The organism is Bradyrhizobium genosp. SA-3 (assembly GCF_004212635.1).
GTDB lineage: Bacteria > Pseudomonadota > Alphaproteobacteria > Rhizobiales > Xanthobacteraceae > Bradyrhizobium.
The window spans coordinates 1-57,671 of record NZ_PSRT01000025.1 but is presented as its reverse complement, the minus strand read 5'-3'; the positions used below and the strand labels follow the sequence as shown (position 1 = coordinate 57,671).

General features: G+C 58.5%; 41 protein-coding genes and 5 pseudogenes (1 of these 46 running past the window's edge). 19 read left to right on the top strand and 27 right to left on the bottom strand.

Annotation, left to right across the window (positions count from 1 at the left end):
• On the top strand, nucleotides 1-610 hold the 3' portion of the coding sequence (locus CWO91_RS11155) for a S10 family peptidase (protein ID WP_208753011.1). The gene continues 923 nt to the left of window position 1, outside the view; 610 of the gene's 1,533 nt are visible here — the last part of the coding sequence; its start codon lies off the left edge, out of view; the stop codon is at nucleotides 608-610.
• A gap of 174 nt (nucleotides 611-784) precedes the next feature.
• On the top strand, nucleotides 785-1,948 hold the full coding sequence (locus CWO91_RS11150) for a TlpA family protein disulfide reductase (protein WP_245471209.1): 1,164 nt from the start codon (nucleotides 785-787) through the stop codon (nucleotides 1,946-1,948).
• A gap of 303 nt (nucleotides 1,949-2,251) precedes the next feature.
• Here the strand turns inward: CWO91_RS11150 and CWO91_RS11145 are convergent.
• From CWO91_RS11145 to CWO91_RS44175, 3 genes and pseudogenes are all read right to left on the bottom strand, one after another.
• A pseudogene (locus CWO91_RS11145) lies at nucleotides 2,252-2,700 on the bottom strand (glutamine synthetase); the annotation flags it as partial.
• Between the two features lie 164 nt (nucleotides 2,701-2,864).
• Nucleotides 2,865-3,179: an autotransporter domain-containing protein gene (locus CWO91_RS44180; RefSeq protein ID WP_245471208.1), complete on the bottom strand. Its 315-nt coding sequence runs from the start codon at nucleotides 3,177-3,179 to the stop codon at nucleotides 2,865-2,867.
• Between the two features lie 265 nt (nucleotides 3,180-3,444).
• Nucleotides 3,445-3,858, bottom strand: a complete 414-nt coding sequence (locus tag CWO91_RS44175) for a hypothetical protein (protein ID WP_245471207.1) — start codon at nucleotides 3,856-3,858, stop codon at nucleotides 3,445-3,447.
• Nucleotides 3,859-3,865: 7 nt separating this feature from the next.
• Between CWO91_RS44175 and CWO91_RS44170 the strand changes: the two genes are divergently transcribed.
• Together CWO91_RS44170 and CWO91_RS11130 are read left to right on the top strand one after the other, a co-directional pair.
• On the top strand, nucleotides 3,866-4,357 hold the full coding sequence (locus CWO91_RS44170) for a hypothetical protein (RefSeq protein WP_245471206.1): 492 nt from the start codon (nucleotides 3,866-3,868) through the stop codon (nucleotides 4,355-4,357).
• 280 nt (nucleotides 4,358-4,637) lie between these two features.
• Nucleotides 4,638-6,338: an outer membrane beta-barrel protein gene (locus CWO91_RS11130; RefSeq protein ID WP_130213495.1), complete on the top strand. Its 1,701-nt coding sequence runs from the start codon at nucleotides 4,638-4,640 to the stop codon at nucleotides 6,336-6,338.
• Between the two features lie 1,343 nt (nucleotides 6,339-7,681).
• On the opposite strand, the gene CWO91_RS11125 is transcribed toward CWO91_RS11130, so the two are convergent.
• From CWO91_RS11125 to CWO91_RS11115, 3 genes are all read right to left on the bottom strand, one after another.
• Nucleotides 7,682-7,888 (bottom strand): cold-shock protein, encoded by a 207-nt coding sequence (locus tag CWO91_RS11125; RefSeq protein WP_208753010.1) that lies wholly within the window; start codon nucleotides 7,886-7,888, stop codon nucleotides 7,682-7,684.
• A 749-nt stretch (nucleotides 7,889-8,637) separates the two neighbouring features.
• Nucleotides 8,638-10,761, bottom strand: coding sequence for a prolyl oligopeptidase family serine peptidase (locus tag CWO91_RS11120; RefSeq protein WP_130213494.1), 2,124 nt, complete (start codon nucleotides 10,759-10,761; stop codon nucleotides 8,638-8,640).
• A gap of 1,201 nt (nucleotides 10,762-11,962) precedes the next feature.
• Nucleotides 11,963-13,852 (bottom strand): alpha,alpha-trehalose-phosphate synthase (UDP-forming), encoded by a 1,890-nt coding sequence (locus tag CWO91_RS11115; protein ID WP_165405355.1) that lies wholly within the window; start codon nucleotides 13,850-13,852, stop codon nucleotides 11,963-11,965.
• Between the two features lie 2,026 nt (nucleotides 13,853-15,878).
• Here CWO91_RS11115 and CWO91_RS11105 point away from each other — a divergent pair.
• The 3 genes from CWO91_RS11105 to CWO91_RS45225 all read left to right on the top strand — a co-directional run bounded on the left by CWO91_RS11105 (nucleotide 15,879) and on the right by CWO91_RS45225 (nucleotide 19,462).
• A complete protein-coding gene (locus tag CWO91_RS11105; RefSeq protein ID WP_091886219.1) occupies nucleotides 15,879-16,355 on the top strand; it encodes an Lrp/AsnC family transcriptional regulator in 477 nt (158 codons plus the stop codon).
• 365 nt (nucleotides 16,356-16,720) lie between these two features.
• Nucleotides 16,721-17,557: a Crp/Fnr family transcriptional regulator gene (locus tag CWO91_RS11100; RefSeq protein ID WP_130213492.1), complete on the top strand. Its 837-nt coding sequence runs from the start codon at nucleotides 16,721-16,723 to the stop codon at nucleotides 17,555-17,557.
• A gap of 1,497 nt (nucleotides 17,558-19,054) precedes the next feature.
• Entirely contained in the window at nucleotides 19,055-19,462 is a 408-nt protein-coding gene (locus tag CWO91_RS45225; RefSeq protein WP_349643572.1) for a hypothetical protein, read from the top strand.
• A 702-nt stretch (nucleotides 19,463-20,164) separates the two neighbouring features.
• Here the strand turns inward: CWO91_RS45225 and CWO91_RS11090 are convergent.
• A complete protein-coding gene (locus CWO91_RS11090; protein ID WP_130213491.1) occupies nucleotides 20,165-20,377 on the bottom strand; it encodes a response regulator transcription factor in 213 nt (70 codons plus the stop codon).
• Nucleotides 20,378-20,971: 594 nt separating this feature from the next.
• On the opposite strand from CWO91_RS11090, the gene aepX reads away from it, so the two are divergent.
• From aepX to CWO91_RS11060, 6 genes and pseudogenes are all read left to right on the top strand, one after another.
• Complete coding sequence (gene aepX, locus CWO91_RS11085) at nucleotides 20,972-21,844, top strand: phosphoenolpyruvate mutase (RefSeq protein WP_130213506.1); 873 nt, start codon at nucleotides 20,972-20,974, stop codon at nucleotides 21,842-21,844.
• Between the two features lie 359 nt (nucleotides 21,845-22,203).
• Nucleotides 22,204-23,007, top strand: a complete 804-nt coding sequence (locus tag CWO91_RS11080) for a phosphocholine cytidylyltransferase family protein (RefSeq protein ID WP_130213490.1) — start codon at nucleotides 22,204-22,206, stop codon at nucleotides 23,005-23,007.
• 7 nt (nucleotides 23,008-23,014) lie between these two features.
• Entirely contained in the window at nucleotides 23,015-23,620 is a 606-nt protein-coding gene (locus CWO91_RS11075; RefSeq protein WP_130213489.1) for a CDP-alcohol phosphatidyltransferase family protein, read from the top strand.
• Between the two features lie 241 nt (nucleotides 23,621-23,861).
• The gene (locus tag CWO91_RS11070; RefSeq protein WP_130213488.1) at nucleotides 23,862-24,971 is read left to right on the top strand and encodes a pyridoxal phosphate-dependent aminotransferase; all 1,110 of its coding nucleotides are present in this window, start codon (nucleotides 23,862-23,864) and stop codon (nucleotides 24,969-24,971) included.
• Between the two features lie 581 nt (nucleotides 24,972-25,552).
• Entirely contained in the window at nucleotides 25,553-25,735 is a 183-nt protein-coding gene (locus tag CWO91_RS11065) for a type II toxin-antitoxin system HicA family toxin (protein ID WP_349643573.1), read from the top strand.
• A 47-nt stretch (nucleotides 25,736-25,782) separates the two neighbouring features.
• Nucleotides 25,783-26,162, top strand: a pseudogene (locus tag CWO91_RS11060) (type II toxin-antitoxin system HicB family antitoxin).
• A gap of 424 nt (nucleotides 26,163-26,586) precedes the next feature.
• Here the strand turns inward: CWO91_RS11060 and CWO91_RS11055 are convergent.
• From CWO91_RS11055 to CWO91_RS11035, 5 genes and pseudogenes are all read right to left on the bottom strand, one after another.
• A complete protein-coding gene (locus CWO91_RS11055; protein WP_130213487.1) occupies nucleotides 26,587-28,386 on the bottom strand; it encodes a DEAD/DEAH box helicase in 1,800 nt (599 codons plus the stop codon).
• Between the two features lie 595 nt (nucleotides 28,387-28,981).
• A complete protein-coding gene (locus tag CWO91_RS11050) occupies nucleotides 28,982-30,484 on the bottom strand; it encodes an alkaline phosphatase family protein (protein WP_245471205.1) in 1,503 nt (500 codons plus the stop codon).
• A 1,002-nt stretch (nucleotides 30,485-31,486) separates the two neighbouring features.
• Nucleotides 31,487-32,902: an MATE family efflux transporter gene (locus CWO91_RS11045; protein ID WP_130213485.1), complete on the bottom strand. Its 1,416-nt coding sequence runs from the start codon at nucleotides 32,900-32,902 to the stop codon at nucleotides 31,487-31,489.
• A 1,199-nt stretch (nucleotides 32,903-34,101) separates the two neighbouring features.
• A pseudogene (locus CWO91_RS11040) lies at nucleotides 34,102-34,203 on the bottom strand (transposase); the annotation flags it as partial.
• Nucleotides 34,204-34,287: 84 nt separating this feature from the next.
• Complete coding sequence (locus CWO91_RS11035; protein WP_245471204.1) at nucleotides 34,288-37,017, bottom strand: DUF5695 domain-containing protein; 2,730 nt, start codon at nucleotides 37,015-37,017, stop codon at nucleotides 34,288-34,290.
• Between the two features lie 674 nt (nucleotides 37,018-37,691).
• Here CWO91_RS11035 and CWO91_RS43705 point away from each other — a divergent pair.
• Nucleotides 37,692-37,920, top strand: a pseudogene (locus CWO91_RS43705) (cold shock domain-containing protein); the annotation flags it as partial.
• Between the two features lie 175 nt (nucleotides 37,921-38,095).
• On the opposite strand, the gene CWO91_RS45405 reads toward CWO91_RS43705, so the two are convergent.
• From CWO91_RS45405 to CWO91_RS10980, 9 genes are all read right to left on the bottom strand, one after another.
• Entirely contained in the window at nucleotides 38,096-38,446 is a 351-nt protein-coding gene (locus CWO91_RS45405; RefSeq protein ID WP_433995554.1) for a DUF4236 domain-containing protein, read from the bottom strand.
• 207 nt (nucleotides 38,447-38,653) lie between these two features.
• Nucleotides 38,654-39,094 (bottom strand): hypothetical protein, encoded by a 441-nt coding sequence (locus CWO91_RS11015; RefSeq protein WP_130213483.1) that lies wholly within the window; start codon nucleotides 39,092-39,094, stop codon nucleotides 38,654-38,656.
• 244 nt (nucleotides 39,095-39,338) lie between these two features.
• The gene (locus CWO91_RS11010) at nucleotides 39,339-40,907 is read right to left on the bottom strand and encodes a porin (protein ID WP_130213482.1); all 1,569 of its coding nucleotides are present in this window, start codon (nucleotides 40,905-40,907) and stop codon (nucleotides 39,339-39,341) included.
• Between the two features lie 1,248 nt (nucleotides 40,908-42,155).
• Nucleotides 42,156-42,992, bottom strand: a complete 837-nt coding sequence (locus CWO91_RS11005) for an ABC transporter permease (RefSeq protein ID WP_130213504.1) — start codon at nucleotides 42,990-42,992, stop codon at nucleotides 42,156-42,158.
• 42 nt (nucleotides 42,993-43,034) lie between these two features.
• Nucleotides 43,035-43,967 (bottom strand): ABC transporter permease, encoded by a 933-nt coding sequence (locus CWO91_RS11000; RefSeq protein ID WP_130213481.1) that lies wholly within the window; start codon nucleotides 43,965-43,967, stop codon nucleotides 43,035-43,037.
• Nucleotides 43,967-44,965: an ABC transporter ATP-binding protein gene (locus CWO91_RS10995; RefSeq protein ID WP_130213480.1), complete on the bottom strand. Its 999-nt coding sequence runs from the start codon at nucleotides 44,963-44,965 to the stop codon at nucleotides 43,967-43,969. Before CWO91_RS10995 ends, CWO91_RS11000 begins: the two co-directional genes overlap by 1 nt.
• Nucleotides 44,962-45,948: an ABC transporter ATP-binding protein gene (locus CWO91_RS10990; protein WP_130213479.1), complete on the bottom strand. Its 987-nt coding sequence runs from the start codon at nucleotides 45,946-45,948 to the stop codon at nucleotides 44,962-44,964. Before CWO91_RS10990 ends, CWO91_RS10995 begins: the two co-directional genes overlap by 4 nt.
• A 23-nt stretch (nucleotides 45,949-45,971) precedes the next feature.
• Nucleotides 45,972-46,466: a hypothetical protein gene (locus tag CWO91_RS10985; RefSeq protein WP_130213478.1), complete on the bottom strand. Its 495-nt coding sequence runs from the start codon at nucleotides 46,464-46,466 to the stop codon at nucleotides 45,972-45,974.
• Between the two features lie 83 nt (nucleotides 46,467-46,549).
• The gene (locus CWO91_RS10980) at nucleotides 46,550-48,130 is read right to left on the bottom strand and encodes an ABC transporter substrate-binding protein (protein ID WP_130213477.1); all 1,581 of its coding nucleotides are present in this window, start codon (nucleotides 48,128-48,130) and stop codon (nucleotides 46,550-46,552) included.
• Nucleotides 48,131-48,541: 411 nt separating this feature from the next.
• On the opposite strand from CWO91_RS10980, the gene CWO91_RS10975 reads away from it, so the two are divergent.
• Nucleotides 48,542-49,735 (top strand): pyridoxal phosphate-dependent aminotransferase, encoded by a 1,194-nt coding sequence (locus CWO91_RS10975; protein WP_165405353.1) that lies wholly within the window; start codon nucleotides 48,542-48,544, stop codon nucleotides 49,733-49,735.
• Between the two features lie 11 nt (nucleotides 49,736-49,746).
• Nucleotides 49,747-50,619 (top strand): annotated as a pseudogene (locus CWO91_RS10970) (isocitrate lyase/phosphoenolpyruvate mutase family protein).
• Nucleotides 50,620-50,678: 59 nt separating this feature from the next.
• On the opposite strand, the gene CWO91_RS10965 reads toward CWO91_RS10970, so the two are convergent.
• The gene (locus CWO91_RS10965) at nucleotides 50,679-51,029 is read right to left on the bottom strand and encodes a hypothetical protein (RefSeq protein WP_130213476.1); all 351 of its coding nucleotides are present in this window, start codon (nucleotides 51,027-51,029) and stop codon (nucleotides 50,679-50,681) included.
• Here CWO91_RS10965 and CWO91_RS10960 point away from each other — a divergent pair.
• Together CWO91_RS10960 and CWO91_RS10955 are read left to right on the top strand one after the other, a co-directional pair.
• Entirely contained in the window at nucleotides 51,028-51,309 is a 282-nt protein-coding gene (locus CWO91_RS10960; RefSeq protein WP_091886147.1) for a helix-turn-helix domain-containing protein, read from the top strand. The two genes, CWO91_RS10965 and CWO91_RS10960, sit on opposite strands and share 2 nt — an antisense overlap.
• A gap of 138 nt (nucleotides 51,310-51,447) precedes the next feature.
• On the top strand, nucleotides 51,448-52,383 hold the full coding sequence (locus CWO91_RS10955; protein WP_130213475.1) for a LysR family transcriptional regulator: 936 nt from the start codon (nucleotides 51,448-51,450) through the stop codon (nucleotides 52,381-52,383).
• Nucleotides 52,384-52,640: 257 nt separating this feature from the next.
• Here the strand turns inward: CWO91_RS10955 and CWO91_RS10950 are convergent, their stop codons facing one another.
• From CWO91_RS10950 to CWO91_RS10940, 3 genes are all read right to left on the bottom strand, one after another.
• On the bottom strand, nucleotides 52,641-53,141 hold the full coding sequence (locus tag CWO91_RS10950; RefSeq protein WP_245471203.1) for a DUF2285 domain-containing protein: 501 nt from the start codon (nucleotides 53,139-53,141) through the stop codon (nucleotides 52,641-52,643).
• Nucleotides 53,142-53,226: 85 nt separating this feature from the next.
• On the bottom strand, nucleotides 53,227-53,421 hold the full coding sequence (locus CWO91_RS44165; protein WP_130213473.1) for a transcriptional regulator domain-containing protein: 195 nt from the start codon (nucleotides 53,419-53,421) through the stop codon (nucleotides 53,227-53,229).
• A gap of 164 nt (nucleotides 53,422-53,585) precedes the next feature.
• Nucleotides 53,586-53,858, bottom strand: a complete 273-nt coding sequence (locus CWO91_RS10940; RefSeq protein ID WP_130213472.1) for a DNA -binding domain-containing protein — start codon at nucleotides 53,856-53,858, stop codon at nucleotides 53,586-53,588.
• Nucleotides 53,859-54,499: 641 nt separating this feature from the next.
• On the opposite strand from CWO91_RS10940, the gene CWO91_RS10935 reads away from it, so the two are divergent.
• Nucleotides 54,500-54,781, top strand: coding sequence for a helix-turn-helix domain-containing protein (locus CWO91_RS10935; RefSeq protein ID WP_130213471.1), 282 nt, complete (start codon nucleotides 54,500-54,502; stop codon nucleotides 54,779-54,781).
• A 372-nt stretch (nucleotides 54,782-55,153) separates the two neighbouring features.
• On the opposite strand, the gene CWO91_RS10930 is transcribed toward CWO91_RS10935, so the two are convergent.
• Together CWO91_RS10930 and CWO91_RS10925 are read right to left on the bottom strand one after the other, a co-directional pair.
• The gene (locus CWO91_RS10930) at nucleotides 55,154-55,492 is read right to left on the bottom strand and encodes a hypothetical protein (RefSeq protein ID WP_130213470.1); all 339 of its coding nucleotides are present in this window, start codon (nucleotides 55,490-55,492) and stop codon (nucleotides 55,154-55,156) included.
• 123 nt (nucleotides 55,493-55,615) lie between these two features.
• Nucleotides 55,616-56,710, bottom strand: a complete 1,095-nt coding sequence (locus CWO91_RS10925; RefSeq protein ID WP_130213469.1) for a KamA family radical SAM protein — start codon at nucleotides 56,708-56,710, stop codon at nucleotides 55,616-55,618.
• Between the last annotated feature and the right edge of the window lie 961 nt (nucleotides 56,711-57,671).

The following is a 57,671-nucleotide window of genomic DNA, read 5'->3' as shown; positions in this document are numbered from 1 at the left end:
CAAAGGCCAGGCCGACAAGGAAGCGACCACGCGTCTGGCCGACAAGTCCGCGGCGCTGACTGGCATCGACCAGGCGGTCAGTCGCAGGCTCGCCGGGCGCTTCGAACTCCCCGAGTTCCGCCGTGAATTCGACCGTAAGAACGGCAAGTTAATCGGCAATTATGACGCCTCGGTGCGTGGCCTCGATCCATATCCTGAGTCCGATTTCCACCTTTCCGGCGATCCCTCGAGCGATACGCTGTTGGCACCTCTGACCAGCGCCACTGTCGATCTGCTTGCTCGCAGGCTTAACTGGCGGCCGGACGGGTCCTATGAGCTCCTTAACGACACGGTCGGGCGGGCCTGGGATTTTGGCCGCAGCCCTCCGGAGTCACTTTCGGAGCTGCGCCAGATCCTGGCGACGGACCGGAACATGAAATTGCTGGTCGCGCACGGCCTGTTTGACCTCGTCACGCCGTATTTCGGATCACAGATCGCGCTCGATCAATTGCCGCCATTTGCCTCCACACCGCGTGTCAAACTCGTCGTCTTTCCGGGCGGCCACATGTTCTATTCACGAGAGGCCTCGCGCCGGGCTTTTCGTGCAGAAGTCGAAGCGATGATGAAGTAATTCAATCACGAGCCTGGTCACAAGCAAGCTCGCGTTCACCCGAACGTACAGCGCTGGCACAGCGCTTGCTGATGCGTCACCAGCTGAATGGCAAAGTGGATGTCTGCGAGCCACGCACGGCGTGCTGTCATTCCAACCCGGGTGACCTGGTGGCTCGTCTGCAGAAGAGCGAGGATGATATACAAAATGATAGTAGCTTTGGCAGCGCTGCCGCAGGCCACCACCGCGCTCACAATCGGTTCCCCGGCTCCTGCGCTCGCGGTTGAGAGTTGGGTGCGCGGACGGCCGCTAGCGAAGTTTGAACCTGGCAGGGTCTACATCGTCGAGTTCTTTGCAACCTGGTGTGGGCCGTGTGCGAAGGCGATGTCAGGCCTGGTGCAGCTACAAGAGAAATACCGGGATCGTGCGGTTGAGGTGGTCGGCGTAGCAGCTGCAGAAAGAGGCCCAACCGCTGATGCGGCTAAAGCGAGGTTGGACAAATGGTTGAACGCAAAGGTCCCCAACCTGAACTACAGGATCGCGCTCAACGATAGTGGAGAAATGAACAAGCTCTGGCTGAAGCCGAGCACCTTTCCCACCATACCTGTCTCTTTTGTGATCGATCGTGACGGTCGAATCGCGATGATAGATCACCCGTCGCGCCTCGATGATCTCTTGCCCAAGATTCTCGAAGGCACGTGGCGCGATAGCAACGAAGCTGAGCTCGAAGAAAGGCGCCGGATCACTCAAAATGAACAGGTTGCGCGCAGATTTGCAATGCAGGACGAACTCACGTCAGCCATGAAGGCCGAGAATTGGGCTGGTGCGCTTTCGATCATCGAGCAGGCTCTTCGTGCAATGCCTGACGACATCACCTTCCGCACGCAACAGGTGGATGTTTTGCTTCATAAAATGCATGATGTTCAAGGGATCTCGGTCATGCGCAAACTGGTTCGGGATGCGATCGACAGAAATTCGGAACTTTGGATGGCGTACGCAATCCGCGAACTCTTTGATCCATCTAAGGATAACTCCGACTTTCCATCGGCCGAGCGCCTCGCTATCGGGAAAGACTTGTCGGAGCGTGTCCTCAAGCTTAACCCTCCCGCCGGTAGCGGTTTGAAAATAAACTCGTATGAGGCGGTCGCTCAGTATTATTACGCAATCGGCAACAAGGAGCGCGCTATCGAATTGGTGGAGCTGTCGCTGAGGTCGCTCGGCATCGAAGTGGACTGGAAGGAGCATGCGGCGTCGCGATTGGTTCAAGCGCTGGCCAACTACAAGAGTGAGAGGGTATGCTATGGTCGATTTTGCGCAAGTCCAGAACAAGCGGTTGCTGAGGCTGATCGGCGGGGGTAGCAGTACCGATGGAGCGCCATGACGCGGGACCATGACGACGCGACGGTCTACCCCTCCCGCCGGCCTTGTCGGAGGCAGATTTCAAATTGCGTCGTTCTGCAATCGACCGAGCGGAAAGTGACTTCCGCTGTGTCTCCCGAGTTGGTCAACACAGGGATTGTCTCGTGCTGCTGAGCCGGAGCTGATTGGACTTCGACGCAGTGAGCTGCTCTCGACGTGACGAAGTATCGTTCCTGTAGCAAATGCTTACGGGAGTTGCACTCCGAAGAAGCCCGATCAAACCGATAATCGATTCTCCGTTACTCAGTAGAACTGCTCATACAGGCTGCAGATCTCCTGTTGGGTCTTGCCTCGACGAACGCAATCTCTGCCTTCTGTGCTTTGCATAGGTCTCGGCGAATCCGGGCGGGAACCATTCGATTATGGGTTGATTTTTGCCAGCAAGCGATCGAGAGCTTCGGGCAACGACGTTGGCAGCCTGCAGTTTCCACGCTCTGCCAGAACCGATGGATCAAGAAGTGAGGGTCCTCGGTGGTTGCATCAGGTGTCGGCAGCTCTTTTTCAATACCCTGCACGCCCGCGTGTCCGATAGCGGCGAGTTGCAGGTGCGGGCTCGCGGTGGCGTCGGCAGTGCGGATTTCACAATTGAACTGGGCCGCTTTGGAAATATCACTCAGATCGGAAACGGGGCAGATCCGAACTGACGCCTCGCGGTCGCGGCAGCCGAGATTATTGAAGGCCTCGCTCCAGCGAAGCTACCTATTGACAGTGGAATGTAGTCCCCAAAGGCATTGCGCCAGCCAAGGTCGGTTCGTGCTGTCGAGCTTACGTGCCCAAGCTGAAGGCTGTTAGTGGTGCGGATGCCGACGGTGGAGAGAGTCGTTTCCATTGTGTCGGTGCGAATATCAAAGGTCGCTCAGCTCCATCCCTTCTCGCTAAAACCATCTGTTTTGCTCCGAACATAGGCGAGATTGGCATGGGGCTCGACCAAGGAATGGTCGCTGACGGGAGCCTTGTAACCCAGCTCTAACGAAGATTTGGAAGGTGCGCGCATCGTAATCGGAGCCAACGTTGTACCTTCGATATTCGCGTCGTACACCTCATGATGGGCGGTAAAAAAAGAGCTGCCGCCCAACAATTGCAAATGACAGATTGTTGCGTCCGACGATATTGCCATCATAGCGGAATGCAAAGCTTGGGTCTGGCTGCCCCCTAGAGTGACCACTCGCATCGGGTGTCATACCGAACGTCAACTTTGTTAGCCGCGGCGCACCGTTCCCATCAACCTGGGCGTAATCTGAACGGACGTGCCCTGACAGCACCGCCCCACGCATCACGTTGATCTGACCCAGACATGTACATCGCCGCATAGTTGCCAGCCAGACGTCCGGTCAGGTTGAACGTGCTGACCAGCGGACCATTGATTTCATCGAGGATTGGGGCCGGTTCATTGCCCGCGGTGTGAATGTACGAGCCACGGTACTCGAGGCGATTCCCTAACGCGTTGTTGCCGAAATCGACGCTTGCGGCGAAGCCATGGTTGCCGACAGCTGCACGTCACCACGTTGGGTGAATGTGTGATTCTTGCCGTAGATGAACATGACGGCGCGCCCATTGGCACCGTCCGCATCGACGCGAGTCCCGGGCAGGATTGCTATTGAATTGTTTCCGCCGTCGACGCGGATGCCGGCGCCCCCGACGCCGCGCGAAAGCAGGTCGGCGCGCTGAACCACCGTATTGTTGCTGCCATACACGTGCAATCCCAGTCCGAGCGTGGCCGTGTTGTCGGTATTCGGAAGGTAGGCGGTACGACCGGCGTTGCGGCTAAAGAAGGGGTTGTCGTTCACCAGATTCTGGCCGCTGCCGTACAGTGAGTGGCCGAAGAAATTGCGCCGATCTGGTGCAGCCAAGGTCTTGATGCGCGGCGAGCTCCGCCTCCATCAGATTGGTGTACTTCCGGTATTTCTGATGGCTCATCAAACCGTTTTTGAGCTCGATATGCGACATGCCCGTCGTCCATCGCAGCGGAATACCTGGCATGGCACCGGCCAGCACTTCGCTCACATTGCCTCCCACCGAAATAGCCTTGATCGCGTCGCAGGTCGAAAACGTCGGCAGCTGGCGGGTTCGGGCATTCTTGGGAACAATAAACCGCCTGCCCCGGCTGAGCCGGCCACGTACAAAAACTCACCACGGCAAAGCCGAAAGCGGATTGCCATTTACTGCAAGGGAATTCGCGGTAAGACGCAAGACGCAGATGCCGAGCGCTTCCTGCTGGTGGGCCGCATCTTCGTGAAACGGAAGCGTACGCGCAGGAAAGCCGTCCTCGTGAAACTGGACTACAGCCGGCGGGCCGAACCGATTTTGACGTCGCCTGTGTATCTCTTCCGATCCAAGCCTGCCGAGTAGTGGCTGCGACCGTGTTTCTCGTTCGCACGCTTCGATTGTCAGCCTTGAGACCAGTGTCAGGAAGTTGACGCGACACACTCTTAGGAAACTCCTGCAGAATATACGAATCAGCTCGGCATGCGGTTTGCTTCGTTCGGGACATCATCACCAATCGTCGTGCGGTGATCTTCGGGGACGGCCCTGGCGCGTGGTTGCCGCGTGTCTGGTCTGCTCCGACATTTGTTGTGCGGCGATACTTAAGGAGCCGGGTCGTGAACTGGGAAGTGCAGGGCAAACTTTGATGCGATCGAGAATTATTTTTTGTGGTGCGACAACAATTGCGCTCGTCGCAAGCAGCGCGGCCAAGCCGGCGGACCTTGAGCCACAACTTAAACTGCCACAGGCGGTGTGGAACTGGTCTGGAGGCTATATTGGCGGGCACGCCGGCGGTGGGTACGGCCGAACCTCCTTCAGCAATCCATACGGTCCATCAATCTATGGCGGCATCGTCGATACCCCGGCATTCCTTGCAGGTGGCCAGATTGGTTACAACTGGCAGAACAACAGCTGGGTGTTTGGCATCGAGCTGGATGCCAGCGGTGCTGTCTCCGAGGGTACAAACACCTGCCTCGCCGCCTCCGGCTTCGTTGTAAGCGCAAACTGCAAGGCAGGTCCGAGCCTCTTTGCCACCGGCACCGGTCGCGTTGGTTACGCCTTTGGCGCGCTCGGGCACACGCTGGCCTATCTCAAGGCAGGCCTAGCCTGGCAAAACAATCGGGGCGATGTCATCAACAACTTTGAAGGCGGCTGGCCACAGCAGAAAACCCACTTCGACTATGGCCGGGTCGGTGGCATCATCGGGCTGGGCGTCGAGCAATCCCTAACGCCTGCATGGTCGGTGAACGTCGAATATGACTATCTGCATTTTGGCGGGCCGAGTGTCGCGACGGGTTCGACAGTGCAGTTTCCTCCGTTTGCGATTCTGCCGGCGAACACAACCAGCCTGTCCAGCAATTATCACATCGGAAAGATTGGCCTGAACTACCACTTTGGTGCGGACCCAGGGGCCGCACAATGGTCCGACGCGCCGCTGTATGCGAAATCAGCCGGCAGCGTACGATCCATTTCCTACGCGCCCGGCTGGTCCTTCGAAGGCGGCTCGCGGCTCTGGCTGAGCCGGGGACGATTCCAATGGGATCACAGCGCATTTCCGTATGGCTGGCCTGAAGACCCCAGCGTACTGGGATCGAGGCTCACCTATCATGGACTGGACGGACTTTCCGGGGAGTTATTCGGCCGTGTTGATAGTCCATGGGGCGTGTTCTTGAAGAGTATCCTTGGCATCGGGCGCTTCAACAAAGGAAAAATAAATAATGAAGATTGGATACCCGAGGATGGATTGTCCTACATCAACAACCTTTCAGGCCAGTCAAACGGAAGATTCACTTATTACACGGCTGACGTCGGTTATGATTTCCTGCGCAGCACCGACTACAAGGTCGGCGGATTTATAGGCTGGACCTATTACGGCCAAAGCTCGGACTCGACCGGATGCATGCAGGTGGCTAACCCGATGGATTCATGTTTGCCACCGGGTGACAACAGGGTCATCGGCGGCGAGGATACTCAATGGAATGCGCCCCGGATCGGCCTGAGCGCCGAAACCATGCTGACCGAGCGTTGGCGTTTGAGCGCCGACGTCGCTTACCTGCCATGGACCGATTTCAAGGGGCGTGACTATCATCTCTTGCGCGACAAGACCACCTTTGACGAGCAACGCGGCAATGGTGGTGGCGGAGTCCAGATTGAGGGCGTGTTGTCCTACTTCCTCACCCAGAACATCAGCGTCGGGGTCGGTGGCCGCTATTGGGCCATGTGGACCAAAAAGGACAGCGACTCTTTGTGCAGCAGCAGCGGCTGCGTCGGTGACCCGCGCATGTTTGCGAAGTATAGTATGGAGCGCTGGGGTACGTTCTTCCAGGCCTCCTATAAGTTCGATTGAAAGGCCCACCAAAGCCAAGCTCCAGATTCCTCTCGAGCCATGCGGAAGGCGGCTCGTGAGTAACGACATCGGCGCCAGAATTGGCGCCGATGCCATTGGTATGGCAGGACCGAGCCTTTATGTAGCACCTACTGCATGGTGGAGATCCATCTTGATCAACAGCATGAGCACGCGAGCGCAACAGCGCCTGCGCTCGGGCCAAAGACCATCGCGACGGACAACGGAATACTCGTCAATCTGTCGATCAACGGCGCGTCATTGCACGAGGAGCTATGGTGGGCTGATCGAGGATCTCCGCAATGTGCTGGATGAGCACGGGCCGATCCTCCTGCGTCGGAAGGCCAGTCGTCAGCGGATAGACGGTGTGAGTCCCGAGCGTTGCGGTGGATGCCCCTAGCATACCACTAGGAGGCCACGCTCCAACTCCGATCCGCGGATCGAGCCGCTAGACTTGTCGCGCTGGCCGTTCTTTGAGGCTGCCGCTGTCCGTTAAGATGAATATCCAACGCGCAAGCGCATCCCGAAAAATACACCATCGGGATCGCCGTCCGGTGGTTCATCCCTGAGATCACGAAAGTCGGATGGGCGACCTCTGTACCGGCAGATCAGCGCGTTCATTAGGATCTCCACGGCGCGTCGACTTCGGCAACGTAAGCTCGCCCGGCAGGCTGGCGGGCCAGCACTTTCAGGACGGTCAGCTGGAAGGAGACTTGCCGCCGATCGACCGTGTGTATGTGTGCAGTTCCCGTGCAGTGGATCAAGGTCAGGAGCGCATCGTCAACAACATGGCGCCGTTAAGCTCAACTATATTGGCTAACCCCAAGCGCCGGCGCCCTGGGATTTGACCTCGCGGCGCCGCATCAAGCCAATGCGGCCTTTGTTTACACCGGCCCTCGAAGGCTCACGGCATCAGCGTAGCAGAAATAGATCTGCAGCCGCAGCGCAGCCGGCAAGTATGTCCATAACGGGCGAACCCGATTGTGCGAGCACCTTCATGAGCCACATGCATCCAGGGGAGCACCAGCCCGTGCATTGTTAGCTGCGACAAGCCGTGCGGCGTGCACGGCGTGTTGGTCACGAACGTACGTTCGGACCGTTCGTGGCCCGCTGGCAGGAATATCTTGCCACGTCCACATTGCGACCGGGCTGGCAACTCCTGTAACTCTGGCGGCAGTGATCGGTCGACGGCTTCAGGAGATGAAGGCTGTCATGAGGTTTGCGAGACAGCCTCATGGCTGGAAGAGACGGTCGAAAGGCCAAACGGTTCGGCGCGAGGTGACAAGGCATCGCCGGACAGGCGCGAGAACACGCTTGCAGAGAGCAGCTGCCGGAGGCGAGTCGGATCAGCCAACCCGAAGATCTTCAGCTGACATCTTGCCCGAACGCCCGGCCTTGGGCTGATAACTAACCCGGGCCCCCTCTTCGAGGGTGGTGTAACCGGCTTTTTCGACGGCACTGATGTGCACGAAGACATCGGGACCTCCGTCCTCAGGCCTGATGAACCCGTAACCTTTGGTCGAATTGAACCACTTCACAATACCCATTGCCACCGCGGCACCTCCATAGTGAACCGTTGTGATCTAGCGAAGAGTCTCCCGGCCATCAAGACCGGCGGCAAGCGACCCAGCGTCGCTTCGCTGGTCACGTGCTCTTTTTTGTCCCGGAGCTCTAGCTGCCGCGGCATTGTGCAAACGACAGAGGGCGCGCTCACGTCGACGACACTTCGCTTCAAGGCTTCAGGATCCGGATGACGTTTTGACCTTCCTTCACTCGTCACGCTAGCGGCTTACAGAAGAGTTGTCAGAGCCTCGAACACGCCGCGCTCATCCGGAGCCGAGCTAGAGCGGAGGGGTTTGATCGACAACAGGGCGGCCGTAAACTCCTTCGCGCAGCCTGGAGCAGGATCATCAATCCGCGCCATGCCTGCATGGAAAGCTGCGTGACATGCTTTCTCAAGCGCGAAGACCCCTCGCAGGGGTGCGCTTTGGCTGTTCGCCTTTGGATGTCATCCGCACGCCGGGCCATGTCGGACGAACAGGGGTCTGCCGAGACAATCCTCAAGGAAGCGCATCTGGCAACTTACCGTCGTCATGTTGTGTTTGGGAAGCCAGGAAACCCGCTCGCCACCGGTGGAGGCTGTTCAAACCGGTAACTTGCGCATCTGAGGAGCTTCATCGCGCCGCCGGCGGCTCGTCAGCTCTCTCGCCTTGGGTTCGATGAAATCAGCTGAGCAACGTGAAGACGTTGAGAAAACCAATGGTCTCGATTTGATCGGCTTCGATCAGCCCGTCCACCGAATTTACTCAGAACAAAGCCGGCTCGATGCATAGGTGAATTCAAGGGCCAGCTGACGGGCGACTTCGATGAGATTGGCCGCGGCGCTGTGTCCCCCATCGATGTTCTCATAGTAGAAGTAAGGCTGGCCCAGCGCGGCGAGCTTCGCGGCAGCCTTGCGGCCGTGCGCTGGATGCACGCGGTCATCCTTGGTGGAGGTAAGAATTAAGGGAACGGGATAGGTCTTGCCCGCCACCAGCTTCTGGTAGGGCGAGTAGCCTTCGATCCACGCACGCTGCTCGGCAATGGCGGGGTCACCGTACTCGCCGATCCAGGAGGCGCCCGCGCCCAGTTTGGTGTATCGAAGCATGTCAAACAGCGGCACCTGGATGATCGCCGCGTTGAAGAGTTCGGGACGTTGGGTGATTGCGGCGCCAACGAGCAGGCCGCCCTGGCTGCCGCCAATTACTCCTAGCCGGCGCGGACTTGTGATCTTCCGGCGGATCAGGTCCTCGGCAACGGCAATGAAATCATCCCACGTCGTCTGCTTCATCGCCCCCTGGGCCGCTTGATGCCATTGCGGGCCAAACTCGCCGCCCCCGCGCAGATTCGCAACGACATAGGCATTGCCCTGTTCGAGCCATAGCCGCCCCACCGGTCCCAGATGCGAGGGGAGAAGCGGAATCTGGAAGCCGCCATAGCCATAGAGAAGCGTCGGGATTGCACCGTCAAACCTTGCGTTCTTCGGTCGCACCAGGAAGTAAGGAATTGACGTGCCATCACGCGAAGTGGCTTCGAGCTGCTCTACGACATGATTGGACGCATCGAAGGCAGTAGGTGTCGTCTTCAATTCCTCAAGACTTTTGGTTTTGGCATCAAAATACCAGACTGACGTTGGTCTGAGATAGCTCGATACGGTGAACATGGCCTGGTCCGCTTCATCGGAGGCGGCTGACAGGCTGACATTTGTATGTTCCGGCAGCGGGATCGGCGTCGCCGACCAAGCTCCCTGATCGTACTTATAAACGAACGCTTTGCTCTGAACGTTGTCAAGCATCGTCAAGATCAACAAATTCTTTGTGGCGCCTAACTCGCTCAGGGCCTGGCGGGGCCCAGGTTGGAAGACAAGCGAGGCTTTGGCGCGCAGCGGATCCTGTTTCCATTGGGCCAGGTCATACGAAATCAGCGATCCGGCGGCGAACCTGATATCCCCGGGCGGCGTCCATTCTTCGTCAAGCTTCACAAGCAGGCGACCACCCACTAGTCCGATCATCGCGGCCTTCTTCGGCAGATTGAGCTTGACGGGCCCATCGGGGCGGAAGACCACATACTCGTACTCGAAAGAGCTGATCACGCGAGTCGCGCCCGTCACATGAATATGACCCTCGCTGTCACGAAGCACGAAGGGATGCGTCTGAACGTCGGTGGGCTCGCCACGAAAGATCTCGCGAGCCTCACTGAGCGGCTGAGCGCGTTTGAGCTCCTTCACGACAAAGGGGTAGCCGGCTTGCGTCAAAGTCCCCTCGCCCCAGTCCCGTGCAACAAGGAGTGTGTGGCCATCGACCCAGCTGACGTGCTGCTTGCCCTCTGGAAGATAAAAGCCGTCCGCAACGAAGGTCTTGGCGGCGCGGTCGAACTCTCGTATGGACGCGGCATCCTTGCCGCCATCGGAAAGACCAATCAGGCAGAGGCGCTCTTCAGGCGGAAGGCAGCGGCTACCTTGAAAGACCCAATTCCTGTTCTCGGCGACGGCCAAGGCGTCCACGTCGAGGATGATCTCCCACTGTGGGTCTTGGCTACGATAGCTCTCGAGCGTGGTGCGCCGCCAGACGCCGCGCACCTGGTTCTCGTCTCGCCAGAAATTCTCCAAACCGCGCCGTTCCAATGAAACATATGCGATCCGATCCTTTGCCTGCAGGATGGAGAGCGCCTGTTCGTAGAAGAGCCGATAGCGAGGATCTGACTGAAGCAGCCCGAGGGTCTTCTCGTTCTCGGCGCGAGCCCAAGCCACTGCGCCTTTTCCTTCGATGTCTTCGAGCCAGAGGAATGGATCATCAGTCACCGCCGCATCCGTTCGCTCCTGTGAAAGCGCCGTGGAGGTGGCGTGGGCAGCCGAAGGCCGCGCGGCGGAGCGGGGTGACGTGTTCATGGACTTTCTCCAGAAGAGGTCGAGCGGCCACGCTCGCGGGCCCTGGCGCGTCAAGCAGAAGCGGCGGAAAGCACACAAGCGCATGACATACCGCGGCTTGCGCTATGTTGCGGACCGTTCACTGCAAGCTGCGTGCCGGCTAAAGAGTCGCAAGTTTCAGCCGTTCGGGGCTGCACAACCATGTCCGGTTGCGGACATTGGTTGCCAAGCGGACAGCACAGCGTGTCGGCGGACCGCCGGCCAGACAGCGTTAGACCTTTCGATCTTCAGTGGCAAAGACCCGGGACGCAGCGATGCTGCTTACCTCCGCATATGAGGTTGTTCCTTCTCGCGGGCGTCACGGGGCAGACTTGTCGACGGGCATCATCACGACAAAGATCATGGCATTGATCAGCAGCCAGATCGACATCAGGCTAAGGGTGGTATGCATGGCAATCCCTGACCCGCGTTGACCGCAGGCATTGCCGAGTTGGACGAGCTTTTTCCTTGCGAAACACACAAGTCACGCCTGTAACTCGGTTCTTTGACTGATTGCAGAAAGGATTGCGCTCGATACGAGGAGAGTAGAAACCGACAAGAAACGCTCTAGGTTGCAACACGTCTTGAGATCGAGCCAACAATCAACAACAGGTACAAGCACCAGATTAGGTTCTTTCGTGCGACAAGATGGCGAAATGAACCTGGGCATCAGCAGCACTTGAGGGAGTTACGGTTCAGCTTAAACGTCCTGAATCTACTCGGCAGGGGACCGACGCACGAGCCGTGGTCCTCATCGAAGCCGTATTACACAAACGAGATCAAGGGCGAGATTTTCGATCGAGAATGCCCGCTGCTGCCGGATCATCCGAGCCGGCTCGAGGCTAGTGCAACCCTCACTGCGAACTGTTCCGTAACGGTGCTGGTGCGGCCCCAGAGGCAAGCGGCGCTTTCCGGGCGGAGCGATCAATGGGCAGCAGCGCACCGACTGGCGTCGCCACCACTCGCATCAGCGTCGTTTACAGATAGCAACATGAAGTTGACTGTATCGCTCCCATTTTCGGTCATGGAACATTCGCATGATGTCTTGACGCAGCTCGTTAACGTTCCCTGTGATCATGCGGGCCTGCGCCGCCCGCAAGAACCGCGTCAGCGCAAAGACCTTGATTGCTCCTTTTTCCTGCTACAGAAGCCTGTCAACCGCCGTGCTATGCTTTTCGCCCGGTCAGTCCTCGCGGGCACCGAGCTCTTGTCCGCGAGGACCATCGCGTGAAGCTGTCGCCGCCGGCAGATCCCAGAGTCTGTCCTGTGTATGCTTCAGTGGGGCCGCTAAAGCCTCAAAGGTCGACTTCACGTCTGCATAGGCAGCCTCCCTCAAAGCGGCATCCGCTGGGTCGATCTCGTTATAGGCGGTGACGGCCTTGTTATAGTTCCGGTACAGCGGCATCTGAGCCACGTTGGTCCAGCCGAGACCGAAATTGAGGCACTGATCAGCCGGAACGGTGATGCGGCTTTTGTCCAGCTCCCGGAGGTAGTCCGCCGACCAGTCGTGGATGGTGTAGGATTCAATCTTGTCCATCATCGACCGCCAGCGCTTGACACGCTCCTCAAGCGGCATGTTAGCCGCCTTCGAAATAGCGTCTGCGATCTCTTCGGGGTGGTTTGGATCCACCAGCAGCGCCTCGTCGTCGTTGAAGTCTTCAGCCGCACCTGCAAACTTCGATAAGACCAGAACGCCAGGATTCTCCGGGTCTTGGGCAGCAACATATTCTTTCGCTACCAGATTCATCCCGTCCCGCAGCGGCGTGACCACACCGACATGTGCCGCGCGGTAAAGACGCGCCAGCGCAGCCTGGCTGAACGAGTCATTCGTGTAGTGGATTGGCCTCCAGTCGTCTGTGCCATGCTCGGCATTGACGTGGTTGATCGCATTCTCCACGTCCTCCTTGTACTTCCGATACTGGTCGACGTCGGCGCGTGAGGGCGGCGCGATCTGCAACAGCGAGATGCTGCCCGGCTCGGCCGCTGAAAGGTGGTTGAATGCTTCGACCCGCTTGTCGATACCTTTCGTGTAGTCGAGCCGGTCTACGCCGATCGCAAACTTGGCGCCCTCGAAGTTTTGCAATAGTGACGAGACTTTTTCCTGCTCGGCGGGCGAAAGGTCTGCCGCAAGATACTCTGCGAACTGCTTGGGATCGATACCGATCGGGAATTTTTGAAGTCGCGTCTGGCCACGCTGCGTGGTCACGACACCATCCTTGCTCTCCAGCCTGAAATAGGTTCGCAGGCAGGCCAGGAAATTGTTCAAATCCCAGTTCGTCTGAAAACCGAGCAGATCGTACTCCAGCATCGACTTCATCAGTTCGCGATGGTTGGGTACGCGCTCTATCATGTCGGGCGTCGGCCATGGCGTGTGCAGAAAAAAGCCGGTCGGCCGCTCGATGCCGAGCCTATGCAGTTCGGCCCCGAGCGGAAGCAAATGATAATCATGCACCCAGAATGCGTCCCGATCCCGCAAGTCGAACGCCGCACGCGCCATAAACTCGTTGATCTTTCGATAGCTGTCATAATCGGAGCCCGAGCTATCATAATCGGCTGTGGAGCCCGACATTTGGTCGGGCAGGGAGTGCAATGCTGGCCATAGCGTCGAATTCGAAAAACCTCGATAATAGCCGGGATAGTCCGCTTCCGGCAGATCGAGCCTCGCCACATCGCCGGCACCGGTCTTCACGAGCGGCAGGGGCTGCTCGGTCCCATCGCCGCGGTTCTCCGAGGAGCCCATCCAGACCGCGCCGGAACGTTCAACAACCGGCTCGAGGCCCGCCGCAAGCCCGCCGGTCTGGGGTTTATTGGGGTCGAACGGCGCAACGCGGTTCGAAATGACGACCAGCTTCATGTCGGGCTTCTGGTTTACCGTATCGAGGCGATCCTCCACCTCGCCCGAGACAACAGCATCGGAAGGACCTGCACCTCCTTGTTGCTCTTGCTCCAACGGTATCTCGTCCAGGTGCTGGTCAAAGGCCGCCTGGCCCGTGGTTTCATCTTGCTGGGTCGGGCCTGGTGTACTGCTGGAATCCAACGTTGCGGTGTCGAGCGTGTCATGGATTCGAAACATCTCGTGACTCCGTTTGACGATGTTTGCGTTCGATGCAATCGCAGATCAGCCCCGAGATATCTCCACTACGCCAGGATGGCCGGTCTACCTTTCCGGAAGCTGACCAGTCGAGCAAAATGGTCGGATTGCTGCATCCATCCAGGACTTCGAGGCGGTCGTGGCGGATGAGGCGACGAGATGTCGGATTAAGGCAAGACGACGTTTGGCTTCATCGATTTGATGAGTGCATTGCCGTCATAGGCGGCGACGCACAATGGGCCTCGACGGTAGGAAGACTTGGGCGCTGTGGCGAGGTCACCGTCCTGATCGGCACCATTTGAATGGCGCCAGCGCGCATTGACGAGTCTATGGAGTAGTCAATCCTCTGGATGTCGCAGATCTTGCTCGCCAACATCGGTCGCCCGCTCCGGCCTGCCGACGGTACGATATAGACGGCCATCATAGGGCTCCTGGCGTGGTCCGCCCGCGGCGCATCAGCGCGCATCCGAATACGAGGTAGAAACCTGCAGAGAAGTCTCTTCTATCAAACTGCCGCGGCTCACCGCCTTGGCTCTGTCAGGTTGTGGCCCTGCGCGGTGATACGATCACCTTTCATGACATGCCCCTGTTCATAGTGTGAGGAGGATACCTCCGATGTGGTCGGCTTAATGCTCTGCCGGCGGCACGAACAATGCGGGCGGCCTACGCGCCAACGAACGAAATTGCAGCTCGAATCTTTGACCAGTTTGGCAGGGGCATGCGTCCTTAATGACTGCATACGAATCGTACCCACCTCGCGGAGAATGCATATGAGCTGTACATTGCGCACCGATTTGTGCGTCGATAGCAGCATCACCGCGCGAAACTCGAGCCGCCGGGGAGAGGGCTTCGCGTCTCCAGCAAGATGGGTTACGAGCAGGCTATAGCCTGTGCCGGTCGCGGCTGACGCGCGCAAAACGAGCCGCGGACAAGGCGCCCTGCGACCAGCTTTGTACCGTAGCGGCCGCAGTTGGTGCATACCCACCATCGCAATCATGATTTCATTTTGCTTGCTTTGGCCCCGAGTCCGGCCCCTGCAAAGTTCACCCGAAATGGACGGAGACGCAGCAAGTACGATCATTCGGGGGACATTAAGCGGGACGGCACAATCGGGCAGTCCAGACGAGCTGAGCAACACGGACGAGCTTGAGCCTCGTCGGGGCAATTCAGCTGCGCAAATGATGTTGACGAACCTGTCGAACGCAAGCGGCCGAAATACGCTCAGCTCCTTCGATCAAGCCGATTGAGAGGCAACATCATTCAAAGAACAAAAGTCGACACGCAGTGCGCGTCATCCAGCAGACCAAATCCAGCTTGGAGCAATGTGCACGGGGAACGCATGCCGTTTTTTAGAGTTGCCCAGCTCCGGAAACAGGGACGACGGGGCACGCGAGTTCCGGCGAGCGACCAACGAAGAATGAGCTGCGGGTCGCAGGGGGCGGAGAACAACATGCACTGCCAGCACCGTTTCGATCTTTGCAAAATGGAGACACTAAAGGAGAAAAAGCTGACCAGCGGCAATCTCCACCTCGCGAGCTTGCGTCAACGGCTAACAGGAACGCCGCTAGCGAAAGCTCTTGCGGATGTTATCGCGCTGGAGGACGAAGTCGACCCAATGGTTTGCCTCTCAGAGGCAAAACGGCGCCTTGGCGCGCGCTCGTCAGCGGGCGAGTAGCTGGCTAACCTCAATCAAGATGCCCGTTTCCGCACGAATTTATCACGCGGCACAGCTCGGTTGCGTTTCGGCTTCGCTTTGGTTCACATCTTTTGTCGAAAACGAAGGCCCGGATCTCTCATCCGAAAGGCCGGCTTTGCGGCTTCGCTCCCTGCTGCGCCGCAAAATGCCGATGGCAAGGCCCCTCATCCCTACTTTGATAGTCGTATGCGACAACGCCCATCCAAGTTGGGCCTTTGTCACGGAAGATTTCCTCGTATTTTTCACCATCGAGGATTTCCTGCGCGGAGGGGGCATCTCGCGGCGAAATTCGTCTCAGGCTGGGAGGTGGTTATGCAGTACGACCGAATAGATGCCCGCATTCTCGAGATCGTGCAAAAGAATAACCGTCTGACTTCAGATGTGATTGGCGAGATGGCCGGGCTTTCTCCTACCGCGTGCCAACGACGGTTGAAGAGACTCCGCTCGGAGGGCATCATCCAGGCCGACGTGTCGGTTGTATCGCCGAGGGCGGTGGGACGACCTATTCAAGTGCTTGCACTGGTGACCTTGGAGCGGGAAAGCGCCGATATCATCGATAGGTTTAAAAAAGCCATCAAATCATCAATCGACGTCGTCCACGGCTTTTACGTCACGGGCGATGCCGACTTCGTCCTGTACATTACCGCGCGGTCCATGGAGGAGTACGAGGAGTTCACGCGGCGCTTCTTCTACGAAAATCGCGACATCAAGGGCTTCAAGAGCATGGTCATATTGGATCGCGTAAAGGTTGGATTTGCTGTTCCGGTTGAGCTTCCCCCAGACGATTGATTGCACGGATGCGGGCAATCGTCTTGCGCCCGCAATCGAGGTGTTGACCTGTCCGTTCCACTCGCCGGTGGCTTCTTGAGATCTCAATCATGCCTAGCGAGAAAGACGCACGTAGCGCCCGGTCATACGGCAATGTCCTGGACGACAAGTGCAAAGGCAAGAATGTCGCGCGTTGAGTCGGAGGAGCCGGCGCCTTCATTCGCTTGGTTGAAAATCGTCGAAGACAGGCCCCTCAACGCGGGATTTGGGCGTCGATGAGTTACTCGTTGCATCAATCAAGATGAAGATGTTGCTATAGTCGTAATCACGTTCTCGTTACGGTCAGCGCGCAGGCGAGCAAAAAGCCTCCTGCCAGGAGAGGGACTATGACCGATCGCGTGCCCGCCGTCCTCCAAGTACTTGACTGCTCTCAAGATAGAGCTCTCAAGCAGCTGCCCGGCACACGACCGGAGCCTCTGCGCTCTCTTCCGGTGCGTCCTGCGAAACGGCCCTTTGTGAAGAACGTAATCTTGGCGCGTCTTCCTATCCAACAGCTTGCGGCAATAGGGGAGTGCCTCGAGCCGGTCGCCTTGAAAGAACGGATGGTCCTGCAAGAGCCAAAAAGGCCGGTCGAGCACGTCTACTTTGTAGAGAGCGGCCTCGTCTCGCTCAGAGTCGTTACCGCGGGCAGTATGCTCGAAACAGCAGTCATAGGCTATCGGGGCGCGGTCGGCACTTCCTTCTTGTGGGGAGGACATTTTTCAACCCATCAATCTGTCGCCGTCTTCCCCGGAAGCGCGCACAGAATTCGCGTCGAGGATCTCCGTCGGATCATGAAGGTGCATCCCGAGATCAAAGACCACCTGTTTGAGTACGTGCAAGCGCTAACATTTCAGTGCGTCCAGACAGGATTGTGCGGGGTTCGGCACCCTCGTGAACAGCGCCTCGCGAGCTGGCTTTGCCTTACTAGTGAAGCTATTGACGCCCGCGTGCTGCCAGTCACCCACGATTACCTTTCCTCGGTGCTGGGACTGCGCCGCGCCGGGGTGACCGAAACCTTGATCCGCTTCGAGGAGCAAGGGCTGATTCGCAAGATGCGGGGCGTCTTGCAGATTGATGAACACAAATTGCTCGAAGAGAAAGCATGCTGTTGCTACAAGCTCGTCTCGGCCGCCTATGCCTCCTCATCAGTCCGCACTCTCGGCGAAGAACAGGCGAGCTAGCAACTCGCGACTGGCGTTCTGCGTCCTCTCGGTTCTTGTGCGCGAAGTTGAGGCAATTCCCCCCCCCGAGAAAGGCCACAACCTCACGAATCAATCGTTGCCCTTGCGCCGTGTAGCTGGCGGTGGGTAACCGATCGCCGGTGATTCCCGGGTTGGTCAGCTTGCGGTTGTCGCAACGCTGACGCGTCGTCGTTCAGCCGCGAGATGCGGTCCGGCGATTAGCGGGCCACGCTGGACAACCGGACCCGCGTTCTGCTCGAGCAGGATCGCTGGATGGGCGCAACGAAGCCGGAAAGCTACTGGGCGCGACATCCACACTTCGCTCCAAAAAAGCGCTGCGGTTAGAACATTCACTTCCCCCCATGTGCATGCACCTTCCGGGGCCCGAGCTCATTCGAAAGCACCCGGCGCACCCACGACGGAGAGGCGGCCTCGGGTGCAGCCCAAACTGGGGAAGCGGTAGCCGCGTCCAAGCGTCCAACGCCTTCGGCAGACATAGGACTGACCTCGCGAGCCTCCAGAGAGGCGACTTTTCGACTACCGCAGAGATCGGGTGTGGCGCGCACACATGGCAAGAGTGTTTGGCTTTCTTCCGATTGGACACGGGCAGCGCGGGACCGGATCAGCGGATTGAGAGGGTGATTGTTCTCCATGCGTAAAAACGGACGGCCAGCTCCTGCTCTGGACCGACACTCCGCATGACCATCTCATTGGTTGCGAAGCTGACCTTGGCGAGCGCCGGGCCGGACCACCCGTCATCTGCAGCCAGCGCCAGTCGTTTCGATCGTCAGAGACCGTGAACGGGACGCAGCGCTGCACCGCTGGCCAGCCTGATGCTTACCTCCGAAATAGACGGGTAAGCTTCTTTCCGCCGAGCGGCGCGCACGGCCGCAGATTCAACGCGTGCACCGTCCTTTGAGCAGAATTCCGGCTTCACACAACGCTTCATATGATGCGACGTTTACCTCTCGATCGACCACGGTAACAAGCCACGGGTGTTGCGGAAAGTCATTGAACACTGTGCGAGGGAGCGCAGCGCGACACGATCATCGTTCGTCTGCCACCCCGTTTGCGCCGACGAGGATGCGGGACGGCGGCATCGTGAAGGACGCGAGTGACGGCAGTGGATCAGGAACGAGCGTGCCGTCACCCCACCTGGCATACCAGCAGCTATCGTGATCCGAAGAACAGACGCTTGCCCGACCGCGTGTCCTCGGGGCGGCCACTCTCCATCTCGCGACAGCGTTGCCGTCTTTATCAACTATGCGCCGAAGGTGAACATCTTCGCTTCCGAAATCAAATGAAGACCTGCAAACAGCCGGAGTGGTGAGGACGTATTTAAGCCCTTAAGCATCCACCGCATCATCTGGCCCCAAATCAACAGCGACACCCCGCAAGCACACACACGGTACTTTTCGCCGTTGGCGCGCTCGGGCAGCGCATCCTCGCGAAACCCCTCTTCTCTTCTCAGAACTGATAGGAGAACTCCGTTCCCGTTTGAGCTATTCCTTCCAGGTTGATGAATACTTGCCACCCAGCGAAGGCTACAGCCGATTGGCGGCCAATAGCCAAGCTTTGAAGTCGTTGATGCTGGTTCTCGAATGCCGTGATGTGAGTAGCACGAAAAGTCAACAATCGCTTTACGATCGCGAGCCGGAGCCTCACCGAAGGGACATGCTCATTCAGGTCCTCGATTCCTCTTCAAGTGACTGTGCTCCGCCGATCGTGTTTGTCGGCAGAAATCGGGCCGGTAACTGGGTTGCCCGTGAACAACGGGGCGCGTTTGGCGGGCTTTTTACCAACCGCGCTGAAGCTCTGAAATACGCTCTCTTCAAGAACGGACGCCATCCAGAGAGCATCATCGAAGTGACGCGTGAGATCGAGCTCGATATTCCAAGCCCGTGAACTGCAGAACATTTAGGATGTGACCGTTGTTCTGCACCTGCTGCCCTGTCGAAGCCGGGGCACTCGTTAATCGTCGCAGCCGATTTCTTGAGCGTGCTCACTTCAAGCATTCAATTAGGCAGCCCAGAGGCTTTCCGGGCAGATTCTGCCGGACGACAATCATCGGCCAATCATTGCCTCCGCTCGATGAGCGTTACATCGTTATGCACCTGAACATGAGCCGTCCTGACTCGTTCCGCGCGACGACATAAGAGGAGAACTCAAAGGACGCGCCATCGACTGTCCATCTGGAACAGTTTCACTACGCAAGCATAAGGCCAAAGAACTCGTCGGTTTCATTGCATCGCGCTATCTTGAGGCGGAACGCGTTCGCGGGCTTAACGCCATCTCATCCGCAGCGATACGTTCCATTGATGCGTCACCTACCAATTCTCGCAATTGATCACAACGTTGACACTGAGATCCGACCGGCCGTCGAGCTTTCAAGAGCGTTACACGCCAATGATCTCACCTCGCCTAGTGGTCCGCGGCGCCCCGCAGTGACGATCGGCGACGAAATAGAAGCACGCCCTGTTCATCGTAACAACGCCTGTATTATGGCTATACAGCTGCGGGCGCGCAATTCGCTTCGCATTCCGCCGGAGCAACCCACAGTCGCCCCTTACATTTCGCTCTGCATCAGCGGCAACGGAACCGCGGCCGTTACTCAATAAGACGCAGACGCCGCGCCTTGACGACGCACTGGGTACGGCTGGTCGTTTCCAGCTTTCGCATCGCATTCTTGACGTGAAAGTTGACGGTGTTCTCGCTTACTTTCAGGATGACTCCGATGGCCCAGGATGACTTCCCCTCCTCGACCCATCGCAAACACTGTTTTTGCCGTTTCGACAGCACAACCTCTTGCACATCCGCCATGAGTTTCTCCTGGAGCTGAGAGGACGTGGCATGAGATCAGCAAATGCCGTACCAGTCAGTAGCACCGCAAACTCTCGCAGCAGGACAAGATCTTGGGAGATTGCCGGTTCACTTCTCCGGAGACTGCCATCCAACTGCAGCCATATCGACGGGATTGCGACATATGTCGAAAACGCAACAGCAGTATTTACGACAACCGTAGCAGTCGATATTTGCTCAACATCTGTGTGAGCTGGATATCACCCTTGGCCAGGCGTTCCTCCTGCAAGGGTGAATGCTCTGTGAAGGGCCGTAGCACCCGGCTGGCGAGCCGAGATCCTTCATTTGCACCAAAGCTTTCCTTTCCAAGGTGTCGGCTCCGACCCACCCATCACAACAGCCCCGCGTTCGGCGCCATGCTATGGCGATAATGCAAGCTTTTACGTCCCAATCAACTACCAACGCTGGTCATTGATCGGCATCACAACAAAAAGGTATGAGCAGTGCGGTTTGCGCCAATGGAAGGCCGGCCTTCAGGACTTCTGTATGAAGGATCAATCACAACCCAATCGGCCCAACGCAGGTCATCAATGCACTCGGCCGTCGCCTGTCGAAATACTTCGCACCCAGGTCTGCTCGAATGGTGAGCTCTCGTTTCTGATGGAAGCGCATGACGGCCTGTCCGCTACAATCGCCCAGCGCTCGGGATTCAAGGGGCTCTGGGCGTCCGGTCTGTCGATTGCCTGTTCTCTAGGTTACCGCGACGCGAACGAAGCCTCGTGGAGCCAGCTTGTCGACGCCGTTGAGCGGATCGTGGATTCAAGCCAACTTCCGGTCCTTGTCGACGGAGATGGCGGCTTCGGGAACTTCAACAATGCCCGCCTGCTGGCTCGCAAGCTCCGTGAGCGGGGCGCCGCGGGTGTTGCACTGGAAGACAGCTGTTTTCCGAAGATGAACTCGTTTGTTGGGGATCGGCACCCCCTCGCCGATATCGACGAATTCTCGGGCCGCCTCCGGGCAGTGAAGGATACGGTCGCGGACGACTTGGTTCTGGTGGCAAGGATCGAGGCGTTGATCGCTGGGTATGAGATGGACGAAGCACTTTTGCGCGCTCACGCCTACGCCGACGCGGGAGCCGATGCGATCCTCATTCATTCGCGAAGGAGCACCGCGGACGAAATCCTTTCGTTCGCGCGCGCCTGGCAGAGCACATTGCCCGTCGTGATCGTTCCGACGAAATACTACCGAACGCCGATCTCTGTATACCGTAAAGCCCGCATCTCAACGGTGATCTGGGCCAACCACTCCATGCGAGCGGCAATAGCGGCAATGCGGCAAGTCTGCCGTCGCATCATCGCTGAGGAAAACACCGCGAGCGTTGAGCCGAATATTGCTACTCTCGACGAAGTCTTCGAACTTTTGAAGTACGACGAACTCGCCCGTGCGGAAGCGTTATATCTGCGGCCCGACGCTGAATTGCGCAAATAGGGTTTCGTCGACACAGGAGCATATTCGTTGCCGAAGACCTACCGTCCTGGACTTCCTGCTAGCTGGCCAGGTGCGACTTCAATCTCAAATGGCTTTCGTTGTACTGAGATGTCCTTAGATGGCGTAGCACGCCTCACTCGGCCGAATTACGCATTTTGCCATCTGGGCAGCAGCTCGAGGTACCGGATCCATGGCCTCCCTGCTCTTTGGAAAAGGACCGACGAGCACCATTTGTCTGCCTTCACGCTTGAGGTTCATTTTCAAGGCTCCGGCAAGCTTGATTTCGCTTCAGCAAGCATACGCTGCGGCGAAGACACTCGTAGGTGTTTCACCTTAGCGGAGCGACGAAAAGGAACTAAATGGTGATCGATGCTCCCAAGAACGCCGTTATTCTCGCCGCTGGCTGCGGCTCTCGCCTGCGTCCTCTGACAGATCTGAGGCCGAAGCCGCTCATCGAGGTCAATGGCACTTCGATTCTTCACAACGCTCTGCGCAATCTGGAAACTGTCGGCGTGGAAGAGGTGACGATCGTCGTGGGTTACCGCAAAGACGCCATTCAGTATGCCTGCGGCAGCCGCTTTGGCGGGCTCAGAATCAAATATGTCGAGTCGACTGTTTTTGACCGCACCGGAAGCGCCTATTCTTTGTGGCTGGCGCGCGACGCGCTTCTCTCCGGAGACTGCTTTCTTCTCGAGGGCGACGTCTTTTTCGAAGAGGATGCATTGCGATACTTGATTGTGTGCCGTGGGACTGACGTGGCCGCAGTCCCTCCCTTCGATGATTCCATGGAAGGATCAGCCGTTCTGTTGTCGCAGAACGGCTCCATCTCAGGCTTTCGAATGAAGCAAACGGCGTCAAATCTTGTTGCGGATGGCCCAAAGCTATTCAAGACGATGAACCTATTACGTCTCTCGGCGCCGACACTCAAGGCAACGATCGTTCCGGCGCTGGACGATATCATCGCTGCCGGGGCTAGGCAGACCTACACCGAAGAACTTTTGGGTTATCTGATAGAAAGACGAGGTTTACAGCTCGCAGCGGCGCGATGCGATGGCCTCAGCTGGTACGAAATTGATAATGCTGAGGATTTGCAAATTGCCGAGCGCATTTTCAGGAACCGAAGGAACGCCTACACGCCGACACGTGATTTGCAGACTAGGTGAGAGTCCAATGCTAAAATACCTTTGGGATCCTGCGAACGCCATAACAATCACAGGTCTCCTCTTTTCCTCCACCAGCCTATTTCTTGCTCTCTCTGAGCGCCTCGAGCTATCTGTGGCAGTAGCGCTTTGGGCTGTTCTATCGGATCACCTCGATGGGTTTGTGGCAGGTCGTACGAAGGGTCGCGATCCAGATGTTGCAAAGATGGGAGCGAGCCTCGACGGGTTTGCGGATATTGTCTATGGAGCCGTTCTGCCTGCGGTAATTGTGGTACAAGTCAGCCAAGCCTCGCCGCTCGCCCTTGCGACCGCAACCATGCTACTGGTCGCTGGTGCAGTAAGGCTTAGCTACTTTGCGAACTTTGGCCGGTCGTGCGATGAGTGCTTCTTAGGCGTTCCCTTGTCTTACGACGTGCCGTTCCTGGCGCTCTTATTTCTTCTTAAACCTCTCATTCCTACTGAAGCATTTTCTGACGTCGTGAGCATTGGCTTCTTGCTGCTCGCTATGGCGCATGTTGCGCCTGTTCGTGTGCCACCACTCAGCGCAACAATGTATGCGGCAATAAGCATCTTCGCAGTCGCATCATCGGCGGCTTTGGCCAGTCGGTCCCTTTGATTGCGGATGGAAGTATGATCCAGCGAGTGAGCTGCTGCTTGTTGCAGGCTTCCCTACCATGCAGGTCACGTGATGGCGTGTAGTCTCGCCAATTGCAATGTGCGCGCACCAGTCATATTGCCGGGCACATTTTTTCACGCGAATCGGCGCAGACCGATGGTCGTTCGCCGTGAGCTAATCGAGAGGACGCGATCGTTCTGGAATTTTCGTCGGCCCTGAAACGTTTCAGCTGGTCTCACTCATGAACAGCACTGCACAAATCAACGTACCGCTTAGGTCGGATGACGTCTCTGACCTCGTCAACCGATTCCCCGGCGGCTATTGGAAGTATGACATCAAGGACTTCGTCCTTCTGGTGAATCCATATTTTCCGCCGCAAGCGTTCCTTGACGAACTTAAGGACGCTCTACCGCGGCTTATCACCTGCTATCCCTCTCCTAATGTGCAGATGCTTCAGCTTCTTGCGGATGCGGTGAAGATTCCGGCGCATAATCTTGTCATTTGCAATGGCGTGGCTGAACTGATTCCCATCCTTCTTGGTCGACTGGGTATGAGGATTGCGGTCCCGGTCCCAACCTTCAATCCCTATGAAACCACCGCCTTGCCCGGGCAGTTGTCGCGCTTTATCCTGCCACCGCCAGATTTTGAACTCGATGTGCACTGCTATGCAGCGTTTGCGCGTGCAAATGGTGTCGACGGCGCGGTCGTGATATCGCCGAATAATCCAACTTCGCGGATCGTTCCCTATGCGGATTTGCTATATCTCGCTTCCGCGCTTCGAGCTCAACAGCAACTCCTATTGATCGATGAGTCATTCATCGAGTTTAGTGAAGTCGGACGAAGTGCGAGCCTGGAAAATCACTTGCTCGAATTTCCCAATGTGATCGTTCTCAAAAGCCTCGGAAAGATTTACGGGACATGCGGTTTGCGGATCGGGTATGCGGCATCGGCAAATGCACAGACGATAAACGAAATTAGAGCTGCCCTGCCCACGTGGAATGTCAACACGTTTGCGGAGTTTTTTCTAAGCAAGCTTCCTCACCTGGCGCACGCGGCGAAGCAGAGTTGGATGAGGGTAGGCAGCGACAGGGACAAATTGTACGCAGACCTACGCAGCATCGACGGCATGAGAGTTCTGAAGCCGGATGCAAATTTCGTGTTCTGCGAACTCCCGCCCCATTTTCCGGATGGGGACGTGATCGCCTCAAAACTTTTAAAAGATAGACGGATATTGATCAGGCACAATGGCGGCAAGACGCTTCAGAATGGCAAACGATTCTTGCGCATCGCAAGCCGCACTGAAGACGACAATAGGCTTTTGGTGGAAGCACTGAGAGTCATTTCTGATTAGCGCAACCGCCCCCGGTACCGAGCCTTCGAATTCGACGGGACAGCTCTCCTAGACTTTCTTTGGCACCGCACGAAAGGCACAGGCCACGGCTCCGCCGGCGCGGGCCAAGCAAACTCCATTACGCTGATCTTCTATTTGGTCGGTCGAGCGGAATTAAAGAAGATCAAGGCGCTGCGCAATCACATCGCGGTTCTCGACGCGCGGTCGGCGACCACAATCCTCCGGCGCGGATCGACTATGTACAGCACGGTGGCTGTTCTTCAAGCCTACCTAATCTGGTATGTTTTGGAGACCCTGAACCAGTCGCTGAACCTGCGAAGACATCGCTGGTAACCAAGAAACCTGCGGATGCAGCCTCCTGAGTGCTTCCGCGATCTCGGAAATGAGTGCGTTGTAGTCGTCAGAGAGCTTGTCCGGGGAACTCTGCCTTTGCTTTTTCTTCGGTGGACTGTCGGTCATCATCCAGTCCGCTGCAGCGAGAATGAACTCGGTTTCTCCAGGGTTGCTCAAGAGAAGGGGCTGTGCCGGCGTCATTCGGCGGCTTGCGCTTCACGCAACGTTATGATCCGTCGCCATCCGCGATCGCAGACAACCCTATCCGCAACAAGGCCAATGGTTGGGAACAGGTCGACCAGAAGGGTAGCCACGTTCAGTTCAAGCATCCAACTAAGTCGGGCCGCGTCACGGTCCCCCATCCTAAGAGGGATATCCCGATCGGAACGATCAAGAGCATCGAGAAGCAAGCCGATTTGAAGTTGAAATGACAGCGTATAGAGAGGGCCATCGGCCCACCCAAAGGAGGGGAGCTTTCATGCGACACTACATTGCCCTGATCCATAACGACGCAGACAGCGATTACGGCGTTTCTTTTCCTGATCTTCCCGGCGTGATCACCGCTGGTATGGATCTGGACGATGCGCGCGCTATGGCCGCTGAAGCCTTGGCCCTTCATCTACAGGGACTGGCGGAGGATGGCGAAGCCGTACCTGAACCCTCCTCTCTCGAGGAGATCATGGCGAACGCCGAGAATAGAAACCGCGTTGCCGTGCTCATTCTAGCACCTGCGGAAGAGGTAAAGAGTGTGCGCTTCCCGCCGACGTTTTGAGCGAGATCGACCACTATGCCGAACAGCACGGCTTCACTCGATCCGGTTTTCTTGCGCAAGCCGCGAAGAAAGCGATGGCTGCCTGACTAGAGCTGCATCCGATCAAGCTGTACCGTCTCCGAGCGCCGCAAGCTGTTGCGGCTGAAGTCACACGACAATAAGCGTCCCCGGTAGGGAGTGGGCCTCGCTTTAGGACTTATAGGAAGCAGAGGACCTGCAACATCGTCGAGACGTTAGACACCCGACCTTTCTGGAAGTGGAAGATCCGGTTCGCCTTCGCCGACGGACAGGGTTTCGCGGGATGCGATCACGCGCGACACTGAGGTGAGCGAGGCAACGCTAGCGTCGACAATCTTCCGGGCACAGTCCATGCAATATCTATCCCAACTGCGCCCCGCCCGCACGTTAAGCCGTTGATCACCCCGCTTAATCTCGTGACGCGCGTTCGCCTGACATTTGTGAGCGCGCAGCGCGGCGTCGATTTCGATCCTGATGACGAGCGAACGAAGCTTACCCACCGAACACCTCCGCGACGGCTCGGGCGACGATTCCGTCAAGGTCATCTTCAATTCGGTCGAGTTCGTCGCGCGAGAACTCATGCCGCTGACGAGAGCTACGGCCAACCAGCGCATTCGCCTGGCGGTCAATCGCAGATTTCAGAACAACGTAGTTGCTGAGGCCTCGGCGACTGCGGTCCAGCGTTCGCCCCTCGGGGTTGATTTGTCTCTCGGCTAGGACACGTCCGGTTGCGGTCGTAATCCGAGCGTCCAATTCACTTCGAGCTGCCTGACGCTGACGCTGACGGGTTACCGGGACGGGCTGTAGCTCCTGCATGGCGTCCCGGACCTGATCTGGAGAGTATCCCCGTCCTTGAAGCACGTGGAGCGCCTCGATCGCGGCTTGGTCGTGCAGAAGTGGGATCTCCTGGAGATGCACACCGGTCTGCCCGCGGACTTCCAGGCCTTCCCGGATGTCCCGGGCCGCCGGCTCGATTTCGAGCTCGTCACCAACCCCGAAATCCAACCCCTCGATCGGCAATAGTTGGTCAAAAAATTCTTGGTCGGCTTGGGAGTACCGCTGAAAGTCTTCCCAACGGCGGGCGACGTTTCCACCCGCGTGAAATACGACCACGCCACGGTTGCGCAAGCTCGCGGGATTGTTCTGGTCGGTCACCCGCATAATGCGTCCGACGAATTGCACGAACGGCGAGAGATTGCCGAACACGCTGAAGACCGCGGCAACTGCAAGTTTCGGATGGTCGAAGCCCTCTCCGAGCTTTCGGACTTGGACAATAACGTCGAGTTGATCTGCCTCCAGCCGTTGCATGACGCGCTCGTTCGCGGTGCCCTCTTCGCGAGAGTGGACATAGTCGGCGCGGCGGTTGCGTGCCCGATAGGCTCCTACGATCTGGTGGCAATGATCGAAGTTAAGCGCAGAAGCGATGATCTTCAAAGCCGGGTCACCGCTCTCGGTGCGAAGACGATCCAGTTCCCGGATGGAAGCATCCACGATCGTATTTAGCGTCTCGGTAGATGTGACGATGCTGCGTCGGAAGTCTGCATCTTCCTCACCCAACCGACGGACCTCGTCGAGATCGACTTCTATCTCTTGCCCGTCCTCGTTGCGCACATAGCGGAGCGTGCGTGGATTGAGCACTACTGCCTTCAGGCGCTTCACGTATCCGGCTTGGATTGCGGAGGCGATCGGGTATGAGTACAGTATGCGACCGGCCATCAACTCGCCGTCGGCCCTTAGCGGCGTCGCGGAGAAGTTCACGATCTTCGCGGCTGGAAATTTCTCCTTAAGCGTCGTCCACGTTGCTGCGACGTTGTGATGTCCTTCATCGAACAAGACAACGTCGAAGAAGTCACCGGGGAGATCCTGGAGCCAGCGGTTGTAAGTTCCCTGGAGTTGCTGGATATTCGTGACCACGATTTCGGCTTCATCTAAGTCGGACCGGTTCACAGTCGTGCCACGGATTTCAACGGGCTCGGGGTATGGCTGCCCATTCAGGACGCCTCTAGCCGAGTAAAAATGGCTGTTTCCGGAAGGATCAACGTCTCGGAGCAACTGTTTCGCAATCGCGACGTTTGGCGCCACGACCAGCGTGCGGGCCGAGCGAAACGCGAAGGGCGTGATGGCAATCGTCCCAGACTTGCCGCAGCCGACTGGCAGAACGATTCCCACTTCACGTTCGTCTGTGATTTCCTGGGCGAAGTCCGCGAGGTGTCGGTAGGCCTCGCGCTGCGGCTCGCGGAGTTGCTGATTGCCGTTGATGTTCGGCGTGCGGTTCTGAAATGGTGAGGGCATAGGACTCTTGACACATACTAACCCAACTTGCCCTCCGGCCTTGCAGAGCGCAGAAGGCCGGGGTCCACTGTTGGACTTTCGGATTATTAGTTAGGAACGACGATCTCGCAGCCTTGAGCCGCGCGCATCATTTCCTGCTTAATGCAGATCCACCAGGCGCCGAACTGCTTCCGGTCGGGTAGAGCGGATTTTTGCTTGGCGAGGCGGGGCTCATTTTTACCCCGCCACGGCAGCTGCGAACTAGGCTAGGCGCCCGCAATGTTCGCAGCGCGGCCGCCCTCCGGTGCCGGAGGCGAGATATTGCCGTTCGATGTTATTGCCCTCGGTACACTTGTCGTTGTCGTGATAGACGTTTCGCGCATTGGGCTTCTTTGAATGAAATGGTGAAACTTTCGTCATAAATCGGGCCTTCCCAATGGATGGTATTTATTCGCACAGGATAGCAAACATGTGGGTTTGATTTGATGCAGTGACCCTGGGGTCAGCGCATAAATTTCGCGCTCCATCGAATTTTTCGACGAATTCCACCATCGATCACCGATCGAGATACGCTACGCGACTACCCCCTTGATGAGGTTTGCGGATCGACGCTCATTTATGTCAGGTTGCTGGGACGAGCTACGACGTCAGCAGAATCAAGATAGACGGCCTCGCCGACCTGCACACGACGAAGGTGCTGCCGGTATGCGCCGCTGCTGGTCTCGTATATCTTCGCAATCGTACTAGGCAGGTCCTCTCCATCATGGATAAAGACCTCTGCGAGGGCACGACCGGTCATCGTTGCCGGCCGCGAGAGGCCCAGAAGACCGAGCACTGTCGGCGCAAAATCGCAAATACTCGAGGGCACTTGTGAGGCGAAGTCGCCTTTGATCAGCGGTCCCGCCAAAATGCCGACCGACGACATCTCCTTGGCATGCAACCCGCCGTGCACTCCGAAGCCGACAGGCCCATCCGCACTCCAAGTGCGGCCGCTAAGGCCAAATGGATCGAGTCTGTCATCCGACCGGAACGAGAACAGGATGTCCGCCGATCGGGCATGGTCGGCGAACACCAAATGGCGGGCAAAGCTGCCCGGTGCAATGCCATCGACCGCGCCACCCCCGGTGAACACCGGTCCACACCAGGGCCTTTCGATCATCGCCCCGACCGCGCGGCGGATAACGGTTTCCGATGGCTCGGTGAGGTAAATTGCTCCGACCTGCCCAGGTATGACGATGGCATCGATCCCGGCGGCCGGTGTCGGGCCGCAGCGCATCCCCGCAGCCTCAAGCGTCTCGAATAGATCGGCCCTCGCATGTACCGTCACGTGTCCATGATCGGAGGCGGCGATCAGGTGCACGCCTTGGGACAAGCCCTCAGCCTCCCACCAATCGAGCACGCGGCCAAACTGCCGATCGACAAAGCTGATTGCTTCAAGCGTCTTTGGCGCGCCGGTCCCACAATCGTGCGAGGAGATATCGGGCTCGCCGAAGGAGAGGATTGCGACGTCGGGCCGAAGCCGAGGCCAGATTACGTCGAGAAACGCTGAAGTCAGAAAGGCTTGAGAGGCGAGATCTGGGGTGCCCGTGGGCGGGGGCGCCGGCGTCGGCCCCAGCAGAGTCTCCACTTCTCTGAGCATCTCGGCCGAGGTCGCGATGCAAGGGAAGTGACCGGAGAGCGTCACTTGGCCGAACTTTCGAGCCTTATGGTTCAGCAGGCGCGTTGCCCCCGCCGAGTTGGAAGCCAGGACCACGAAGGTCCTGCCGTTCGCCGCTAGGATCTCGCCAAGTGACGGCACACCTAGTAGATGGCCGCCGCTCGCGGCATCAAGATCCTCGATCATGCGCGCGTCACTCGTGTCGACGGAGCGCGGAACCGGCGACTGCTGGTCAAGATATGAGTTTCCAACGATGCCGTGGCGATCCGGCGTCGCGCCCGTCACGAGGCTCGTGAGCGCTATTCGTGTTTCGCTGGGATAGACGGTGCGCTGCCGGGCCAGCACCGCACCGCGGCGCTGAAGCCTGACCAGATTCGGCGTTAGTGATGGCTTGACGAGATCGGGTCGAAGCCCGTCGAACAGCACGATGAGAACCCGATTCCGGTGCGGTCGTTCGAACATGATCGTAAAGCTTTCGTCTAGCTGGGAGGTAGCGGATCGGGAGCGCCCAGGACTTGGCTGACGCACCAGCGCCATCGACTTGGAGCGGACGCTGATCGCTCACGCTAGCGCAATGCGGGTACGGAGCTCCCGGCTATGCTGACCAACGCCCGGCCGGCGTGTCGACCGGTCCCGAGCCGGGATGAGCGGCTCGCGAGCGCCAGCAGCTCTCCTCGGCCGTAGTCTGGGCCGAGTTGGATTGGACAGTGGCTGCAGTGTCAGCAGTTTGGTCTGAGCATGGTCGCCTGATGCAGGTCTCCGGGCGCAGCGCAAAGCCTCGGAATTTATCACAGGCCTTGAGGGCAGCCCAACCGCGGCGGGACGTTAGGCAGGACATCGAACAAGCCTAGGGTCGCCTTGGCGTCGCAAGCAAGATTGGCAAATGCCGCGTCCAAGCAAACCTGCTCGCCGCCGTAGCCGATCCTGATCTGGTCGCCATCGCGATTGAGCCAGGAATCGCGGTTGATGTGGGTCCTTTCGCGTGGCGGCTTGATCCAGCGATTGCGATCCATCTCGTGTGGTTGGGAGGAATTCCGCAGCTGTGGAGCTTGCACACACCGGTCGGCGTGTTGAAAATTGATATGCCTGACTAACAGTGATCGCATCGACGCCCGGTGCGCGCCGCTGGGCCGCACGATTTGCGGGCTTTGTTCTCGAAGGGAGGGACCCGTTGAGCCATTCTGCCAAGAGTGACAAGTTTGAAAGCCTGCAAGTCGTCAAAGGACACTTTGAGGATTCCTACTCGCTCTCAAACGAGCTAACCACTTTGGTTATCGTTTTTTGAAATGAAATGATCGAAGAATACGATGCTAGTTGCTATTTCTTCTTACCTATCTTTGCAGTCGCGCCATGAAGCGCAACGTTCAATTTTTCAGCCAGTCTTGCGTTCGACCCGGTCGCATCGGCACCGGCAAGCATGCTGGCGTATCGTCGCCGTTTGGCAGCAGTGATGCTGCGCGCGCATCAGTGAACGCGGCTTGTCAAGTGGCGGAACCGCAGGACGAGGAGCGCCGCATAGATGGTGGTTCCGATCGACAAGCCAATCCATATACCAATGGCGCCTAAACCGACCCTCAGGCCGAGCCAATAGCTGAGGGAAAAGCCGATCAGCCACCAAGCAATGGCCGCAAACAGAAGCGGCACCCGCGTGTCCTTCAGTCCGCGCAGGCCGCCTGCCGCAATGCACTGGGCGGCGTCAGTGACAAAGAGCGTTGCGCCGACGATGAGGAGCTTTGCAGCGAGACCAATCGTTGCTTCGGAATCGCGCGCCGCTCTGCCCACGAACAGCTCGACGATCTCAAAACGCGCGGCGATCAGCGCGAGGGTTAGCATTGCAGCTATGACAATACCGATCAACATCGCGGCCAGATTTGCCCGCTTGACGCCTGCACTGTCGTTGCGGCCGGCTGCATGGCCAACGCGCACGGCTGCGGCCGTGGCAACGCCGACATAAATCATGAACAGGATCGCGGCGATCTGAACAACGATCTGATGAGCGACCAGTGCACTGGTGCTGATCAAGCCGGCCAGCAGCGACGTGGCCCAAAATAGTCCCGACTCGATCAATGACGCGATGGAGATCGGCGTTCCAATTGCGATGAGCTGCCGCATTGCGCGCCAATCGAAACGCCAGAGTTGCGCAAGCACATGGTAATCACGGAACGGTAGGCGCAGGGCAGCGAACCACAAACCGGCCAAAAACATCCCGCAGTTCACCAGCGTGGTCGCAAGCCCCGCCCCGAACAGCTCCAGCCGGGGCAGCCCAAGCTTCCCATAGATCAGCATATATACCAGCAAGGCATTGAGGGGGATGGCTGACAGCGTAATCCAGAAGACAGGCTGTGGCCGATTGACCGCCCCCATGAAACTGCGGATAGCCAAAAACGCCAGTGCCGGAGCCGCGCTGAAGGCTAATCCGAACAGGTATTGCTGGGCAAGCCGCGCCACATCTGGGGCCTGGCCTAACGCAAGCAATATTTGCTCTGCTCGCAGCGCCACAGCAATGATCGGGAACGACAGGATCAGGGCCGTCCATAAGCCCATGCGCAGCGCACGCCGTACCGCCGCTCGATTATTCGCCCCAAACGCCTGCGCTGCCAAAGGCGCGATGGCACTTAGTAGCCCCACGCCGAAGGTGATGCTGATGAGATAGAAACGGCTTGCCAGCGCTGCCGCGGCGAGCGCCTCAGTGCTGAGGCGCCCGATGAAGGCAAGATCAGTCGTTATCATTGCGATCTGCCCAACCTGCGTCAGCACCATTGGCCACGCCAGTTTCGCGGTTTCGCTGAGCTCGACAACGAAACGATGCATGGTCGTGCGGCCAGTCACTTTTCGCGAGATAGATACCGGCCTTGTCTCGGCTATCTTGTCCATAATCATGCCGCCCTTGGCATCGGCGAGCGACGTGCCGCCTCATTCACGGGCCGGTTCCTGACCGGAATTCGCGGTCAGCCCGCGATGCAGGCTCACAGGCAGCCTCCTGCGGCCGCACGTTTAGAGGCGAAAACGGACCACGGCTTGGACGCTGGGCTTCGACCAGCGCGGTCTCGATTTTCGCATGCGATAACCAAGGAGAGGCTGCAGATGCCGCCGCAGACTTGGCCAATCGCCGCAATCGCGCAACGGTGACGGCGCGCATCGGGCTCGAGCGAGGTCGATCACAGAGGCAAATTCATACGCGAGCCACTGCGTTGATGCGAAGATTGGAGGACCCGAACTCGGACCCGATCCACGCCATGAACTGAGGCCCATCATCCCGTAAGCCATCTGCACTCCTGAGCAATGATGAGATTCTACCCTTCAAAGCCCATGCCAACTGCGACAGCTTGATTACAGATGCTTGCTCATCCAAGCGGCCTCTCGCGGGATCGGCAGCATGTCGCAAATACGACAATCGGCATTGCACGCTCGAGCCCCTGAGGGCGGCGATGCGACCACACGATGAGTGGCGATTTCATCGGTTATGAAGATCTGGGGTTATGATCTGACGCGATGATTCGTCACGAGCTCTGTACACTCGCGCCTGCTCGCGACTGAATCAGAACCGGCCCCACAGGTCCCTCCCATGGACCGCCGGAGAGATCTCCAAGCCCTTCCGCCCGTCTTGACCAGGAAGACTATTTCCAGCACACATTAACGCGTCAGTCGTGTTCGCCTCCACAAGTGATCACCATCGTCTGGAATCCGTGATCGCGATCGCCTCGATCGCTGATCACCATTCCTGGAATACGCAGATGGTTCATGAGCGCGAGCGAACGCGCTAATCCTGAATTGTATGAACTGTTCCGGCACTGGCTCGTGCAATGGCGTCATGTTTGCGCAGCAGGCTGCCTCCCATCGTGGGGCGTCACCGAGTTTGGCAAGCGGATCACGGAACGGCAGGCAAAGGGGCTTGCGAGGCGGCGGGTCCTTCTTCTGCCGGCATGCCACACGGCCCAAGCGCCCCGGAAAAGCTCTAGCCGCTCAGACAAAAAGCTGGGTTGACAAGGTCGACGACTAGAGAGGCGATTCTCCCGGGAGAGGGCAGCCACGGCATTCACTTTTTGCATATTTCAACGATTATTGAATTTGCCGCCGATGCCACCCGGCACGATCATGTGGATGTGCGGATGGTGGGTCATCGCCGAACCCGAGGTATGCAGCAGCGCGGTGATGCGGATACGTGCGCCGAGAGGCTCGGGATTTGCAACGATGATCGTCATCGCCTCGGAAGCCGCGTGGAACAGCAGGCCATAAGTGCCGATCGCACCCGATAATCGGCAACACTAGCGAACCTGAACCCGCGGTAAGCGCGCCGCAGGCAAGCGGACGATGATCTTGCTGTCCGTGATGTCGACGACTTCCTTGCGCTTTCTCCCGTCATCGTACCGCAATTCGAACGTCACTCCCGATGCAGATGGGGCAAACGGCTCTGGCGTAAGGCTGATCCACCCTTCCCCCAAGTTCAGAATGATCGGTGCATCCCCCCGGAATCGGGCGTCAAGCAGCACCAAGTCCAATCGGAGAGACTGGAGCCGCAGGTTGAGCCGTCGCCGCACGCCATCACGTGGCCAGATACGCAGGGTGTGAGCGAACGTCTCCATGATGCCACCGGAACAAACCTGCCCAAAGATGGGATCGTCGGCAACAATCGTCGCAGCAGCGCGGACCGCTCCACAAAATCCCAGGTCGATCTCGCACGAGTAATACCACGCTCCACGGTGATGCGGCTGACCGAGCCATGTGGTCCCGCTCGGCGCCGGCTCGAAGCCGCCACCGGCCGCGCCGCCGTTCTCCTCGTCCTGATACCAATAGCCATAACCGGCCGACGCAGGGCCGCTGTTCAGCAAAGCCCACGCGCTGAGTTGTGACGCATAGCCGAGACGAAGGAGCGGATGCGGGTCGTCTGCATCGTTCAGCGCATGATCAAGCAGCGCCCAGCCGCCCATCTGCGCCATGTAAGTCAGCGTATAGGCGTCGCCCGCAGTCCCGCGATAATCGCTGCCGAGGTAGTAATAAGCAGGTTCTAGCCAGCCACGGCAGAACAGATTTGCAGCGATCTGACGCTCCGCGAAGGCACGGGCTGCCGCCTTCGAAACCCCCATGGCGACAGGGTCGTCAAGGGCCGAGCGCGCCAGTGCCTGCGTTGATTCGAAGGCTGTGGAATCGAACGGATATTCCGATCTGAACAGGTCCGCCTTCGGATCGACGAAGGCGCGCACCTTACGCGCCCAGTGCGCCTCCAACGTCGCCGCCTCGCGCATCAAGCCCGCGGTCGTGAGCGCCGAAACCAGTTCGGGGATCACACATTCGTTGTAGAAGCCGGTGCAGTAGGCAGACCACATCACCACCCGCATCGGCACCGTGAACATGGCCAGCGCCGTACCGTAGGCGCGTACCAAATAATCTCGTGCGCTCTGGCGGGTGGGTATCGCGGGATGGTCACGCGCGATGCGGTGCATGGCCAAATACATCGCGAAGATATGCGGATAGTCATAAGGCCGCCAGATATGCAGGCGGCCCTTTGGGCCGGGATCGCTGCTTTCCCGGTTCTGCTTCCAATCGGGTATGCCGTAGAGGCCGTAGGCGTATGCCTCCTGTGTGGTACGTTGCAGCCCGCCCCAGACGAACGTATCGATATACCGGTCCAGCGCCGCCACTTCCGCCGCATCAGGATGCTCGGCATTCTTGGTTGCGAGGTAAGCGGGCTTGCTCAGCCCGGGATCGTCGCACGTCACCTCGTAGATGCGCCAGCCCTTGATCTGGTCGTAATTGTCAGGGCCAAGCAGGACCTGCGTCTCCATGTTCCACTCGCCAAACAAACCGTCGTACCATTTGGACGGGTTACGGTGCTGCCGCTTCACGATGAAGGCTGCGCGCTTCTTCATCATCGTCTCGACGGGCTCGGTCGCGAAGAATTCAAGAAAGGTCTGGCGCGCACCCGGCTGGTGCAGGGTCAGCCGGTTCTCGCCCAATCGCGAAAACCGGACCCGCCACAGTCGCCTGCCAGCCCGATCCGGCAACCGTTGCACCACCGTGTCGCCGGTAAATTCCGCTTCGATCCGCTCCACCGGAATGGAGGACGCGAGCGCGATGTCGACATGCAGGTCGTTGGGAACCGTCATGCCCGGCATTACTTCCACGTCCACTAGACCTGCGTCCGCGATAGCCCTGCGCGCCGCCTCATAGTCGGCAACCCACTGGAAGCGGAGACGGTAACGCCGTTCCTCGGCCGGCGACAGGGACAAGAAATGGGTCGGCTGTCGCCAGCGAGTCCCTCCCGCCACTGCCTCGCCGGCGGCCGCCCCGCCCAAGATGTAGGCGCACCACGTCCCACTGGCTTCGGCCGAATCCTTGTGGACATCCCAATATTCCAGTGACGTGTCCGCTTCCGGTAAGAGCATGAGGAAGGGACCGGTGCTGTTGCCGCGAATCCAGAAGATGTGCGATCCATGCCCCGAGACGAAGCTGTGCTTCAAAACAGCCACCGACACCGGTTGCCCTGCCGGAAATTCCGTGTTCATCGGCATGGGCAAATAGAGGTCGCCAACCTCCACGCTCGCCATGCCGTCGTTCCGCAGCATGATCTCCCACGTCAATCCAGCCTCGTCGACTGCGAGGCGGGTCGTGAGAAGGACGCCGGCATCGCGGGCTGCAAGTTCAAGGGCCGCGCTATGAATCGGCTTCGTTGCATCAACGCCGGTTCGAAGCGTATGCCACTCGGATCCGGCACGCCGAACTCTAGCGTGAGCTGTCCCCAGCACGGCTCCAGGCCGGACATAATCCGTGTCATACGTATCGTTACGATAACGCAACGAGGTAATGCCGTCTTGTGTGCACCCAACGACGAAGGGAGAGTCGACCGCCTTCAACACCATGGCAACCTTGCGCTGCGGCCGATTGGGTGTAGGCACCGTAACGCCCCCGAACAACGCGCTAGCCAAGAAGCTACTGCCCAACAGCATCGTACGACGCGTATACGTCCAGACTTTGGACATGCCTTTGGTCTTCGTCATCAGCCGTATCCGGTATTGCCCATCCGGATGATCAAGGCATGCCGTTTCGCGCCGTAAACGTCAACGCGACAAAGCGACAGGCCCGCAATAGCTAGATGCGGAGTGAATTGACGTCGCCAGAGGGCAAAATGACCTCTAGAAGGCGCTGAAGAAGAATTTGGCAAGGGCAACTAGCCGGCCTTGGGTAGCGCCGGTATTGTTGTGCTTTCATTGAATCTTTGCGTGCGCATGTGAGCTTTCAGCTGTCCATACTGAAGATACTTGCCGGGCGATCGGACGGCCGAGCCAGTCTTGAGCTCGTCAAGCAGCACTTGGCCATCTTTTTACACAAGCGGGCCCGAGTGGCCGCCGCGCATGAAGCGCATCGAAAGATCCACCGAGAGGTGGGATACTGGACCATCACTGAGGAGGGACGGAATTTGCTTGACGCCCTCGAGAAGCTCGATCGATGTGTGACACAAAGCCACCCCGAGGCACAGGCCGAGGAGCCAGCTGGCGATGAGCGACCGCCATTGCCGGCTGCTCCACCACGACCAATCGCCCGCAGGAAACGTCCTCGGCGAAAACGATTGTGGACGCGTGAGGGGCGCTCATCGTGAGATGTACCTATCGCGTGGACATCCTTATTGGTCAGGCACCCCTTCGATGAGATCGCGGACGTTCAGTTTGGAGATATGCAATGGCAATGGGGACCCGTGAAGTGGTTCAACGCGGCCAAGGGTTACGGCTTCATCCAGCCCGAAGACGGAGGAGCTGACGTCTTCGTTCACATCAGCGCGGTCGAGAAGGCCGGCTACACCAATCTCGCGGAAGGCCTCCGGGTCAGCTATGAGCTGATGGCAGATCGTTCGTCACGCCGGTTACGATCGTTCGGGCAAGATGAGCGCCGAAAATCTGCGCATCAGCCGATCGACTTGCCCTGAGGAACCTGCCGGGTTCTTTAGTGTTCTGAAGTCGCTTCTGGCTTGCGCGGGAAGCATCGACACGGCTTCAGCACATTCCCCGGTGCCGCTGCGGGCGTTTCCCGTCCGACGAACGATCAGCGCTGTCGTCCGCATCGGAGCGCCGTGCAAGGCGCCTATCGGGATCGCATTCTCAAACAGACATTGCAGCGAGGGAACGCGACAAATCTCTCGGCTGCTTCAACGCGCGAGCACTGGATCCGCTCGTTCACTTCGTTGCACGAGCGAAGATCGATCTCACCATAGAGGCAGATCGGTAGCTCGATTGTTGTTGAAGCGCCGGTCCCTTCACGTAGCGCCAAGTCTGGTATACGACAGTCGCGTCGTCGGGCGGCGTCTCTTCCTCGATAAAGCGAGCACGTGTAATGCAGTCCGCGCGAGCCAAGCGAGACGCACGCTCCGCTGCCCCTTAGATTTAAGTGGACGCCCGGCATAGTCTTAAAACTACGGCGAAATCGAAAACTCATCTGTAAATCGGTCGCAAAGTGAGTTTGCTTCTTATCGCGCATAGATCGAACGCCTTCATGTGCGGCAAGACAGGAGACTGCAGATCAAAGCCGCCCGGACCGGGAAGCTCAAGCCGCTCAGTCCGCAACATAAGGGATCTCCGACCGTTTGATCGTCAAACGCATACGATGCGTGGTCAACAGGGCTTCCATTGCGATCGTTTGCTGTCACCCCAACGCGGGCCCGATGATGACTTCTTCGATGCCGCAATTATTGGGATGCAGAGCGGCATTGTTGATGACGACTTCGTCAAACTGACAAGCCCGGTAAGGAAAAAGGCCGGCTGGTGAAACATGCGTCTTCAGGCCCGCAGGTCGCTTGCGGTCGACTTCGCCCAGGAGATCGCGAATGTCTCGAACATTGATCTTCGTCAGGACTGAACCTCCAGAGAATGGGCGGCGCTGGGCCATGCGCCAGCACGCGGTGACAGGAATGAGCCGATCCACCTCAGTGTCCTCAATTTGTGCCTTGAGGATCCTGATCTCGGCCTTCCCACCGGAGAGAGCATAGCAATCGGGCGATCCCCACTCGGGCCGCGGGCCCAGTGGATTGCCGCTCCAATTAAGTCCTTGAGTTTCGTTCCAGTACGCCCCCTGATCCGTTTTCAATCAACATTCAATAGGTGGGGCCTGCAATCCATATACTGGCGCACTCGATCTCCCAAGTGCGTTCGGTGTCTCACCGATCAGATTGAGGCCTTTATCTGCGCAAAAGGACCGGCGTGCCCCCTCTGACCAAAAGCTGCCCATAATGTAGGAGGCCCTCAGCGGGCATGCCGAAGGCCTCCTTAGAGGTTAACGTGGATCCATAGAGCCTTTTCTTTTCTCCTTATCGTTGGGGTTTGGCAGAGACTCACCAGTTGCGCTGAGCTCGGAGCAGCAGTGTCAGCGTGTTCTGGTCCTTTAACGCGTAGGTCGCAGCTGGTTTGGCCACACCCGAAAGCAGCGGTAATGTTACCGTGCTTCCGCTCGCGTATTTTTGGTCGAGCATGGTGTAAGCGAGATCGGCCGTAAAGGTCAGATTCTTGATCGGGGTCCAGCGCGTGACGAGGCCAACAACCCCGTAATTGAAATCGGGATTACAGCCAGCCATGCCGCTCGAAAGCGTAAGTCCCGCAACGAACGCACCGCAGATATAGCCCTTGGCAGTGCTTCCATGCCAAACGGCGGCCCACGCGCCATAAACGGCCGTATTCCACTGTGGATCCCAGTTATGGGTGTAGCCACCACGGAAGCCGTAGGTCGTGGTCAACTCCTGACCGGCGCCCGCAACGAACACAGAGTCGGACAAACCGGCCAGGCCGACGCTCTGGTAACCGCTAGCCAGGCCCGTACTGCCGTACATCGCGTAGGTGGTCGCCATGAGGTCGTTAAAGTTGTAGCGGGTCGCACCATTCGTATACGCGGCGGACAAGTTGATTGTGTCACCTATCCCGGTCGGGATGTTTTTGAGTGATAAGGCCAACTGAGCAGCCCAGCCCCATTTGTCGCCTGGATGGCCGGTGGTTTCGTCAACACCGTAATAGGCCGCATGGTTATCATGCGCAGCAAGTGACGCCTGAACGAGGCCCCAGGCCTGATCGATGCGGGCCATCGCGATAAGGTCAGGCGAGCGCGAAGCGCCGATGTCGTTGGTGCCGTAGGCCCCCGTCGCGAGGCCGGCAGCCGTGGCGCCGCTCACGTTCCAGATGTTGGTTGTACCATAAACGACTTGATCCTGGGCCGAAAGCGAAGCTGTGATGCCTTGGCCGAAGTCGGCAGTATAGGTCAACTGGTTCACGCCGGTGACCCAGCCGCCGCCACCGGGTAGATCGTCATATTCGTTCGCCGGATAGTTGGTCCAAGGCGCGGAGAACTGCGAGACCGCCTTTCCCACGGTAAAGCCGGCGAACTGGATAAACGCGGAGTAGACGCCGAGCGATCCCTGTGCGATCGCTCCACTGCCCTGTCCTCCGGACACAGCAGCGTTATAGATGGTTGCGCCTCCACCCTCGCCTGTACCGGCACCGATATAGCCACCCGAGGTCCAGCTGAACACGCCTTGGAAGAAGGTGCGAACCGCGCCGTACTCGGTCGCAGTGCGCGTGTCGATACTCAAGCCCTCCCGCGACCGCCAGGTATAGGAATTGCTCAGGCGATTTCGAGCTCCCGCAACACCATTAGCTGCGGGGTCAAAGTCGCTGTTGCTGTTCAACACCACGTCCGCGCGCAGATAACCACCCAGCTTGATGCACGTGTCCGTGCCGGGAATGTAGTAGAAGCCGGCGCCATATATAGCGCAGACCCTCACGTACTCGATCGCTTTGGACTTGGCGGGAAGATCGGCTGCTTGTGCAGCTTCCAACGCGAATAAGCTTGCCGCGGAGGTCAGTACAAGCCGTTTGATCGTTTGATGTGGATAGCTAAATCTTGAGAATGTCATTGCCCGATCCTCTTGGTCAGAACTTGTGCGGGCGAGGCTGTATCGTCGTCACGCAAACCTTCGGTGACAGACATCAAATCGTGCGATGGGACGTTCTGATTTAATGATGGCATTCCAAGTAAGACGCGACGGGCTCTAAAAAACGGCGCAACATCGATCGCGGGTCGATGCCAAAGTGACCCAAGAAGCTCCGTCGAGAGCTTGGCGGAGTTTTCTGGCTCCTCCTGCTGCATGTTCGTGATGCAGCACCTCAGCGGATAGAATGTGGGCACACTGCATTTGCAGCTAAACTCTGCCGCCTCTGTCGCGTTTGCGCTCCAAGCCGGGGTGGCTTGGTCAGAACTAAGGTTGCGGCCGCACTATGGGGTTGGTCTGGAGCTCTATTGCTGCCGGTCGCGCTGAATGCCAAAGGAACGACCTTGAAGCAGAGTCGATCGTCGATCAGGTGACTCAGAGTGAGCGTCGTAGGTGGCGGTCACCGGAAATCGGCTCACCAAAAACAGGCGGAAAGTCCGTAAAGCTCGACTCTTTCTGCAAGCCGACTTCCGGCCAGTAATGAGCTTGAGGCAGGCAGGTACTCGGCCAGCTCGGCAAACGCGACCTTTTGGTCGTTGAGTAGCCAGGTCCAAACTCCGGCGTAGACTCAGTCAAACATGCACCCGCGAGACCCGATATGAATTCACGCCCACGAGCACCGATCGTAAGTCGCGCCACAAGCCTAGTGTCCTGGCTCGGGTCAACTTCCCGATCCCGCGGCCAGCGCGTTCCGTGTCCTCTTTCTCGTTTCGCGACCAGAGAGAGAAGCTCCGCCATTGACTCGGATTCACGATCAGGAATCCAAAGGTGATGCTCGCGCGGAGCGCCTCAGCGCCAGCTGCAGATATTATCCTTGAGCTCATCATCAAGCCCGCATGTAGCAAGACAGCAGACGATGACCTGTTCTGAAGTTTCGCCTTCACGCCCAAGATGATGGTGCGCGTGTACGTCACCGCATGATTAGCTCATGCAGCCGATTGATGATATCGCCACGCTCGCGGACGCTGGCACACAGCTTGATGTCTCGACCAGCAATAGCTCACATGCCCCGCTGGTCCATCAAACCCAGCCGCTCGGGCCTCCCTGCGGATGCTGGCTCCGGGCAACGAAGCGCCCTTCTTTATTCGAATGCGGCGGCCGCGGGATCGGTGCAGCTAGTCGAGAGGCAGGATGTCGCGGAGCTGACCGATCGACAGCAGGGTTCTGGAGGCCTCACGATAATGTCTTGTCGATCCGGTCGCGCAGCCAATCGCCGACGAGCGAAATTGACAAAGTCGTGAGCGAGATGACGAGCGAAGGGAACACAAGGATCCAGGGAGCACGGGTCAGATAGTCACGACCGTAGCCGACCATATTGCCAAGCGACGTAAGCGGCGGCTGCACTCCAAGTCCAAGAAAGCTAAGACCGCTCTCGAGCAGAATGATGTCCGGAAACGCGAGCGTCATGGTGACGATCAAGGTCGACGCGATGTTCGGCATGATGTGACGCAGGTAGACGCGCCATGGCCTTGCGCCAAGCTGGCGTACGGCGATCACATAGGCTTGCTCGTTGGAACTCATCGCGAGCGCGCGGGTGACGCGGGCGTAGCGTTCCCATCCGTGCAGACCAATGAGCCCCACGAAGAGGAGCAGAGAGTTGCCGAAGAAGGCAAGCACCGCGAGTGCCAAAACGAGAAACGGCATGCTTGCCTGGAAATCAACACAACCGAGGATGACCTGCTCTACCCAGCCGCGGAAGTGAGCGGCCAAAATGCCAAGCGTGATGCCAAGGACGGCGCCGATCAACGTCGCCCCGAAGGCAATAAGTAGGCTCATGCGGATCGATATAGCCAGGCGCGACAGCACGTCCCGGCCGAGCTCATCCGAACCGAAGGGATGCGCGATGGTTCCGCCGAGGCCAAGAGGTGCAGCAAGGCGATGATGAAGGTCGAGGGCTGCATAGTCATAAGGGGCGAGGCGATCAGCAAAGATTGCGACAAGAAGCATGAGGCCCAGCCAGACAACCGCTATTCCGATCGCGCGGTCGCGCCACCACCACAGCCTGCGCATCCTCGAAGACGGCAGAACTTTTTCTGCGGAAATGCTCGACAATTATCGCCTCCCAGAGCGCAAGTCGCGCAAACGTGGATCGAGCATGCCATAGAGCAGATCGATCGTGACATTGGTGGTAATCATGGCGGCGGCTACGACGAGCATGATGCACTGGACGACAGCCAAATCACGACTCGCAACTGAGACGACGAGGAGGCTGCCAATGCCTGGCCACGAAAAAACGCTTTCGACGAGCACCGTTCCCGCGATGAGATTGCCAACCATGAAGCCGACGATGGTCAGCACCGCTATTGCCGCGTTCGGCAGAGCGTGGCCGGTCACGACGCGGGGCCAAGGCACACCCTTGGCGCTGGCGGCACGAATATAGGGCTGCCCAAGTACCTCGAGCATGGCGCTGCGGCTGAAACGCGCCAAAACGGCCGCGCCGCCCAGACCAAGCGTGATGACAGGCAGCACCAAATGCTGCCAACCGCCGGCGCCGCCCGAGGGCAACCAGGGAAGCTCCACTGCGAAAGCCAGTACGAACACGAGGCCAAGCACGAAAGATGGCACGGTGAAGCCCACGACCGAGACCATCATCACCAATCGATCCGCGATGCTATCTCGTTTGAGAGCCGCGTAGATGCCGGCCGGAATGCCGATCAACAGATTGAGGATCAGCGCCGGCGCAGTCAGCATCAGCGTGACAGGAATGCGCTCGGCGACGACGGCGATCGCGGAACGGCCATCACGCATCGATTGGCCGAGATCTCCATGAACGACCGCAAAGAGGTATCTGGCGTATTGCTCCCAGAGCGGCGCATCGAGCCCCCAGCCCTTTCGGAAGGCCTCGACCGCTTCCGCCGGGGTTTCCGGCGACAGCAACGCGCGGGCGGGATCGCCAGAGGCGCGCAGCACCACGAATGCGAATGTGACCACAACTCCGATGGTCAGCAACGCGCGCGCCACGCGGACCGCTATGAAGCGAGCCATCATGCCTCCTTGTTGAGTTCGCCACCATGATCGCCGATCAGATGGCAGGCGACGCGGCGCCCGTCAGGAGCGGATCTGAGCTCTGGGGCAAAGCGCGCGCAAAGTGGAAGCGCTACCGGGCAGCGAGGATGGAATGCGCAGCCGCCCGGTCGCGCAGCCGGATCGGGCGGATCTCCTTGCAGGATCGTGCGCGACCGATGTCTCCCCGGCCTGGGCACCGCGGAAACGAGCGCCCGCGAGTAAGGATGCAAAGGATCCAGAAGAACCGCCTCACAGGCGCCTTCCTCGACGATGGCGCCGAGATACATCACAGCAATCCTATCGCTGATCAGCCGGACTACTCGCAAATCATGGCTGATGAAGATCATCGCCATGTGCCGCCGCTCCTGCAGGTCGCGTAGAAGATTGATCACTTGCGCCTGGATCGAGACGTCGAGCGCCGATACTGGCTCGTCGCAGACAATGAGATCTGGATCGGTCGCAAGTGCACGAGCCAGGACGGCACGCTGGCGCTGGCCGCCTGAAAGCTCGTGCGGATAGCGCCTGAGGTGATCGGTCCTGAGCCCCACATCCGCGAGTAGCGCATTGACCCGCCCCTCTCGTTTCGACTTGCTGCCGAGCCGATGAATGTCCAGCGGCTCAGCCAGTTGGGCGCCGATCGTCAGGCGCGGATCGAGCGCAGCTAGCGGATCCTGAAACACCATTTGGATTCGCATCCTGAGCCGGCGCCATCGAATATCGCCCATAGCAGGCAAAGCTTCTCCGCCGAAGGTCACCGTGCCGGCATCCGGCCGGTCCAAGCCGATCAGGAGCCGGCCCGTAGTGGACTTACCGCAGCCGGATTCGCCAACCAGTCCGAGCGTTTCGCCGCGGGCCAGCCGCAGAGAGAGCCCATTGACCGCGTGGACCATCGCTGGACGGTGGAAAAGGCCCTGTCGCAAGCGATAACGGCGGACAAGCCCATCGGCTTGGAGGATCGGCGGAGCACTCGCGGTCATGCAGCCACGACCTCGCCCGCGGGCGGTTCGCTCGTGACATGCAAGCAGGCAGCCCTGTGTCTGATGTCGCCATCGAGCGAGGCGAGCTCAATCGCCCATTCACTGCAGCGTCCGATCCGACGATCGCAACGAGGGGAGAAAGGACAGCCTGGCGGAGATTCGGCTGCGTTTGGCACGACACCCGGAATGGCGAAGAGGCGTTGCCGCGGCGCATCCAGACTTGGAAGAGCTGCAATAAGCCCTCGCGTATATGGATGAGCGGAATGCTCAAAAAGACGGTAGGCCGGCAATTCTTCGACGATGTGCCCCCCGTAAAGGACCATGACGCGTTCACAGATCTCGCTGACGACGCCGAGATCATGCGAGATCAGGACCAGCGCCATGCCTGTCTCGCGCTGGATCTGCCGCAGAAGCTCAAGGATCTGCGCTTGAATAGTGACATCCAAGGCGGTGGTAGGTTCGTCAGCGATCAAGATGTCGGGCTGCCCTGCAAGAGCCATGGCGATCATGACGCGCTGGTTCTGCCCGCCGGATAATTCGTGGGGATAGGCGCCCAGGCGGCGCGCTGCATCGGGGATGCCGACCTGGTCGAGTAGACGTCGCGCTTCGGCAAGCGCCGTGCGGCGGTCCGTGCCGCGATGGAGCCGCAGGGCTTCAGAGATCTGATCGCCCACCGTGCGCACAGGATTAAGCGCGCTCGCCGGGTCCTGGAAGATCATGGCGATCTGCCCGCCGCGCACCTTGTCGAGGCGAGAGGCTGGCGCATGGAGCAGCTCCTCTCCGGCCAGGCGTACGCTGCCCGTTATTTTAGCGCGCTTCGTCAACAGTCCGAGCGCAGCAAGCCATGTCACTGATTTGCCGCAGCCGCTTTCGCCGACCATGCCCAGCGACTCGCCACGCCGTAGAGTGAGATCGATTCCGCGCAGCGTCGGCACACCGTCGAACGCCACACGCAAACCTGCGATCTGAAGAAGCGCCTCCATGCGAGGTCCCTGCCCTTCCCGCGTCATAGGGATCGCATCAGGTCGGTTGGAACGCCGCCCTTGCCGCGGCAGGAGAGAAACGATGCTACAGCGGCATCCTCGGGTGGCAACTCCGCCGACATTCGGCGATCAGCGGCAAGCGTGCCTACCCAGCGGGACAATTGCGCGACAGGTGCGCGCGCGGGCCTGGAACTGCTGGCATCGACAACGTCTGCAAAGGAGCACGAATGCTCTCCAAATGAGATCGTACCATGTGCCTCGGAATGGTCGATGTTCGTGCAGCTTTCAAACATGGGCCGGGCACCCCCAACAGTCTTGACCTCGCATCCGATCTCGAGGCGCTCCGTCACTTGCCGGCGCGCTGTCAGATCGTCGGCGCAGTTCGGAGCCAGGCTTTGATGAATGCGGCGCAGCGTCCGCGCCTCCCAGGCGGCGCGGCGCTCCCGTCGGATCGTCCGCGAGACTTTGAACAGGATTGCGAGGTCGCCAGCGGCAAGGTTGTCGTCAAACCAGGTCATCGCCAAGACCCTCTGGCCGAGGGCTAGCTCCAAGGGGGGATTGCTATCGCACAATGGTCGATTCAAGGTGTGCGTCATCGCGATCAGGTCCGGATCAGAGCTCTGTTGAACGGGCCGAAATTGAGGTCGAGCGTTAGCCCCGGCAGCCACGGCACGTCGCGACGCTTGCCATAGAACTGGCCCGACACGTGCAGGATCACGCAAGGCGGATCGATCTCGTTGATGATCTCGAGCATGCGACGGATGATCGGCCGGCGCTGTTCGCCCTGGACGGTGTCCTGGAGCTTTGCGCCGAGCGCGAAATATTCCTCGTTCCTCCAGATTCCAATTGACTTTGGCAGGGTGCCGCTCGGACCGTATTCACGCCAGGGATGGCCGAGATGATCCAGAAAGAGGGCCGTATTGGACGTATCAAAGATGGCACGCACCGGCTGGCGCTGAATTTGCGCGAAGTTTTCCATCATCTGAAGTTTGACGTTCAGGCCAACCGCACGCCACATCTCGATCATGGTCTGCGCGCCAGAGACCTGATTGGGGTAGTAGTTGTTGAGCAGACGATAGGTGATCTGCTCTCCCTTGTAGCCCGCTTCGGCCAGCAGCTCCTTGGCTTTGCCCGGATCATAGGCAAGCGAGGGGAACTCGTGGATGTAGCCTTCGCCGTAGCTCGGCAACTGGTAACCGTTCGGAATCGGGAGCCGGTCCTCCCACAAGCTCCGCACGATCAGCTTGCGGTCGAGCGCAAGGCTCATCGCACGGCGAACACGCGCATCCTTCAGAAGGGGATCGGTCTGATCAAAGACGAGCGAGCGGATATTCTGCACGGCACCACCCACGACCTCGAGATCAGCACGCTTCTGGATGCCCGCAAACTGGTCCGGCGGAATGTCAGTGGCAATGTCGAGCTCGCTGGCGAGCAGGCCGTTCACGCGCGCGGAAAGTTCGGGAATGATGCGGTATTCGATGCCATCGAACGGCGGCCGCCCGCCCCAATACGCATCGTGGGCGGTCAACGAGACACGAATATCCAGCTTGTGATCGACCAGCTTGTAGGGACCGCTTCCGACAGGGGCTGTGGTCCAGCGCTCCCACGAGCCCGCCGCCACGAAGGCGCGCTGGCTGACGATCTCCGATCCCCAAGCGGCCAGACGCTGCTCGAGGAGCGCGTCACCGCCCTTTGCATGCACAATGACGGTATAAGGATCGACAATTTCGACCTTCTCGAGCCGATCAAGCGACTGAAGCGCCTCGGACATTCCGCTGCGTCCGGGTCCCAGCAGGTGGTCAGGACCAAGGCTAAAGGCAACATCTTCGGCCGTCAAAGGCGTTCCGTCATGGAAAGCCACTCCCTTGCGCAAGAACAGCCGCAACGACTGCGCATTGATCCGCTCCCAACGCTCAGCCAAGCTGGGCCGGAGCGCCATGTCGTGGGCGTGGTCGAAGGTGATCAGCGTATCGAAAAGCTGCGGCATGATCCGGCGAATGGCAGTATCGGTCGCGATGGCTGGATCGAAGGATCGCGGAAATCCGGACATGCCGACCCGAAGGCGCCGACGCGTCAATGTCTTCGGCTCGCCCTCCGCAGCGCCGGCGCCTGTGCTGGCTAACACGCTTGCGGCAACGGCGCCTGCGATGGCTTGCCGTCGCGTCAGATCAATACGGGTCATCACCGCCTCCGGTTCACTTCCATTGATACGAATGCCACAACCGTGAATTCTTAAGATCGGCACGGACTTTGGCGGACCACCGAAATTTGGGCGCTTGTGTCATTCAGGCATATTCGCGATTGTGCGCGACCTTAAAAACCTGAACTGCTACGGCAGGATGACGTTCATCGAATAAGTCGATGTAAGCTTGCGAACATGCGATGGTCGGCGCTCCTGGCGCAGGCTGATGAAGAGGAAGAGCTGAGACGCAAAGCACTGCGCGAGCGCCCAGCAGAGCCGCACGAAGAAGCGAGACAGTTATCGTAATCTTCGATGATTTTATCCAAAGCCGCGATCACCCGGTTAGTTTGGTCGTCCGCGTTCGGATAGATCCCATGAAACCGCTCATTCGAACTCGTAGGATATTGTGTCTTGTCTCTCGTTTCAGAACGGCTCAAGGTCGTCCGTCCCTCTCAAACCAAAGTCATGACGGCTCGCGCCGCCGAGCTGCGCGATCAGGGCGCCGATGTGATTACGCTCAGCCAGGGCGAGCCGGATTTCGGCACGCCGTCCGCTATCTGTGAAGCTGGCATCCGGGCAATCCGCGACGGGCAGACGAAATACACGGCGATCGCCGGAATCAAGCCACTGCGGGAAGCAATTCGCGAGAGCCTGCGTCGCGATCATGGGCTCGACTACGGTATTGACCAGATCACGGTGGGCTGCGGCGCCAAGCAGGTTGTGTTCAACGTATTATTCGCCAGCCTCGATGCGGGCGACGAGGTTGTGATCCCGACGCCGTGCTGGGTCTCCTATCCCGACATGGTGGCCCTGGCCGGCGGCAAGCCGGTGCTCGTTGCCTGCGATGAACTCCATGGCTTCAAGCTGCGCTCCGAGGCGTTGGAGAAGGCGATCACGCCGCGCACCAAATGGTTGATGTTGAATTCGCCATGCAATCCGACCGGTGCGGTCTACAGCCGAAGTGATTTGCTCGCGCTTGCCGCGGTGTTGCGCGAGCATGCCCAAGTGCACGTGCTATCCGATGACATCTATGAAAAGCTCACCTATGACGCCGACTTCGCAACGATGGCCGCAGTCGCGCCGGACCTCTACGAGCGCACCTTAACAGTCAACGGCGTATCCAAGGCAGACGCAATGACGGGCTGGCGCGTCGGTTACGGTGCAGGACCTCTGGCGCTGATCAAGGCCATGAATCTCATCCAGGGCCAGACCTCCTCGCACACCAGCTCGATTTCTCAATATGCCGCGCTCGAGGCACTGTCAGGAAGGCGGGACCATATCAAAGAGTTCGCGCGCGCGTTTTCGGAGCGCCGCGACCTTGTCGCCGCCAATCAGGCCAAGGGGCTTTCCTACCGTGTGCCGGACGGCGCTCTTTATGTTTTCCCCTCCTGCGCGGGTGTCATCGGCAGGCGCACGCCGGACGGCAGGGTGATCGAAAGCGACACCGACTTTGCCATGTATTTGCTTGATGCTTTCGCCGTGGCTGTCGTGCCGGGCAGCGGCTTCATGGCATCGCCCTATATCCGGATTTCCTATGCTTCCTCGCTCGAGGAGCTCACCCAAGCTTGCGACCGTATCATTGCCGCCTGCGCGACCCTGTCCTGAAAGATCTTCTGATGTCCCCTGCCAAAAGCCTGCGCGCCGGCATGGCCGAGACTGGCCTGGTCCACATCATGGCCGCCCACAGCCCGTTTTCAGCGATTCTCGCGGAAGAAGCCGGATTTGACGGACTGTGGGCGCCCGGCTTCGAGCTGTCAGCGCTTTATGGGCTGCCGGACATGAGCCTGATTTCGATGACACAGCATCTCGACATGCTGCGGGCGATCGCCGGACGCACGAGGCTGCCGATCGTCGCCGATATCGATACGGGCTACGGCAATGCGATCAACGTCATCCACGCTATCAGGGAATATGAGCGGGCCGGCGCCAGCGCCGTTGTCATCGAGGACAAGACTTTTCCAAAAGTGACGAGCCTTGTTGCCGACGGCCGTCAGGACCTGTTGCGCATTGAAGAATTCCAGTGAAAGATCGAGGCTGCCATCACAGCAAGATCGGATCCGGATTTCCTCGTCATCGCCCGCACCGAAGCTTTGATCGCCAGCCTCGGCGAAGCGGAGGCCTTGCATCGGGCGCACGCTTATGCGGAGGCTGGCGCGGACATGATCCTGATCCATTCGAAAAGGAAGACTCCTTGCGAAATCGAAAGCTTTTCGCGCGCCTGGACCGGATCGGTGCCGCTGGTGATCGTACCAAACGCCTACCCTGACCTCGACGCCAAGCGGGTCAAAACTTTGGGCAATGTTTGCATGATGATCTATGGCAATTACGGCATCCGTGCTGCTGCAACCGCCATGCAGGAGACTTTCCGCCGGATCATCGCTGACGGCGGCGTCCAGAACGTCCACAAGGATATTGTACCGGTAGAGGAAATCTTGAGACTCCAGCGAATGGACGAGGTTAAGGCAGCTGAAACGCGCTTTCTGCGCTGAAGGCCAACTCTAACCTTGCCCGAACGGCTGTCGCTGCAATCTCGATGGTTTGCGCCGGCTCATTCATCGGGGCTGCAACTCCATTTCGTTGAATGGAGGACCATCGGCTCCCTTTCAGTCAGCATCTTGCCTTTGGCTCGAGGCCATTCGCGCAAATGGGGCAGCGGAATCGAACGGCGGCCGAGCCAGCCGAAAGGCTGAGCTCCGGTCAGCGCCACAAAACCTGCGCCGCCGCAAATTGATAGACGGTCGACATACCAGCGCTTGGGCGGCACGGCCCAGCAGCGTCGGGAACAGCGATTCGGTGACACGCATCGAATAATTCGATCGAAAACCTCCAATTTGGTGATGTTTTTAGGTCGGTTATAGCCAGTGGTTTGATGACCATCGAAATGGCTGCCTACGCGCATGAGAGCTCGTGCGCTTGTGGCTTACAATGTGCGCCGGATCCGCGTCCAGCGCGGTATTCCGCAAGAGCAATTGGCCTATGATGCAGGTGTTGATCGCTCCTATATGAGCGGACTTGAGCGCCAACAGGCGAACCCGACAATCGATCTTCTCGATCGCCTTGCCGAGACGCTCGGCGTAGCTGTATCCGAGCTGTTTGTTCGGCCATCCAAGGGTGCGCCGCCACTCGCTACCTTACCTAAAGGTCGCAAGCCGAAGCCGGCACGCCGCAAAAGGACCTAGCCCCCTGACAGCACCGAGCTGTTGACGCAGATCTTGTGCGGTACTGGACCAAGTATCAATGCGCTCCCACGCGGATTTTGTGCGCAACCCAGCGTTGATACGCGGCAATCCCGCTATGGACATCGAATGATGTGATGGATGTTCATTCTGGCGCCGGAGCAGACAATGGCGGCTCAAGACGATGAAGTTCCTTTAAATGCCATCCGTGCTTTTGTGACCGTCGCACGCGAAGGCAGCGTCACGCGCGCGGCCACCACTTTGGGAACAACGCAGAGTTCGGTCAGCCGGTATTTGTCCGTCCTGCGGGACTATCTGGGTGCGGACCTCATCGAGCGGCGTGGGCGGCGCAGTGATCTGACCGAGTTCGGAAGGCTATTCGCAAACGCAGTCTCTGAACCTCTCGAAACGGTCGGCTTCACCGCGAAGAGAATGCGACGGCGTGCGGGCGCAGGAACCAATCGGATTGTCGTCCGCACGTCACTATCGACATTTGCTTTCTCTTTTCTGATTCCAAATCTGCAGGCGTTTTCTTCTGAAGCGGGCGGCGTTATCGTGGACGTCGTGAGCTCGCTCTCGCCGCCGACATCTTCGGATGATTTCGATATTTTGATTACACGCGACCTTTCCGTCATCGAACCCGCCGACAGTTGGGAGATCTACAATGAGGAGCTGGTATGCGTCGGCCCGCCAAATCTGGTCGCGGGCAGAGAGCTCTCGATCGTTCGCTCAACCCCGATACTGAACATCACATCACGTCCCGACATCCTGCCGACATGGCTGAGGGCCATGAACCTGTCCTCAAACGACATACGAGCGGGCGCGCGCTATGATCACAATTATCTTGCTCTGCCGGCCGTCATGACAGGAAAATGCCTTCTTGTCGCACCAGAAATCATCGTCAGTGATCTGGTGCGAGGGGGCGCTTTGCAAATCATTCCCGGCTCACGCACTCCAAGTGGCATGCAATATCGCGCCTATGCCGTGGATCGCAGCGAGGATCCCGAGATCGCTCGTTCTTTTTGCCGATGGGTGGCTCGTCTTTGCAAGAAGGCAGCACTTGCGCAGGCTGCCTGACGCCCAGCAGGCGCCCCTCAATCCGGTACAGCGGCAGATCGATGCATTGCCCGCTATTCAAGTCGACAGCACTCAACTTGAGAAAACCATCCGAGCAGAGTCGTCAAACCCTTACGAAGATAGCGCCTCTCTGTTGCAGCAATCCAGACGCCAAAGAGTGAGAGATCGGAACGCAAAGATCTCATCCTATCCGCGATCGTGCATGCCAAAAGAATTGGCTGCACGGAACGGGGGCATGCCATTGATCGCCCAAGAGCTCATGAACTGTCATTCCTGCGTCTGCCCTTGTGGAGCAATGCGCGGCAGCGAAGGCGCATGAGGCGCCGCCCCAGCTTAACAAGTCGAATGGTTCGGCTGCGCAGGTCGTCTGTTTTCCAGCCCCGCTCGGCAATACGATGGCTTCCAAACAGGCCTTGGGCGATTTGGCGATAGCTATTTCCTTCCTGCCATCCATCCAGTGCGCGCAGCGCGAGGATCAGCCGACGCTGCTTCAAAGCCGGCAAAGCAAGAGGGGGCGTTCCGAGCGGCCGATGCTCAAGCGCGAGCCAAAATCGACGTGCGGCCCCCAAGCGAAGCTCGAAATTCGCATCGAGCGGCAGATCGATGACGACAGCAGATCCGCTCGCCGGAAACTTGCTTAGCCAAAGGCGATGCTTCGCGCCGCCGAGCGGCACGATTGCATGCCATCCGTCCGGCGCGCGACGAAGCTCGCTACCGGGCAGATTGGCGACGTCGAGCTGATAGCTCTTCGGCGCCATACAGTTGACCGCCCGCACAGGCAGTACGGTCGACAACACCTCGGGTGCCCAGAAAACTGCTTGCTTGTCGAAAGTCTTTTGCGGATCAGCTGGAAAACGAGAGCCCCCACTTCCGCCGGAACTGGCCCGCCGCTGCGCTTGAAAGTTCGCGGCGAGATAACCGCCTATAATCCTCTTGGTAGGCGCGATCTCGGCGCAGCCACTCCCAGGCCAGGTCGGCCGCTTCTGCGCTCTTGAGGCCGCTGTATGCTTCCTCAGATCTCCAGTCAGTGTCCGGCATCGAACCATTTCCCCGCATGATCTTCACACGCGGTGAACTGCAGCCGATGATTGTGGCGCTTTACGGTTGCGTGCGTGCCGCGTACTCGCCTTGCATGCACTGAATCGATGCAATGATCATGTATTACGATTGCTAGGAATTGCGCCGATCCCGATCCGCCGTGTTCATTCCTTTGGCCAACCGCCGCGCAGCAGATCACGATAGCCGTGGCCCGCTAGCCACTTGGCCCGAGCCAGATGACTTTCGAAGGTGCGTCGCGCACGATCCGGTTCAAGGGACGTGTCAAGCCCAAGCACAATGCGCGCGATTTCGTGCCAATCTGCCTTGTCAGCGTCGGCATCGAGAAGTCGCATGTAGGTGATAGCGTGCTCCTTGTCATATGACGTGAGCTCGTGCGCGCTCGGCGCCAAATTTGCGATCTTCGGATCGGCCGGCACTGCCTGAAACTCCTACCAAGCTGAAAAATCTATCGAAATCGGAGCAACGATAACTAACTTGGAGCCATTTTGGTACCGCTCGAATCGTCGCGGTCCCAAGCTCTTTTTCGCCGAACGTCGGAACTGCGAGCGCATACCACAATGACCGGGTGACTCCATTCTGGGACATTTGCTCTTCCATCGGCGCTGGATCTGCTCGCAGTCCATACCGGTGACTGATCGCAGATTTGCCACACAGCTTAGGCTGTTCTTGCTCTTCACCCTACCGGGAACGGAATGGAGGCCGGTCGTTTGCCCGCGCGCTGGTGAACGGCCGCGGCCTAAAGGCAGCCAAGTGGAAAGAATTCGTTCACCTTTCGAGCTCCAGCTGAACGGTTGTCCTATTACGGCGCCCGGAAAAAGCCGAAGTACCTCTGGGGCCATTTTGCTCTCCCGCCAGTAGCGAGCTGTCGCGCCGTGAGCCCGCTTGTGATGGATCGACGGCATTCAAACACGACAAACTCCACGACATCTGCGTCTCACCGTGACCTGCTTCCTAGAAGCAACAGTGCTAGGACAGCCAAATGCTTGGGTGTGAGCTTATCGTAATAGTCTGGCTATAACCAGTGGTTTCATAATCGTCATAATGGCTGGCTTTGCGCATGAACGCTCGTGCGCTTGTGGCCTGGAATGTGCGCCGGATCCGCGTAGAGCGCGGCATCCCGCAAGAGCAATTGGCCTATGATGCCGGGATCGACCGCTCATATATGGGGCGCATTGAGCAGAAGAAAGAGAACCCGACCATTGATCTCCTGGACCGTATCGCCGCGACTTTGGGTATTCACTTGTCCGAATTGTTCGCTGAGCCGACCAAGGGTGCGACACCTCCCAAACCGATGTCTGGAGGACGCAAGCCGGCACGCCAGTGCCGGAATAAGACGTAATTAGTCCAGAGAGCCATGCTTGTAGCTAACGACGGGAGCAGACGAGCCGGAGCGGGCTCACGTGCCCGCTTCGAATCTGCGGCGGCGATTCCGACCTCCGGCTCCAGCCGATACCGCATCAGCACGGTTCCGCTTAAACAGCGCCCAGCGCGATTTGCTCCAAGTAGCCAGAAGCATGGCTTACGCTGCTCGCGTAAACTGATTGGGTGGCCGCTTGAGCCCGAGGTTTTCTCTAAGAGTCCGCCCGGAGCTTCCCGACCTAAACTTGCCGCGTCGGCGCAATTCAGGAACGACGAGCTCCACAACAAAACCGGCTCGAGAGGCTCTGACCACCACCTCGTTCTGAATGACCGCACCTTTCTCCTTACCTTGTCACAAATTCCCCTCACACACGCGTCCGCCGTCCCGTTCGCTGCGACGGGCATTGGCTTGTGAAACGTAATGTCGCGTTCGCGCGTCAACAACCATGACGCGATTGAGGTCAATGACTCCGGGGCGTGCGCCCCAAACGCAGACGGAAGCAAACGTCGGGATCACCTTTAATGGCTTCGAAGTTGCAAATGCTTCGTTGACAAATTGTAGCTCCTCCTCCTTCAAAGGATCTGAGCCCATGCCCACTCCAAGCGCATAGAGCATTACCTCCCTGTCACTCCAGGAAAAGGGAGCTCCACAGGTCCTTAAGTTCAGTGCAGCGGGATAGTCGAGCGGCATCCGAGCCTTTCTACAGTTGAGACCAGGCCGCGCCGCCGGAGGCTCAACTTGAATGCGCTTCGTGGGGCGGCGAGCGTACCGCACTCGCTCCGAGCCCGTGGGCTGGAGCGCGTGCGGTAGATCTCATTGTTCGGGCAGATCATCAAACCAGCAGGCTGTCGCGACGTGCGGTCGGGAAAAGATCTTCCCGATCTTCTCGGGAACTTTATTCTGGTGGTATCGCATATACACACGGCCATCCTGTCCTAAGTCCAATATCTCTATTTTTCCTGTGTAATGGGACATGATGTATTTAAAGGTCTTCTCGATCCCGCTCAGACGTTGGTTGATGCCGCGTACAATCTCTAGTCCGCGCCGCAGTGCGACTTGGAAGTGCGATGCACCCTTCACCGGCCTCGCTTGAAATAAGTAGTAAGGTCGCACTCCGATTTCGTGGCATTTGGCGAACGTCGCGGCCAATATCTCGGGATCATCGTTGACTTTGGCGAGAAGCACGGACTGATTAAGGAATTGCACGCCCTGTGCTCGCAAAGCGCGAACTTTGTGCTCCGCGTCGCATGAGATCTCACCTACGTGATCGAAATGCGTGACGATGATTGGGGCTTTACCCGCCTTGTGGATACGCCGGAATAACGCCGGTAGAGCGGAATCTTCAAACCGCCTTGGCTCATAGGCCAGCATTTTTGTGCCAAATCTGATCGAATTCAAATGATTTATTGGCAGCAGGTGGTCAACGATCTTGTTCAGCTTGGCGGTGCTGAGCACGAACGGGTCACCTCCGGAAAGGAGTACGTTCGTCATCTCAGGATGGCGCGTAATATATTGCGCGGCCTGATCGAAGTCCGGTGCGATTTCATCCGATACCTTGCCCACAATGCGCTTGCGAAAGCAGTAACGGCAATATGAACCGCAGCGTTCCGTCACCAGCAATAAACCGGTCTGGGCGTACTTGTGCTGGAGTCCCGGCACGACCGTGTTGTCGTGCTCGCCGCTCGTATCCAAGGTGCCTGGGCTCTCGAACTCCTTGACTGAGGGCTCGACAATGTACTTCAGCTGATTGTAGTAACCGCTTTTTATGATCTGTTCGCGATAAAACTTTGTGACATGATAAGGCGTGATGTTGTTGACTTGCAGTTCACTCTTGCTAACGACCCGAGTTTCTTCAATGAACTTCAACACGTGTGCTCTGCAATCCAGCGGATTGGCTGTGGTTTCCATTGCGCACCTCGTCTGCCCTTATGAGTGCGTTTGATTCAATGCGATCTTTCTCGTCTACAATACAGCATCAACAGTGGATCGATACCTACCTAGTGTGGTGAGGACTATCGGACTCGAGAGTTGAGAAAAGGCGCACTGGTACTCGCCAGATGGCGGCGCGCCGAGGATAGCGGCGCGATGCGATCCTAAGTCGCAGCCATTAGAGCGTGTTGAGATCGAATTGGATCGCAAGGGATACTCAAATCAGGCGAACCGTGATTCATGCTACAGGCGGGGAGGAGCTGCGGGGATGGCGCATGGGGAGGATCTTCCGATCTGGGTGATCAAAGCCATGGTTGAGGCCAATCTTTCGCCGAACGAGGCGGCACGGATTTCCGGGTCGGGATCGCGAGCGCGATCCATTGGGTGAGGGGTTTGAGGAAACGCGCCGCACAGCAGCTTTGCGGGATTAGCTCCTGGAACTGCGGCGTAGGGAGGACGATCTGACCCTCGATGCGAGCCGAGTGTATCTGCTTCGCACGCATAGCGTGTAAGCCAACAAGTCGACGCTGTCGCGGTTTTTCGTCGCCGAGCAGATCAGCTTCAAATAAACGGTGAGGGCCAGCGAACAGGATCGCCCCGAACTCGCTGAGCGCTGGGACGCGTGCGAAGAACTTTTGTCGCGGGTTGATTTTCCTCGATGAGACTCGACGAACCGTGATGGCGACGCCTGGTGCCCAGCACCGATAGGCAGGAGCCGGCTTGTATTGTACCCGGCTCTCACACGAGAATGGCACCGCCTGCTCGCGCGTTCTCAACAACTCTTATGGACAAGAAAAGAAGCAGATGCACGCGCCGGTTAGCCGGTCCTGGCGGGTTAAGCTCAAAGACCCGGTTCCGCTCGATATTGCCGGGCCGCAACTTAGTCTCGGACCGCCAGCGTCTTACGAAAACCGGACGTGCGGACACTGTTAGGCAGCCT

What these genes read in the sequence shown, in the direction of transcription:
- CWO91_RS10960 (WP_091886147.1), top strand. Translation starts at nt 51,028, where the DNA reads ATGAGAGCTCGTGCGCTTGTGGCTTACAATGTGCGCCGGATCCGCGTC.
- CWO91_RS11050 (WP_245471205.1), bottom strand. Translation starts at nt 30,484, where the DNA reads ATGTTCGAACGACCGCACCGGAATCGGGTTCTCATCGTGCTGTTCGAC.
- CWO91_RS11070 (WP_130213488.1), top strand. Translation starts at nt 23,862, where the DNA reads ATGAACAGCACTGCACAAATCAACGTACCGCTTAGGTCGGATGACGTC.
- CWO91_RS11150 (WP_245471209.1), top strand. Translation starts at nt 785, where the DNA reads ATGATATACAAAATGATAGTAGCTTTGGCAGCGCTGCCGCAGGCCACC.
- CWO91_RS44165 (WP_130213473.1), bottom strand. Translation starts at nt 53,421, where the DNA reads ATGCCGGACACTGACTGGAGATCTGAGGAAGCATACAGCGGCCTCAAG.
- CWO91_RS10995 (WP_130213480.1), bottom strand. Translation starts at nt 44,965, where the DNA reads ATGACCGCGAGTGCTCCGCCGATCCTCCAAGCCGATGGGCTTGTCCGC.
- CWO91_RS10990 (WP_130213479.1), bottom strand. Translation starts at nt 45,948, where the DNA reads ATGGAGGCGCTTCTTCAGATCGCAGGTTTGCGTGTGGCGTTCGACGGT.
- CWO91_RS11010 (WP_130213482.1), bottom strand. Translation starts at nt 40,907, where the DNA reads ATGACATTCTCAAGATTTAGCTATCCACATCAAACGATCAAACGGCTT.
- CWO91_RS10965 (WP_130213476.1), bottom strand. Translation starts at nt 51,029, where the DNA reads ATGCGCGTAGGCAGCCATTTCGATGGTCATCAAACCACTGGCTATAAC.
- CWO91_RS44170 (WP_245471206.1), top strand. Translation starts at nt 3,866, where the DNA reads ATGCGCGGCGAGCTCCGCCTCCATCAGATTGGTGTACTTCCGGTATTT.
- CWO91_RS11120 (WP_130213494.1), bottom strand. Translation starts at nt 10,761, where the DNA reads ATGAACACGTCACCCCGCTCCGCCGCGCGGCCTTCGGCTGCCCACGCC.
- CWO91_RS11090 (WP_130213491.1), bottom strand. Translation starts at nt 20,377, where the DNA reads ATGGCGGATGTGCAAGAGGTTGTGCTGTCGAAACGGCAAAAACAGTGT.
- CWO91_RS10955 (WP_130213475.1), top strand. Translation starts at nt 51,448, where the DNA reads ATGTTCATTCTGGCGCCGGAGCAGACAATGGCGGCTCAAGACGATGAA.
- CWO91_RS11005 (WP_130213504.1), bottom strand. Translation starts at nt 42,992, where the DNA reads ATGCGCAGGCTGTGGTGGTGGCGCGACCGCGCGATCGGAATAGCGGTT.
- CWO91_RS11105 (WP_091886219.1), top strand. Translation starts at nt 15,879, where the DNA reads ATGCAGTACGACCGAATAGATGCCCGCATTCTCGAGATCGTGCAAAAG.
- CWO91_RS11115 (WP_165405355.1), bottom strand. Translation starts at nt 13,852, where the DNA reads ATGTTTCGAATCCATGACACGCTCGACACCGCAACGTTGGATTCCAGC.
- CWO91_RS10930 (WP_130213470.1), bottom strand. Translation starts at nt 55,492, where the DNA reads ATGCCGCTCGACTATCCCGCTGCACTGAACTTAAGGACCTGTGGAGCT.
- CWO91_RS10985 (WP_130213478.1), bottom strand. Translation starts at nt 46,466, where the DNA reads ATGACCTGGTTTGACGACAACCTTGCCGCTGGCGACCTCGCAATCCTG.
- CWO91_RS11000 (WP_130213481.1), bottom strand. Translation starts at nt 43,967, where the DNA reads ATGGCTCGCTTCATAGCGGTCCGCGTGGCGCGCGCGTTGCTGACCATC.
- CWO91_RS10980 (WP_130213477.1), bottom strand. Translation starts at nt 48,130, where the DNA reads ATGACCCGTATTGATCTGACGCGACGGCAAGCCATCGCAGGCGCCGTT.
- CWO91_RS44180 (WP_245471208.1), bottom strand. Translation starts at nt 3,179, where the DNA reads ATGCGAGTGGTCACTCTAGGGGGCAGCCAGACCCAAGCTTTGCATTCC.
- CWO91_RS10925 (WP_130213469.1), bottom strand. Translation starts at nt 56,710, where the DNA reads ATGGAAACCACAGCCAATCCGCTGGATTGCAGAGCACACGTGTTGAAG.
- CWO91_RS11080 (WP_130213490.1), top strand. Translation starts at nt 22,204, where the DNA reads ATGGTGATCGATGCTCCCAAGAACGCCGTTATTCTCGCCGCTGGCTGC.
- CWO91_RS11130 (WP_130213495.1), top strand. Translation starts at nt 4,638, where the DNA reads ATGCGATCGAGAATTATTTTTTGTGGTGCGACAACAATTGCGCTCGTC.
- CWO91_RS11045 (WP_130213485.1), bottom strand. Translation starts at nt 32,902, where the DNA reads ATGATTATGGACAAGATAGCCGAGACAAGGCCGGTATCTATCTCGCGA.
- CWO91_RS45405 (WP_433995554.1), bottom strand. Translation starts at nt 38,446, where the DNA reads ATGAGTTTTCGATTTCGCCGTAGTTTTAAGACTATGCCGGGCGTCCAC.
- CWO91_RS11075 (WP_130213489.1), top strand. Translation starts at nt 23,015, where the DNA reads ATGCTAAAATACCTTTGGGATCCTGCGAACGCCATAACAATCACAGGT.
- CWO91_RS11035 (WP_245471204.1), bottom strand. Translation starts at nt 37,017, where the DNA reads ATGACGAAGACCAAAGGCATGTCCAAAGTCTGGACGTATACGCGTCGT.
- CWO91_RS11100 (WP_130213492.1), top strand. Translation starts at nt 16,721, where the DNA reads ATGACCGATCGCGTGCCCGCCGTCCTCCAAGTACTTGACTGCTCTCAA.
- CWO91_RS10935 (WP_130213471.1), top strand. Translation starts at nt 54,500, where the DNA reads ATGAACGCTCGTGCGCTTGTGGCCTGGAATGTGCGCCGGATCCGCGTA.
- CWO91_RS11055 (WP_130213487.1), bottom strand. Translation starts at nt 28,386, where the DNA reads ATGCCCTCACCATTTCAGAACCGCACGCCGAACATCAACGGCAATCAG.
- CWO91_RS10950 (WP_245471203.1), bottom strand. Translation starts at nt 53,141, where the DNA reads ATGGCGCCGAAGAGCTATCAGCTCGACGTCGCCAATCTGCCCGGTAGC.